The sequence below is a fragment of the Planctobacterium sp. R6 genome (assembly GCF_055755215.1).
Genome location: NZ_JBVTQY010000015.1, coordinates 1 through 57671, shown reverse-complemented (window position 1 = coordinate 57671; position 57671 = coordinate 1). Strand labels below are relative to the sequence as shown.

At 46.9% G+C, this 57671-nt stretch carries 49 protein-coding genes (1 of these 49 running past the window's edge); 24 read left to right on the top strand and 25 right to left on the bottom strand.

Annotated features, from left to right (window positions below):
- Window positions 1-2127: the 5' portion of an alanine--tRNA ligase gene (gene alaS, locus AC0J20_RS11555; RefSeq protein ID WP_473021763.1), read on the bottom strand. Its footprint begins 471 nt before the window's first position; the window shows 2127 of its 2598 coding nt (coding positions 1-2127); the start codon lies at window positions 2125-2127; its stop codon lies beyond the left edge, outside the window.
- Between the two features lie 250 nt (window positions 2128-2377).
- Between alaS and AC0J20_RS11550 the strand changes: the two genes are divergently transcribed.
- The gene (locus AC0J20_RS11550) at window positions 2378-3742 is read left to right on the top strand and encodes a serine hydrolase domain-containing protein (RefSeq protein WP_473021762.1); all 1365 of its coding nucleotides are present in this window, start codon (window positions 2378-2380) and stop codon (window positions 3740-3742) included.
- 18 nt (window positions 3743-3760) lie between these two features.
- Here AC0J20_RS11550 and AC0J20_RS11545 read toward each other — a convergent pair whose 3' ends face one another.
- Window positions 3761-4207, bottom strand: coding sequence for a regulatory protein RecX (locus tag AC0J20_RS11545; RefSeq protein WP_473021761.1), 447 nt, complete (start codon window positions 4205-4207; stop codon window positions 3761-3763).
- Between the two features lie 43 nt (window positions 4208-4250).
- On the opposite strand from AC0J20_RS11545, the gene AC0J20_RS11540 reads away from it, so the two are divergent.
- A complete protein-coding gene (locus AC0J20_RS11540; RefSeq protein ID WP_473021760.1) occupies window positions 4251-5387 on the top strand; it encodes a GNAT family N-acetyltransferase in 1137 nt (378 codons plus the stop codon).
- Between the two features lie 3 nt (window positions 5388-5390).
- Here AC0J20_RS11540 and AC0J20_RS11535 read toward each other — a convergent pair whose 3' ends face one another.
- A complete protein-coding gene (locus AC0J20_RS11535; RefSeq protein ID WP_473021759.1) occupies window positions 5391-6134 on the bottom strand; it encodes a substrate-binding periplasmic protein in 744 nt (247 codons plus the stop codon).
- A 522-nt stretch (window positions 6135-6656) separates the two neighbouring features.
- On the opposite strand from AC0J20_RS11535, the gene AC0J20_RS11530 reads away from it, so the two are divergent.
- The 3 genes from AC0J20_RS11530 (at window position 6657) to AC0J20_RS11520 (ending at window position 8099) form a co-directional block, all read left to right on the top strand.
- A complete protein-coding gene (locus tag AC0J20_RS11530; protein ID WP_473021758.1) occupies window positions 6657-6929 on the top strand; it encodes a helix-turn-helix transcriptional regulator in 273 nt (90 codons plus the stop codon).
- Complete coding sequence (locus AC0J20_RS11525) at window positions 6929-7642, top strand: hypothetical protein (RefSeq protein WP_473021757.1); 714 nt, start codon at window positions 6929-6931, stop codon at window positions 7640-7642. Before AC0J20_RS11530 ends, AC0J20_RS11525 begins: the two co-directional genes overlap by 1 nt.
- 97 nt (window positions 7643-7739) lie before the next feature.
- Entirely contained in the window at window positions 7740-8099 is a 360-nt protein-coding gene (locus tag AC0J20_RS11520) for a hypothetical protein (protein ID WP_473021755.1), read from the top strand.
- A 228-nt stretch (window positions 8100-8327) separates the two neighbouring features.
- Here the strand turns inward: AC0J20_RS11520 and AC0J20_RS11515 are convergent, their stop codons facing one another.
- Window positions 8328-9116 carry a DUF4097 family beta strand repeat-containing protein gene (locus tag AC0J20_RS11515; RefSeq protein WP_473021754.1) on the bottom strand — a complete coding sequence of 263 codons (789 nt, stop codon included), beginning with the start codon at window positions 9114-9116 and terminating at the stop codon, window positions 8328-8330.
- Window positions 9117-9322: 206 nt separating this feature from the next.
- Here AC0J20_RS11515 and AC0J20_RS11510 point away from each other — a divergent pair, with 206 nt between their 5' ends.
- The 4 genes from AC0J20_RS11510 to AC0J20_RS11495 all read left to right on the top strand — a co-directional run bounded on the left by AC0J20_RS11510 (window position 9323) and on the right by AC0J20_RS11495 (window position 12954).
- Entirely contained in the window at window positions 9323-10477 is a 1155-nt protein-coding gene (locus tag AC0J20_RS11510) for a PLP-dependent cysteine synthase family protein (RefSeq protein ID WP_473021753.1), read from the top strand.
- A complete protein-coding gene (locus AC0J20_RS11505; protein WP_473021752.1) occupies window positions 10471-11295 on the top strand; it encodes a 23S rRNA (adenine(2030)-N(6))-methyltransferase RlmJ in 825 nt (274 codons plus the stop codon). Before AC0J20_RS11510 ends, AC0J20_RS11505 begins: the two co-directional genes overlap by 7 nt.
- A 132-nt stretch (window positions 11296-11427) precedes the next feature.
- Entirely contained in the window at window positions 11428-12525 is a 1098-nt protein-coding gene (locus tag AC0J20_RS11500; protein WP_229529080.1) for an HDOD domain-containing protein, read from the top strand.
- A 54-nt stretch (window positions 12526-12579) separates the two neighbouring features.
- On the top strand, window positions 12580-12954 hold the full coding sequence (locus AC0J20_RS11495; protein ID WP_229529081.1) for a hypothetical protein: 375 nt from the start codon (window positions 12580-12582) through the stop codon (window positions 12952-12954).
- A gap of 45 nt (window positions 12955-12999) precedes the next feature.
- Here the strand turns inward: AC0J20_RS11495 and AC0J20_RS11490 are convergent, their stop codons facing one another.
- The gene (locus AC0J20_RS11490; protein WP_473021750.1) at window positions 13000-14607 is read right to left on the bottom strand and encodes a methyl-accepting chemotaxis protein; all 1608 of its coding nucleotides are present in this window, start codon (window positions 14605-14607) and stop codon (window positions 13000-13002) included.
- Between the two features lie 122 nt (window positions 14608-14729).
- A complete protein-coding gene (locus AC0J20_RS11485) occupies window positions 14730-16898 on the bottom strand; it encodes a response regulator (protein WP_473021749.1) in 2169 nt (722 codons plus the stop codon).
- A 336-nt stretch (window positions 16899-17234) separates the two neighbouring features.
- Between AC0J20_RS11485 and AC0J20_RS11480 the strand changes: the two genes are divergently transcribed.
- Window positions 17235-17894: a DUF4097 family beta strand repeat-containing protein gene (locus AC0J20_RS11480; protein WP_473021748.1), complete on the top strand. Its 660-nt coding sequence runs from the start codon at window positions 17235-17237 to the stop codon at window positions 17892-17894.
- Between the two features lie 171 nt (window positions 17895-18065).
- Window positions 18066-19307 carry a lytic murein transglycosylase gene (locus AC0J20_RS11475; protein WP_473021747.1) on the top strand — a complete coding sequence of 414 codons (1242 nt, stop codon included), beginning with the start codon at window positions 18066-18068 and terminating at the stop codon, window positions 19305-19307.
- On the opposite strand, the gene AC0J20_RS11470 is transcribed toward AC0J20_RS11475, so the two are convergent.
- The 6 genes from AC0J20_RS11470 to AC0J20_RS11445 form a co-directional block, all read right to left on the bottom strand.
- On the bottom strand, window positions 19304-22321 hold the full coding sequence (locus AC0J20_RS11470; protein WP_473021746.1) for an FG-GAP-like repeat-containing protein: 3018 nt from the start codon (window positions 22319-22321) through the stop codon (window positions 19304-19306). The two genes, AC0J20_RS11475 and AC0J20_RS11470, sit on opposite strands and share 4 nt — an antisense overlap.
- Window positions 22322-22530: 209 nt before the next feature.
- Window positions 22531-23283: an SDR family oxidoreductase gene (locus tag AC0J20_RS11465; protein ID WP_473021745.1), complete on the bottom strand. Its 753-nt coding sequence runs from the start codon at window positions 23281-23283 to the stop codon at window positions 22531-22533.
- 16 nt (window positions 23284-23299) lie between these two features.
- Window positions 23300-23992, bottom strand: a complete 693-nt coding sequence (locus tag AC0J20_RS11460) for a histidine phosphatase family protein (RefSeq protein ID WP_473021744.1) — start codon at window positions 23990-23992, stop codon at window positions 23300-23302.
- Complete coding sequence (locus tag AC0J20_RS11455) at window positions 23992-25065, bottom strand: phosphotransferase family protein (RefSeq protein ID WP_473021789.1); 1074 nt, start codon at window positions 25063-25065, stop codon at window positions 23992-23994. Before AC0J20_RS11455 ends, AC0J20_RS11460 begins: the two co-directional genes overlap by 1 nt.
- 14 nt (window positions 25066-25079) lie before the next feature.
- Entirely contained in the window at window positions 25080-25892 is an 813-nt protein-coding gene (locus tag AC0J20_RS11450; protein WP_229529089.1) for an SDR family oxidoreductase, read from the bottom strand.
- 9 nt (window positions 25893-25901) lie between these two features.
- Window positions 25902-27122, bottom strand: a complete 1221-nt coding sequence (locus AC0J20_RS11445) for an acyl-CoA dehydrogenase family protein (protein ID WP_229529090.1) — start codon at window positions 27120-27122, stop codon at window positions 25902-25904.
- Window positions 27123-27273: 151 nt separating this feature from the next.
- Between AC0J20_RS11445 and AC0J20_RS11440 the strand changes: the two genes are divergently transcribed.
- Window positions 27274-28185 (top strand): LysR family transcriptional regulator, encoded by a 912-nt coding sequence (locus AC0J20_RS11440; RefSeq protein WP_473021743.1) that lies wholly within the window; start codon window positions 27274-27276, stop codon window positions 28183-28185.
- A gap of 29 nt (window positions 28186-28214) precedes the next feature.
- On the opposite strand, the gene AC0J20_RS11435 is transcribed toward AC0J20_RS11440, so the two are convergent.
- Together AC0J20_RS11435 and AC0J20_RS11430 are read right to left on the bottom strand one after the other, a co-directional pair.
- Window positions 28215-28922 (bottom strand): hypothetical protein, encoded by a 708-nt coding sequence (locus tag AC0J20_RS11435; RefSeq protein ID WP_473021742.1) that lies wholly within the window; start codon window positions 28920-28922, stop codon window positions 28215-28217.
- Window positions 28923-29088: 166 nt separating this feature from the next.
- Window positions 29089-29817 (bottom strand): glutathione peroxidase, encoded by a 729-nt coding sequence (locus AC0J20_RS11430; protein WP_229529093.1) that lies wholly within the window; start codon window positions 29815-29817, stop codon window positions 29089-29091.
- A gap of 135 nt (window positions 29818-29952) precedes the next feature.
- Here AC0J20_RS11430 and AC0J20_RS11425 point away from each other — a divergent pair, with 135 nt between their 5' ends.
- Complete coding sequence (locus AC0J20_RS11425; protein ID WP_473021741.1) at window positions 29953-30915, top strand: NAD-dependent epimerase/dehydratase family protein; 963 nt, start codon at window positions 29953-29955, stop codon at window positions 30913-30915.
- On the opposite strand, the gene hldE is transcribed toward AC0J20_RS11425, so the two are convergent.
- The 3 genes from hldE to AC0J20_RS11410 form a co-directional block, all read right to left on the bottom strand.
- Window positions 30902-32320, bottom strand: coding sequence for a bifunctional D-glycero-beta-D-manno-heptose-7-phosphate kinase/D-glycero-beta-D-manno-heptose 1-phosphate adenylyltransferase HldE (gene hldE / locus AC0J20_RS11420; RefSeq protein WP_473021740.1), 1419 nt, complete (start codon window positions 32318-32320; stop codon window positions 30902-30904). The two genes, AC0J20_RS11425 and hldE, sit on opposite strands and share 14 nt — an antisense overlap.
- 73 nt (window positions 32321-32393) lie before the next feature.
- Window positions 32394-32744, bottom strand: coding sequence for a helix-turn-helix domain-containing protein (locus AC0J20_RS11415; protein WP_229529097.1), 351 nt, complete (start codon window positions 32742-32744; stop codon window positions 32394-32396).
- Between the two features lie 384 nt (window positions 32745-33128).
- A complete protein-coding gene (locus AC0J20_RS11410; RefSeq protein ID WP_229529098.1) occupies window positions 33129-34034 on the bottom strand; it encodes a DUF350 domain-containing protein in 906 nt (301 codons plus the stop codon).
- Between the two features lie 82 nt (window positions 34035-34116).
- On the opposite strand from AC0J20_RS11410, the gene glnE reads away from it, so the two are divergent.
- A complete protein-coding gene (gene glnE, locus AC0J20_RS11405) occupies window positions 34117-37017 on the top strand; it encodes a bifunctional [glutamate--ammonia ligase]-adenylyl-L-tyrosine phosphorylase/[glutamate--ammonia-ligase] adenylyltransferase (RefSeq protein ID WP_473021739.1) in 2901 nt (966 codons plus the stop codon).
- A 93-nt stretch (window positions 37018-37110) separates the two neighbouring features.
- On the opposite strand, the gene AC0J20_RS11400 is transcribed toward glnE, so the two are convergent.
- Window positions 37111-37728, bottom strand: coding sequence for a toxin co-regulated pilus biosynthesis Q family protein (locus AC0J20_RS11400; RefSeq protein ID WP_229529100.1), 618 nt, complete (start codon window positions 37726-37728; stop codon window positions 37111-37113).
- Window positions 37729-37865: 137 nt separating this feature from the next.
- Window positions 37866-38792 (bottom strand): LpxL/LpxP family Kdo(2)-lipid IV(A) lauroyl/palmitoleoyl acyltransferase, encoded by a 927-nt coding sequence (gene lpxL / locus AC0J20_RS11395; protein ID WP_229529101.1) that lies wholly within the window; start codon window positions 38790-38792, stop codon window positions 37866-37868.
- 142 nt (window positions 38793-38934) lie between these two features.
- On the opposite strand from lpxL, the gene AC0J20_RS11390 reads away from it, so the two are divergent.
- A complete protein-coding gene (locus tag AC0J20_RS11390; protein ID WP_473021738.1) occupies window positions 38935-42465 on the top strand; it encodes a PAS domain S-box protein in 3531 nt (1176 codons plus the stop codon).
- Between the two features lie 14 nt (window positions 42466-42479).
- Here the strand turns inward: AC0J20_RS11390 and AC0J20_RS11385 are convergent, their stop codons facing one another.
- Both AC0J20_RS11385 and AC0J20_RS11380 read right to left on the bottom strand, forming a co-directional pair.
- On the bottom strand, window positions 42480-42737 hold the full coding sequence (locus AC0J20_RS11385; RefSeq protein ID WP_229529103.1) for a DUF3081 domain-containing protein: 258 nt from the start codon (window positions 42735-42737) through the stop codon (window positions 42480-42482).
- A 20-nt stretch (window positions 42738-42757) separates the two neighbouring features.
- Window positions 42758-43387 (bottom strand): hypothetical protein, encoded by a 630-nt coding sequence (locus AC0J20_RS11380; RefSeq protein ID WP_473021737.1) that lies wholly within the window; start codon window positions 43385-43387, stop codon window positions 42758-42760.
- A gap of 156 nt (window positions 43388-43543) precedes the next feature.
- On the opposite strand from AC0J20_RS11380, the gene AC0J20_RS11375 reads away from it, so the two are divergent.
- Entirely contained in the window at window positions 43544-44137 is a 594-nt protein-coding gene (locus AC0J20_RS11375) for a thymidine kinase (RefSeq protein WP_229529105.1), read from the top strand.
- Here the strand turns inward: AC0J20_RS11375 and AC0J20_RS11370 are convergent.
- Window positions 44100-44684, bottom strand: coding sequence for an acyl carrier protein phosphodiesterase (locus AC0J20_RS11370; RefSeq protein ID WP_473021736.1), 585 nt, complete (start codon window positions 44682-44684; stop codon window positions 44100-44102). The two genes, AC0J20_RS11375 and AC0J20_RS11370, sit on opposite strands and share 38 nt — an antisense overlap.
- A gap of 129 nt (window positions 44685-44813) precedes the next feature.
- On the opposite strand from AC0J20_RS11370, the gene AC0J20_RS11365 reads away from it, so the two are divergent.
- The 4 genes from AC0J20_RS11365 to AC0J20_RS11350 all read left to right on the top strand — a co-directional run bounded on the left by AC0J20_RS11365 (window position 44814) and on the right by AC0J20_RS11350 (window position 50381).
- Complete coding sequence (locus tag AC0J20_RS11365) at window positions 44814-45866, top strand: energy transducer TonB (RefSeq protein WP_473021735.1); 1053 nt, start codon at window positions 44814-44816, stop codon at window positions 45864-45866.
- 494 nt (window positions 45867-46360) lie between these two features.
- Entirely contained in the window at window positions 46361-46711 is a 351-nt protein-coding gene (locus AC0J20_RS11360) for a hypothetical protein (protein ID WP_473021734.1), read from the top strand.
- Window positions 46712-46714: 3 nt separating this feature from the next.
- The gene (locus AC0J20_RS11355; RefSeq protein WP_473021733.1) at window positions 46715-48277 is read left to right on the top strand and encodes a PepSY-associated TM helix domain-containing protein; all 1563 of its coding nucleotides are present in this window, start codon (window positions 46715-46717) and stop codon (window positions 48275-48277) included.
- A gap of 55 nt (window positions 48278-48332) precedes the next feature.
- Window positions 48333-50381, top strand: coding sequence for a TonB-dependent receptor (locus AC0J20_RS11350; RefSeq protein WP_473021732.1), 2049 nt, complete (start codon window positions 48333-48335; stop codon window positions 50379-50381).
- Window positions 50382-50463: 82 nt separating this feature from the next.
- On the opposite strand, the gene AC0J20_RS11345 is transcribed toward AC0J20_RS11350, so the two are convergent.
- The 3 genes from AC0J20_RS11345 to AC0J20_RS11335 form a co-directional block, all read right to left on the bottom strand.
- Window positions 50464-52218 (bottom strand): monovalent cation:proton antiporter-2 (CPA2) family protein, encoded by a 1755-nt coding sequence (locus AC0J20_RS11345; RefSeq protein ID WP_229529112.1) that lies wholly within the window; start codon window positions 52216-52218, stop codon window positions 50464-50466.
- Window positions 52219-52317: 99 nt separating this feature from the next.
- Complete coding sequence (locus AC0J20_RS11340) at window positions 52318-53211, bottom strand: WYL domain-containing protein (protein WP_473021730.1); 894 nt, start codon at window positions 53209-53211, stop codon at window positions 52318-52320.
- An 85-nt stretch (window positions 53212-53296) separates the two neighbouring features.
- A complete protein-coding gene (locus AC0J20_RS11335; protein ID WP_473021729.1) occupies window positions 53297-54196 on the bottom strand; it encodes a histone deacetylase family protein in 900 nt (299 codons plus the stop codon).
- Window positions 54197-54321: 125 nt separating this feature from the next.
- Here AC0J20_RS11335 and AC0J20_RS11330 point away from each other — a divergent pair, with 125 nt between their 5' ends.
- The 4 genes from AC0J20_RS11330 to AC0J20_RS11315 all read left to right on the top strand — a co-directional run bounded on the left by AC0J20_RS11330 (window position 54322) and on the right by AC0J20_RS11315 (window position 57642).
- Window positions 54322-54591, top strand: a complete 270-nt coding sequence (locus AC0J20_RS11330) for a hypothetical protein (RefSeq protein ID WP_229529115.1) — start codon at window positions 54322-54324, stop codon at window positions 54589-54591.
- Window positions 54592-54708: 117 nt separating this feature from the next.
- Window positions 54709-55314, top strand: coding sequence for a TetR/AcrR family transcriptional regulator (locus tag AC0J20_RS11325; RefSeq protein ID WP_473021728.1), 606 nt, complete (start codon window positions 54709-54711; stop codon window positions 55312-55314).
- 321 nt (window positions 55315-55635) lie between these two features.
- Window positions 55636-55848, top strand: coding sequence for a hypothetical protein (locus AC0J20_RS11320; RefSeq protein ID WP_229529117.1), 213 nt, complete (start codon window positions 55636-55638; stop codon window positions 55846-55848).
- A gap of 225 nt (window positions 55849-56073) precedes the next feature.
- Window positions 56074-57642 carry a response regulator gene (locus tag AC0J20_RS11315; protein WP_473021727.1) on the top strand — a complete coding sequence of 523 codons (1569 nt, stop codon included), beginning with the start codon at window positions 56074-56076 and terminating at the stop codon, window positions 57640-57642.
- The last annotated feature ends 29 nt before the right edge of the window (window positions 57643-57671 follow it).

Genomic DNA, 57671 nt, shown 5'->3' with positions numbered 1-57671 from the left:
ATCAGCAATGGTGCTTACTGCTTCAATGGCAGACTGCGTATAGGCCAGCGCGGCTGCACCTGTAATGGCTTCTATACGTCTGACACCCGCAGCGATGCCACCTTCAGAGGTAATTTTAAACAGGCCTATGTCGCCGGTACGCTCTACGTGAGTACCGCCACACAACTCAACGGAGAAGTCGCCCATGGAAACTACACGCACTTTTTCATCGTATTTTTCACCAAATAACGCCATAGCACCGGACGCTTTCGCCTCTTCCAGTTCCATCAATTTGGTCTGAAGACTGTTATTAGCCCGAACCTGTTGATTAACCATGGTTTCAATCTCACGCAACTGAGCCTTGCTGACCGCTTCCAGGTGAGAAAAGTCAAAACGCAGTTTGTCAGCCTCAACCAGGGAGCCTTTTTGATTAACATGGCTACCCAGAATTGTGCGCAGTGCAGCATGTAACAGGTGAGTGGCACTGTGATTTAATTTAATCTGTTGACGGCGTTCTGCGTCAATTTCAGTGGTTACTGTGTCGTTGACACTCAGCGCCGATTCCGCTTTGCCTTTATGAGCAACTGCTTTACCTAACTTAATAGTATCTGCGACAACAAATTGGCCATTTGCCACTTTCAGATAACCGGTATCCCCAACCTGACCACCAGATTCAGCGTAAAACGGTGTTTGATCCAAAATCACAACACCTTCATCTCCGGCGTTAAGTGATTGTACTGCCTGACCATCCTTAAACAACTCGACAACTTTAGCTGAGCCCTGTTCCTGCTCATAGCCGGTAAAATCAGAAACCTGTTCTGATTTCAGCATGTTATTGTAATCTGCACCGAAGTTGCTGGCCTGCTGTGAGCGTTTCTGTTGCTCTGCCATTGCAGCTTCAAAACCCGCTTCGTCTACTTTTAATGATTTTTCCCGCAGCACATCGTTGGTCAGATCCAATGGAAAACCGTAAGTGTCGTATAACTTAAACGCCACATCACCCGCCAGCGTGTCTCCTTGCAACTGTGCGATAGCGTCATTCAGGATATTCATGCCACGATCCAAAGTACGGGAAAACTGCTCTTCTTCCAGCTTCAGTACTTTCTCTACCACCGCTTGCTGCTCTTTCAGCTCTGGATAAGCTTCGCCCATCTGCGCAACCAGAGACGCCACCAGCTTATAGAAAAATACATCTTTGGCCCCCAGCTTATTACCGTGACGAACCGCGCGGCGAATAATTCGGCGCAACACATAACCACGGCCCTCATTAGACGGCATAACACCATCACAGATTAAAAAGCCACAGGAGCGAATATGATCGGCAATAACCCGTAAGGATTTATCTTCCAGATCGCTAACCCCGACAATCCTGGCGGCATCAGCAATTAGATTCTGGAAAATATCTATTTCATAGTTGCTGTGTACGTTTTGTAAAATGGCTGAGATTCGCTCAAGTCCCATGCCGGTATCGATAGACGGTTTAGGTAGGGGTTCCATGGTGCCGTCAGCCTGACGGTTAAACTGCATGAAAACCAGGTTCCATATTTCAATAAAGCGATCACCGTCTTCTTCAGGCGATCCCGGTGGGCCACCCCAGATATGCGCACCGTGATCATAAAAAATTTCGGAGCAAGGACCGCAGGGGCCGGTATCGCCCATTGACCAGAAGTTGTCTGAGGTAGAAATGCGAATTATCTTTTCTGCCGGTACACCAATTTCTTTATTCCAGATGTCGAACGCTTCATCATCCTCGGAATACACAGTAACCAGCAGTTTCTCTTCCGGCAGGCCCAGATTCTGAGTCAGAAAATCCCACGCGAAACGAATCGCTTCACTTTTAAAGTAATCACCAAAGCTGAAATTACCCAACATCTCAAAAAAGGTATGATGACGGGCTGTATAACCTACGTTTTCTAAGTCGTTGTGTTTACCACCGGCACGCACACAGCGCTGCGAACTTACCGCCCGGGTGTAACTGCGCTTATCCGAACCAAGAAAAACATCTTTAAATTGATTCATACCCGCGTTTGTAAATAGCAGCGTGGGATCGTCATGAGGCACCAGTGAGGAACTGGAAACTAATTGGTGGTTGTGACTCTGAAAATATTCAAAAAACGAGTTTCTGATCTCAGCCGTACTTTTGGTCATCGGGCATCCTAATTAAAATTCGCGAATTGTTTTGAAATAGGGCGCAAGATAGCATGAATCAAGGGCTAATTAAAATTGATTAGTTTTACCTGAGTATAAATAAACAGCTTTAATCCGAATTTTGATGGTTGCCGGGTAAAAGCGCTGCCAAAATCCCACACATGGCCGTTTTTTGGGCAATGACAGTTTGGTAAAAATCCTGTTAGCATGTGGTTATTGCATCGCAACCCCATGGACGAGAGAAAGACCAATGAATTTCTACACAGCCGTGATTCTGGGCGTAGTGTTAACCATCACCACCATGACACAAACAAAAGCGACGGAACACAACAATATGAACTTAAACCGCAGCCAACTTAGTCAATACCTCGATGCCCTGAATCAAAACCACAAAGCCATGTCTGCGGTTTATATCTCGGTTCAGGGACAACCCGTTTTTGAACACTATGCCGGCAGTGCTTCGGTGGTCAACCGGGTGCCGCTTTCCGCGACTACGCGATTTCGTATCGGGTCAGTAACTAAAACCTATACGGCGGTGTTGGTAATGCAGGCCATTGAGCAGCAGAAATTAAGCCTGGACAGCCCCCTGAGTCACTATTTTCCTGATATTCCCAATGCAGATGGCATCACAATCCAGCACTTGTTGAATCATCGCTCCGGTATACACAGTTTTACCGATGAACCCGATTACCCAACCTACATGAGCAAAGCCAAAACGCAGGCTGAAATGTTGGATATCATGGTGCAATACCCCGCTGATTTTGAGCCGGATGAACGCCACGCCTACTCCAATTCAAACTACGTTTTACTGGGTTACATACTGGAATCTGTGTATCAAAAACCCCTTGCTAACATCATCGCGGAACACCTCAGTGAACCTCAGAAATTCACGGCTACACTTTATGGCGACGCCATAGATAGCCAGGCAGAGGCCAGTTCTTATTATTACGCCGATGGCTGGCAATTATCGCCGGAAACCCATTTAAGTATTCCTCATGGCGCCGGGGCAATGGTGTCAACGGCCAAAGAAGCTAATCAATTTATCAGTCGATTATTTCAGGGCAAACTGGTATCAGATGACAGCTTACAGGCCATGATCCGCCTGCAAGATGGCTATGGATTTGGTTTATATGCCCTGCCCTTTCACGAACATACCTTTTTGGGTCACAACGGCTCAATCGACGGCTTTTTATCAGCCAACGCCTATAACCCGGAAGATGACGTAGCCATCACTGTGCTAACCAACGCCATGAATTACAGTTTCAACGACATTCTCATTGCGGTATTGAGTAGCTTGTATGGCAAAGAATTACTGATTCCTGACTTTTCCGCTAAAGCCCAGGCCCTGAACGAAACAACGATGACGAAATTGACCGGCGATTTCAACAGTGAGGACCTGCCGTTGGATATCCGTGTTTTTATTGAAAATCAAAAACTGATGGCTCAGGCCAGCGGACAAGGCGCATTTCCGCTTACTGCCTATTCTGAACTGGAATTTCGTTTTGATCCTGCCGGTATTGTCATTAAATATGACGCAGACAGCCTGAAATCCAATAAATTTCAACGCTTTACGCTGATTCAGGGTGGCGGCAAATTTCTCTACAACATGAAATGAGTGAGCTTCAGAGCAAACTTAATCATCGTCGTTGCTCGTTAATGCGTATTGGATCTGCTCTTCGGAAAAGCCCCGCTGCCACAGGTAACGTTTTTGTTTTTGACGAGCCTGCCAGTCCTGTGGCTCGGCGTCGCGAAACTTGCGTTGCCGCGCCTGACGGCAAAGTTCAAACCAATCTACCTGTGCATCTGCGACAGCTGTCTGAATTACTGCTGCCGACACCCGGTGTAGTTGCAGTTCGTCTCTGATCCTGGCAAACCCATAATACTTAGCAGCTCTGGACCGGATAAACATCTGGGCAAACCGGGAATCCGACTGATAATCTTGTTCTTTCAGGCGCAATACTTCAAGATGACAGGCGTTTTCATCAAAGCCCTTTTGCGTCAGCTTGCGTATAAGCTCAACCTGACTATGCTCGCGCCTGCTCAGTAAGCGAATAGCCGCTTCCCGAATCGGTGCAGTCAATTTGTTCTGGGATTCTTCAAACACGAAATCAGTTGGCCGTTTAATGTCGTTAAAATTGCAATTTTGTCCTGAAATAACTCAAATTAATAGTGAGCAGTGGGATCAACTGACACGCCATCACTATCCATTTTTACGTTATGCGTTTTTGCAGGCGCTGGAAACATCAGGTTCAGTTACCGCAAAAACCGGATGGCAACCTTATCATTTATGGGTCACAGACAATAGCACACCGGTAGCCTGCATGCCGCTTTACATCAAAACCCATAGTTACGGTGAATACGTATTTGACTGGTCCTGGGCTGATGCCTATCAACGCTATCAGCTAAACTACTACCCCAAACTGGTAAACGCTATTCCTTTTACACCGGTAACGGGGCCGCGAGTAATAACATCAGCAACAACCGATAAGGCGACTATCGAAGCACAGATATTAAGCGCATTACATCAGGAGTCGCAAAAGTTAGGTTTGTCTTCCATCCATGTGTTATTTCCGGAATCGTTACCGGCACGCGACAATGCAACCTGGAGCACAAGACACAGTGTTCAGTTTCAGTGGTATAACCGGGGTTACAGTGATTTTAATGATTTTCTGAGTCACTTTGCCTCACGCAAGCGGAAAAATGTGAACAAAGAAAGACGCAAAATCCACGACAACAACATTGTTATTCGCCGTTTCTGTCAGGACAGTTTGCAACCGGAACATCTGGAATTTTTCTACACCTGCTATCAACAAACTTATCTGAAACGCAGTGGTCACGAGGGATACCTCAACCTGGACTTTTTTAAAACACTATTTGCCACTATGGCGGATAATTTGCTGATAGTGCAGGCGGAAAAGCACGGAGATCCTGTTGCGGCAGCACTTTATTTTTACGACAAGAATGGCCTGTACGGGCGCTATTGGGGGTCACTGCAAGACATTGACGGACTGCATTTTGAATGTTGCTACTATCAGGGCATAGAGTTCGCGATTGCCAACCAAATATCGTTGTTTAATCCGGGTACCCAGGGCGAGCACAAGATTCAACGCGGTTTTGAACCCACCTTGTGCTACTCACAACACTGGTTGGCAAATCCGCAGTTCAATCGGGCGGTTCAGGATTTTGTGCACAATGAGCAACAGCACATCGCACAGTATCAGGCGCAGGCATGCAGCCTGTTGCCGTTTAAGCAAACCTGATATTTATTGCACGCCCCAGCGGCTCTGAATTTGCGCCAGCTCGCCGTTGTCTTTTAATTGCTGTAAGGCATCTTTGAATTGTTGTACCAGTGCTTCGTCTGTCAACACATTAAAGGCAAAATACAGCTCACTGTTAAGTGACGGAAAGGCTGTAACTGGCTGCAGCGCGTTAAAGTCCAGGCCATTTCGCCGGGTTCTTTCCATCAAGCCATTGCGCGATTCGATAATCAGGTGGGTACGTTCCATAAAGAGCATTTTAAGACTGTTATTTGCATCTACGGAGCGAGTGATATTGCTAAATTCGAGTCCGTCCAGATATTCCGCAGCATTAGTACCAATGGTGACGGCGACATGGTAGTCACGTAACTCATCAATTTGCGCAACAGGTTGCCGGAAACGAGATTTTAAGCCCCAAAACCAGGCTTTTTCTTCTCCTACTTTACCAACCCACTTAAACATGTTTTCCCGTTTCGCCGTGCGTGCAATGGAAAAAATCAATGCATTCTTTTGATTCAAGCTGTTTTTAAATGCCCGCGCCCAGGGCAATACGCGAATTTCATACTGCTGTTCCGTCAACTGAAAAAGACGACGCAATACCTCAACCGAATAACCGGTTAATTGCTGATTATCGTCACGGTACTGAAATGGATACAGTATTTCGGTGTAAGCAATAATAGGCTGTGCGGTTACTTTAGTGCACCACAACACACATACCATTATTGCGACTGAAAAAGCTTTAAAACTCAATGAATCTCCTTAGTGCCGGAAGAGGATTGAAAGCGCCAACCCGCTTCGAAACAAACTTGTTTTTCCTGCCTTTCCACTAAACTAACACGCTCGTGAAAAGAACAACGCTCGTGAAAAGAACGGATTAAAATAAGTTGAAACGATGCAAAGGTCACGATTATTCCATGAATTTTCTGCCAGACAAATTCAAATACCCTCTAATTTATACAGAGCACCCCATAATCCGAGCCACCCCTGCCTGTTTTGTATTTCTCTTTTGTTTCTGTTGATTGCAAAACCCGACCCAATATATGTAATACAATAAACTTTCGTGGCGCAAAATTAACAATTTTGTTGAACATAATCATCTTTCGATTATATTTTAAGCATTCAGGTCAAATTTTTAGACCAAAGTATGATTGCTCCGACTGGTGACAAAATGCACTATTTTGTGGGAGGAGATTCACTAACCGACAAGCATGTGTTACAGTTTATCAATCGGTAAATTAATAACTCATCAATGTCTCAACGATAGTAAACATCATGCGAGTAAAAAGTAACAATCCAAAACATCTGGCTAAATCTAAATTGCTGCGCCAAATGCGCAAGGACGCTGGACTTACCCAACAGGAGATGGCGGAGCGACTTTTTATATCCAGAGAAACCGTGGTCGCTATAGAGAACTGTCACTTAAACACTATAGAAACGATCGAATCTGATTTGCAGGAAAAGTGGTGGGAGATCTGCCGTCCGCGTGCAACTCCAAACACTTATCAAGCTTTCAAAGACTTTGTACTAAAATCCTTTAGGCTTTAATGCTGGCATTAGCCTTTGCGGAAAAAACCCTCTCAGGGCTGGTTTTCTCAGCCCTGGTAATTGGCATCGCCACTTACTTTGGCCAACCCTTTATTTTCGATCCAATTGTTTTAATAGCAATACTTGCTATTGCTATTTTTTTCCGCAGGAATCTAGATTTACTCACCATTTGTTCCGTAATAGTTGCAGAAAGAACTTTTGAGGAACTCATGTGGCGTTTCTTGGAAAATGAACTTTGGTTTAAGATTCCATGCTATTTTGCTCTCGTAATTCTTGGATATACCCTATCAAGAGGCAAACTACGGGTTTACTTAATGGTATTTTATCTGATGGCAATTGCCTCAGAACTCTACTGGTATTACACAGATTACTCCGCACCATACATATTGTGGCCGTGTTTTACATTATTGGAAGCCGTGTTATTAGCGAGATTCTTTAAAATGCGGGTATTTTGGATTATTGAGTTCAATCCGAAACTTGAAGTTAAACCTATAGCACTGGACAGCCAATTAATAATGATATTTTACGCGTTCATCTGTCTATATTCCTTATATACACTAGAATACTACGTCCGTCACTTACTTGGATTTACAGAAATAACATACATCTATTATGCCTATCCATATATTGCTTCATGTTTATCCCTTTATACGCTTTGGCAAATCATAGTGCAAAGTGTTGAACACTTGAGAACAGTCGAACTAGACGCTTAATCTGATTCAAAATTGCTCAATCCCCAATAAGTCTTCATAATCCATTTTGTGGATCTTCCCCCACAATGTAACAAATTAGATAATTTTGAGGCTTATTATGAATAACAAACTAACTTTTGTATCCTTTTTCATCGCTCTTTCTGTTTCAACTACCGCTCAGGCTACTGGTGGGAAAGGAGGTGACCCCGAGCCAAATGGAAGAGCTATTAACACAATTAGTATTTTCAACTCTACTGGTGGTAAAGGTGGTGACCCATTTATTACTTTTGACAGTACTGGTGGAAAAGGTGGTGATCCAGTTGTTACTTTGAACAGCACTGGCGGAAAAGGTGGCGATCCATCAAATGGACAGGGTAGAACAGGAGGTAAAGGCGGAGATCCAAAAGGTCGTGTACTAGCAACTGATTCAGGCTACCCAACACTAATGGCGTTATTGAGTAAATATTTCTCAATCTAAGTAATTAGTTCAGCCAGCCGAATAAGGCCAGCTGGTGTCTGGCGCTTATTCCCCTTTTAATCATTGACTCAACAGGGGTCTGAATGAGAGATACGCTCGGGAATGGAACTCCCCCATCTTGCGTATATAAAGAAGAATAATAACATTCTCTTACCCAATTTTAGTACCTGACAGACATAAAAAAGCCCACCTGAAAGTGGGCTTGCGAGGTCATCTAAAAACCGGGAATTAGTACTCCCTGATGTTGATGCTGCCTCCTGAGGTATGCAGTTTCAGGCGTGGTCCACCGCCGTTAATTTCACCGCGAATTGACTTCTTCGAAATGCGGCCATTAACGTTGAAGTCAGTTCTGACTCTGCCACCACTGGTTTTGGCGTCGATGTCCACTTTCATGTCTTCAATCATGCGCACAGTAATCGAGCCGCCACTGGTATCTAACTTAGCATCATCGGTCAATTGTTTGGCAAAGATAGCATTGATGCTACCGCCAGAAGTGTGCGCGTTTAAGTCTCCGTTCACTGAACCTGTAGAAATGGAGCCGCCACTGGTATGTAGCTCGACGTCACCGGTAACATCCGCTATTTCGATACTGCCACCGGATGTATGGGCATCAACGTTGCCGTTTAAATCCTCAATATCAATTGACCCGCCAGAGGTTCTCAGGTTTAAGTGGTAGTCTTTAGGCACCGTAATAGTGAATTTAACCCGCATATTACGACCCCAAAACCGATCACCGCGATCAAAGGTGCCCACTATCGACACATCACCACCGCTGGCTGAGTGGGACACTTTAAAATCCTCTGCGTCATCTCCCTGAATATCCACTTCAATCTCTACTTCTTCTTTATTGTGAGTTTGAATTTGCAATGAACCGACATCCGTTTTTAGCTCCAGGGTGCCGCCGTTACTCACCTCGTAGGTATGTTCAATGTCAGCGGCATGGGCTAATCCGGTGAAGATCACCGCGCCTGCTAAAGTCACAATACTGCGTTTTATGGTTTGAATTTGTTGCATCATGTTGTATTTCCCCTTGTTTAACCTGAGTTTTGTTGCCCGCTCCTGTGGATTCAGGCATATATGACTGATTGCTATTACCAGAGTTTGTCGTTGTCCCTGTCAAAAAGGTTTAAAACACGCTTAAATTTTTTTCAAGACAATACGCTGTCTTTAGCAGCCACCAGCAAGACAACACAGGTTTACAAAATCCGAGGGGAAATTATGGCTTGTCAGATATGCCGCCGGTCAGGCTGTGCTACACTCCGGCATCACTCTACAATAATGATAAAATCACATCGGAGACACCAGTGACGGATTGGGTAAAACAAGCCATCAATAAAATTGAATCGGATTATCAACGCTCTGCCGACACCCATTTGATAAAATACCCACTGCCAGCCGTTGAGGGTATTCAGCTCTATTTAAAGGATGAAAGTACCCACCCCACCGGGAGTTTAAAACACCGTTTGGCGCGGTCTTTGTTTTTGTATGGGTTGTGCAATGGCAATATTCAGGAAGGCACTACGATTGTCGAATCCTCGTCCGGCAGTACCGCCGTCTCCGAAGCCTACTTTGCGCAAATACTGGGGTTGCCTTTTATCGCAGTAGTGCCGCAAGGAACCTCTGAAGAGAAGGTCGCGCAAATTGAATTTTATGGTGGTCGCTGCCATTTTGTGCCCCCTGCTGAAATCTACTCGGCAGCAGCTTCGCTGGCCCAGCAAACTAACGGTTATTATATGGACCAGTTTACCTATGCCGAGCGGGCTACCGACTGGCGAGGCAACAACAATATTGCGGAAAGTATTTTTAGTCAGATGCAACGGGAACCCAATCCAATACCCAGTTGGGTAGTGGTCAGTGCCGGTACCGGCGGAACGTCTGCCACTATTGGTCGCTACATCCGGTTTCAGGGATTTGACACCAAAATGCTGGTTGCTGACCCCAGCAACTCGGTATTTTACGACTATTTCCACAATGGCGATGCCGGTATCACTTCCTGTCTTGCCACTAATATTGAAGGCATTGGCCGTGCCAGAGTAGAGCCGTCTTTTATTCGCACCGTGGTAGACGAAATGACAAAAGTCCCTGACACCGCCTCAATTGCCACCATGCAACAGGTCAATAAAACCCTCAACAGAGAGGTGGGCGCATCGACCGGAACCAACCTTTACGCAGCATTCGCATTGATCGCCAAAATGTACGAGCGAGGAGAAACCGGCAGTGTTGTTAGTATGATTTGTGACTCGGGCAACCGATACAAAAATACCTATTACAATCCGCAGTGGTTGGCTCATAAGGGGTTGTCCGGCGATCAGGAAAAGTACCAGCAACAATTGCAACACTTTCATCAAACCGGTCAGTGGAGTCTGCAGGAATGCTAAGTTATCAACATCATTATCACGTTGGCAACCATGCCGATATCCTTAAGCACTGGGTGCTTTTTGAGTGCCTGAGTTATCTGCAAAAAAAGGATAAACCCTTTGACTATATTGATACCCACGGCGGTGCAGGCATTTACCGGCTCAACGACAGTAAAACCCAAAAGCTGAAAGAATTCGAGACAGGTGTCACCCGGCTACTGGCTGAGCCCATAGCGGAAATGCAGGATTTTGTAGCATTACTGCAAAGCTTTGTCGCTCAGGGGCAATATCCCGGCTCACCAGGCCTGGTCAATGAGCTGTTACGCCGCGGCGACAAGAGCTGGTTGTTTGAGTTACACCCGCAAACCTTTGCGGAGTTAGCGCAGCACTGTACCCGAAAAAGGCAAACATTTGTTCGCCAGGAAGATGGTTTTGTGGGTTTGAATAGCTTGTTACCGGTTGCCAGTAAACGTGCGTTGGTGCTGATTGATCCTTCCTACGAACTGAAAGAAGATTACGAAAAAGTTATCGAAACTGCGGAAAAAGCCCGTCAAAAAATGCCACAAACCAGCCTGTTGATTTGGTATCCGGTGGTAGACAGGCTGTACGTAAACCTGATGCTGCGCAAAATCCAAAAATCCACTTTGCGCAATGTGTTGCAGTTAGAACTATGCATCGCGCCAGACAGTGACGAAAAAGGCATGACAGGTTCGGGCATGATTCTGATTAATCCTCCCTGGACAATGGCGGAACAGGCCAGGCGCCTGCTACCGGAATTAACCCGGGTACTGGCTGGCGATGCCGGTGAGTTTGCGGTAAACAGTCTGATACCTGAATAGTGACAATTACAGGCGCAATACGCACTATTGCGCCACCTCCCGGCTTTTTCGCGTTTTTTTGTTGCACCCGGGCGCATTCAACGCCACAATTTTATCAGCCATCGTTACGCAGCAGCCCGCCAGGTCAGGATTATGTTAGGCAAATTATTCGCATTTTTATCTCCGGCTCCCAAAAAGGCCCCTTTGCAATTTCTGGACAGTACACCTGCTCCTGCCGAAGCCAAGACAAAAAAAGCGAACAAGCCAGAATATAGCGCAATTGAAACATTAGAAAAAAAGTACGGTGATATCACGCAACAGGAAATAGACGCTGCCCAGGATTTTATGAATAAGAAATCCTTTCGCTTTTACACCTTTTTATTGGGAGAAGAATCAGAACAAAAAACGGTGAATGCGTTGGAAAAAAAGATCCTGATTGATACCAATAAAATGCTTAACCGACCAGAGGTGATGATTCAGCATTTGCCACAACTGCCCCAGTCTGTCACTCAGTTAAAATCCATGTTGGAGACTCAGGATTTTAATCTGGATGAGTTTTCTCAAATTGTGCAACGGGAGCCGGCGCTGGCCAGTCATATGGTAAAAGTGGCGAATAGTCCGATGTACAACCACTCCGGAAAAGAAATCTCCAATCTCGGTCATGCTTTTATGTTAATCGGTGCAGAAGGCGTTAAAGAGCACATTCTGATGCGCTTTTTTAAACAACTTCTCAATATTCGTCCCATCTATTTTAAAATGTTTGGCGCAAAAATCTGGGACCACAGCCTCAGTACCGCGATGGTCGCTAAACATATCGCTGCTAAAAACAAACTAAACCATGAGGCCGCGTATCTGAACGGACTCATTCACGACATTGGTAAAATCATGATTTTTCAGTTGATGGTTAATGCGTTTCGCAATGCCAGTCCTGATGAAAGCCCAAATTCCCTGATATTCAAAAAACTACTCAATGAAAAATCGATGCAGATCAGTGTGATGGTGGCTAAGGAATGGCAGATGCCTGAGGCCGTGGTACAGGCCATTCAGGATTTAGCTTTAACCATAAAACGCCCGGCAAAAACTAAGATGGGTCGGGTATTATACGAAGCTAACCTGGTGAGTGAGCTGGTGATGTTGCACCAGAACTCACCATTGTCGCCGGAACAATACCTGGAAATCGCGAAGTCTGAAAAACTGAGTCGCGCTGCCACCGAATCACTCTTTAACAGTGTGGTGGCCGAAGGGAATTGATGGCTATCAGCCTGTTACAGTATATTGCGGTAATCTGGATACAAAGGAGCGGGAATGGAATTTTTATATTATGGTGCAGCAATATTACTGGTGGCTATTGCGGCAGCGCACTCATATCTCGGTGAGCGCTTTATTTTATCGCGGCTGTTTACCCGCACAAACCTCCCTAAGCTGCTTGGCAGCGATGATTTTACCAAACGAACGTTGCGCTTTGCGTGGCATATCACGTCTGTTGCCTGGCTGGGGTTTGCCGCCATTATTGTTTGTATGAGTCATCCCGGTGCAGAAAACCTGTCAGTGATCCACATTATCGCCGCAACTTTTGCCGTCCATTTTTTAATTTCACTACTTGGCTCCGGAGGCAAACACTTGTCCTGGATTGTGTTTGGCCTGATCAGTGTTTTATTATGGTTCGCCGTTTTGCTTTAATCCGGGCCACAAAGCGTTCAGCGAGCTTAGATTTGCTACTGATTCTCACACCTTAAATTGCCGGGCCACTTCATCTAAGGACGCTGAGATATCAGCCAACGAGGTGGCAGCCTGTTTGGTTTCCTTACTGCTTTCCGTAACCCGCTCGCTGGCTTCCTGAATCACGTCAATACTATTGCGCATTTCTCCGGCATCACCTTTGATATCCTGGCCTAAAGACGCCAGAGCGCCATTTTCATCACTTAGTCGCATTACTGTTTTTTGTATGTCATCCAGCGAATTCACTGTTGCCTCTGCCAGGGCAACTGCTTCGGTGGCTTTTTCCTTATTGGAATCCATCGATGTAACGGTGGAGGTAATTGAAGACACAATTTTATCCAGGATTGTATTGATCTCATGGGTGGAATCATGAGTTCTGGATGCCAGTGTACGCACTTCGTCGGCCACCACCGCAAAGCCTCGACCAGATTCACCGGCGCGGGCAGCCTCAATGGCGGCATTTAATGCCAGCAAATTAGTTTGCTCGGCGATTTCTGCGATAGTTTTAACCACTGAACTTACCTGATCACCGGCATTTTTTAAACTTAACAACATTTCTGCGGATTTCTCAATATCGCGGGCAAGCGCGCCAATACTGTCGGATGTATTACTGACACTGTTGGCCCCTTCGTGAACCTGCCCGGCCCCTTTCAGCGCGGTTTCTGAGGCGGCAGACGAGCGGTTTGCAGAATCCTCAATAGAGGCTTCCAGCGCACTGATCTTGTCCAGCAGTTCCCGAATGTGACGGGAAAACAACTGAACCTGCTCTTCTGATACTTCCGCAGAATGATTTAACTGTCCTACTGAATCCACCAGCACGGTAGCCGAACTTTGAATTTCTTTGTTGCCTAGACGAAATGCCGTCAACAGTTCATTGACGCTGTTTGCCGCATCTGCCACTTCATCATCACAGGTCATGGAAACATCAGTAGACAAGTCATGCTCTGCGACAATGCGGTCCAGTTGCGTTGACAATGACTTGATGGGCCTGGCTATTTTTTGTTGCGCCATCAAAAATGATCCCAGCGTAATCGCCAGTGTTAACAACACTGACAAAACGATCAAAGTACGCATGATGGAAATCTCAGCGCTGATGTTATCTGAGGCATCGGTGGCATTATTGGAAGCCTGCGTTTTGACCTCAGTCAGCAATTTTTGCAACCCTTGCATGTTTTTCTGAATATCGGCCAGTGCCGTTCTGGCACCATCCCAGTCAATATTAGACGCCGTCATAATGGTTTGCAGACGGGTTACATCCCGCCATACTTTTTGCTTTTCGCTCTCTAATTTTTGACTGCTGGCCAGACCCGCCCGGCTGATATCCTGAAGGTGATTATCCAGTTGCTTTTTGAGTTGATTAATTTCCCGTTGAAATCCCTCCAGTTCAATGGTGAGTCCATACAAACCAAAAGACGCCACCTGAACACTACTCAAACTAGCGGAGGCTTGTTCCACAGCGCGTAACGTGGGTAACGTTTCCTGAACAAAGGTTTCTTTTTGGGCAAAGATAATAGACGATTCGCGATACATAAAAAACGACGTAACAACAAGCACCATCACTATGCCTGCGTACCCCAACATCACTTTTTTACTGATGGAATTGAAAAGATTCATACTGTTTTCCCGTTCGTTTTTTTGGCCTGGTTAGTCGCCATTCAATACCTGCTCAGCATCCCTTATGGTCGCTGCAAAAACCCTGAATATTTATAGACCAGATAACCCGATTAATCATTGCGTTAAGTCTGATTGATTGCAGCTTCCGCCTCGTGAATTTTATCCAGAACAGATAAGATCATGTCTCGATTAAAGGGTTTGGTGATATGGTGCGTCATACCCGCTTCCAGTGAGGCGGTTTTATCCGATTCATAGGCATTGGCTGTTAACGCAACAATCGGTATCGCCATGCCCATTTCGAACCGTATGATTTTGCTGGCTGTGAGCCCGTCCATTTCAGGCATATTGATATCCATTAAAATAAGGTCGTAATGATGGCGTTCTACCTGCATTATTGCCTTTTTACCATTGTCTACGTGTGTTACCGAATGTCCTTCTGACTCCAGAATGTGCATCGCAATTTGGGCATTTATCTCGTTGTCTTCCGCCAGTAATATCTTGAAGGACAACTGTTTTACTTCGTCTTTGTCACACAAGCGGCGCATGGTAGAAAGAAACATTTGTTCATTGATGGGTTTGTTAAACACCGCTGAGAACTGATCAGGTAACTGACCTTTAAAATGAGCAATATCTGAGGCGGCAGAAACCAAAATAAAGGGGGGACAGGGTGTGGTGGCATTATCAGACAATTTTCCAACCAGTGCGAAACCATCCAGGTCTGGCATGTGCAAATCCACTACAACGGCACAGTATTCCTGCAACTTGTGGACATCTTGCAAAAACGCGGTACCACTTTCGTAACAATCGCAGGGGATATCAATTTGCTGTAGCAATAATTCGATATAGCAACGGCTGCTTTCCAAATCATCAATCACCGCCACTTTTTTCTGTTTGAAATCAGGCTGAAAGCGCACTTCTTTCACGGTTTGTTGAGACTTTTGCAGCGGCAGGAAAACCTTGAAGGTGGTACCTTTGCCAAATTCACTTTGCACTTCAACGTTGCCGCCCATCATTTTCAGCAACTCTTTGGTTATTGCTAATCCCAGCCCTGTTCCTCCGTACATACGTGTTGTGGAATCGTCGGCCTGAACAAATTTTTTAAATACTTTCTGCAGCTGTTGTTCTGTCATACCAATACCGGTATCTACCACCAGCAGTGACAGGCGATAGCCCGAATCCAGTTCTTCGACATTGACTGAGACACTGATTCTGCCCTGTTCAGTAAACTTAATCGCATTACTAAGCAGATTATTAACAATTTGCATAAGCCGAATGCCATCCCCACGGACCCACTGAGGTATGGCAGAAAGGGACACATATTCAAATTCTAAACCGCGGTTTTCGCAGGTTACCGCGGCCGGGGCCAAACAGCTATCCAGTATTTTAGGCAATTCAAAGTCATTGCATTCCAACTGCATTTTACTGGCTTCAATTTTGGAAATGTCCAAAATATCATTGATCAGTTGCAGTAATTGCTCGCCTGAGTATCGCGCTTTTGACAAAAACTCTCTGCGCTTTTCCTGGGACGCCTCGTTGTTAGCCAGTTCAATCATGCCAAAAATGCCATTCATGGGGGTCCTTAGTTCATGACTCATAGTGGCCAAAAACACAGATTTTGCAGTATTCGCTTGCTCTGCTTCCTGGCGCAATGCGTCAGCCCGATTTTTTTCTGCCAGCAAATCAGCGAGAGTTTGTTCCACTGCCTGTTCCATGGGCTTGAATATATAGAAAAGCTCAATGACCAGCACGAGCAACGTCAGCAACCAGAGTAATAACTCGACACGGGTGAGCAATTGTACCTTTTGCTCAGCCTCGCGGGTAAATTGGGTAACCACCTCATTCAATTGGCGCAACAATGATTCGGTATTGTCGGATTGAAATACAGTGCGTTGATAGTCATTTCTGTTGGCCGCTTTTTTCGCTTCGGCGATGTAATGCAGTACCCTGTCGTGCAGACTGCCATTTTCTGCTGACTCAAAATACAATGCGTTGAGTGTTGGACTTAAAACCTCGTTGTCGTTGGGTTGTTCAGAACCAATTAAAAACCAATGATTTTGTTGAAACTGGTCGATGGCGGCTCTTAAACTCGCCTTTTGTTTTGGTGCGTATGCTTCATCTGTGTCCGAAACCAATTGCAGTTGATTGATATGCAACGCAATTTTTTGCGACAACATGCGCTGCATGCCCGCTATATTGACGATTTGCGCATCGTCCTTTTGATTGGCCAATAAGAATTGAATTCCCAACGCTGACGCGGTTACCAAAATGGCAATCGCGGATAGCGCCAGCAAATAACGGCTCCGGATTCTGTGGTGTATGGGTTTTAGCGCACTCAAACTGGTTTCCGACAAAAAATTCGACTTAGCAATAACCTGTCAGGTTATTGTCAGGTTGTATCTTTGAGCGCCGCCAGCGCAATTCACAGGTGGCGACACAATGCATACAACTATAAATTTATGTCATGACAGCAAGATTGCCAGTTTTTAACACTATTACAACCACAAGGTGACACACATTCATTTACAATCAGTATCCGGTTGGCGATGGTATTGGCGCCAAAACCTGTCCATAATGTGTCGCCTGAATTGTTGCTAACGCAGCTCGTTAAATTTGATATTGGATACACTATGGTAAGAATCATCCCATTGGCACTATTGCTCAGTATGCTGAGCGCCTGTGTTATTCACGTTGGCCCCGGCAGTTACCGTTCTCCCAACAGCGGAGAGGACAGCGTATTTGGCGATATTGAAGTGGCCAGTGGTCAAACAGTAGGCGACGTTGATACTGTCAATGGTGATATTCAGATAGGTCACGGCGCGACCGTCGCCAATGTCAGCTCAGTGAATGGCGATATTGAACTAAGTGATAATGTCAGCAGCCAGCGTATCTCTACGGTAAATGGCGACATAGATGGTGGCAAACAATTGCGGGTTTTAGCCAGTATCAATACCGTCAATGGCGATTTGACACTGGATGGCAAGAGCAAGGTTAATGGTGACATTACGTCAGTTAATGGCGATATCACTCTGCGTACAGTCACCGTTGCCGGCAACATTTCCAATGTAAACGGAGATGTATCAATCTATGCCAACAGTGTTATCACCGGTGACATTGTCTTTAAGAGCAACGAAGACAACAGCGCACTGCGAAATGAGCGCCCCACCCTGGTTATCGACGCCGATGTTGTGGTGCAAGGACAGATTATTCTGCAGCGCCCGGTTGAGCTGCACCTGAGCAACTCAGATCACCTGTTGAAAGTTGAGCACCAATACCAATCTTTGCAATAGTCGGTCTATCGCTCCTTAGCGCCAATTTCAGACCGTGTAAAATAGCGGCTAGCAGGGTCAATGTGTTTACTGACTGAAACATTTTAGTTATGGTGTTAGCCGCTTCTAACGGGTAGCATGACTGCTACCGAGATCCCCGTTTAATGCGTAGTAAGGCAAACTATTAATTCTATGAAATACAAGCTTTCTGTACTGGCTACTCTGTTGTTGGCAACCCCGACTTCTCTGCTGGCGGCAACTACACCAACGCCCCAATACCCCGAAGTCACAGAGCAATTATTTGCGCAATGTAAGGCGGATTTCGCGCTTCAGGCAAAGCAACAAGGCGTCACCGATGACACCATTACCCGCGCATTGCTACCGGCAAGCTTGCAGGCGAAGGTGATTGAATATGATCGCAATCAACCGGAGTTTGTGCGTACCTTTCCGGATTATGTCAGCAAACGCGTCAATGACTGGCGTATCAACAAAGGTCGGGAAATGCTGAAGGAGCACAGCGCCTTATTGCAATCCCTGAACCAGCAGTACGGTATTCCGGCACATTACCTGGTAGCCTTTTGGGGGCTGGAAACTAATTTTGGCCAATACAAAGGCAAAATGCCGATTGTGGCCTCTTTAGCCACGTTGGCCTGTGATGAGAGACGCTCGGAGTTCTTCACCAAAGAACTGTTAAAAGCGTTGCAGCTCATTGAAAAAGAGCGCATTGACCCGGAGCAAATGGTGGGCTCATGGGCTGGCGCCATGGGACACACTCAGTTTATGCCCAGTGCATACCTGAACTATGCGATTGATGGCGATAATGATGGTAAAGCGGACCTCTGGAACAGCGTACCCGATGCGCTCACGTCAGCGGCAAACTTTTTACAAGGTCTGGGTTGGAAACCCGGCTTTCGTTGGGGCCGTGAGGTAAAGTTACCGGACAATTTTAATTACCAACTCATTGGCCGCAGCACCAAAAAATCGTTAACCGAATGGCAGGGGCTGGGATTAACCAAAGCCGATGGCAGCCCGCTGGGTGCCGCCGAAATCAAAGCTTCGGTTTTGCTACCGGCAGGCCATGAAGGACCTGCATTTGTCATTTATGATAACTTTTCTGTCATTATGCGCTGGAACTTTTCGGAATTTTACGCCATTGCGGTGGGCTATCTGGCAGATCGTCTGATAGGTAGCGGAGAACTGGTACAGCCGCTCCCGGAGCTACCCACTTATACCATTGCAGACATGCGTACTTTACAAGTTAACCTGAACCAGCTTGGATTTGATGTGGGTGAGCCAGATGGGATCCTTGGACCTGCTACCCGCAACGGCATTCAGGGATTTCAGGTTGCGCATAAGCTGGTTGCAGATGGTTTTCCATCCCTCAGGGTCTTTGAAAAGCTGCAACAACTCACTGGTGAAACCAGCACCAATTAAGGTTTTATCAGACCCGCACTCTGTGCTTCAACGATAGACAGAGTGCGAACTTCCGCGACTTCTTGCTCTTCGACATAGTTGTCAAATTGCAGTTGATTGGCAAAACGTACCATCACCGGCGCCGCAATCGGCATATCGTAGTTGTCCAGGCCAAACAGAACCCGCTCGATTTCCATATCAGAAGAGCGCAGAATGTACTGCATATTGCTGGCGGGGCGTCTAACCGCAATATCATCCTTACCATCACCATCATAATCCGCAATAACAGGGATGTCGTATTGGTCACGGCCAAATTCGATTCGTATGATTTGCTCATCGCTGGAACGCTGGATATACCAGGCGTGCTCTGAGGGGCGACGAATCGCCAAATCTGTCTGGCCATCACCGTCATAATCTCCAGGCACGGCAATATCCTCGTCCTGCATTCCAAACTGATAGCGCAATATGCTCTCGTCTCGGCTGCTGAGTATGTACCAGAATTTGGTAGATGGGCGTCTGACTGCAATGTCAGCTTTGCCATCACCATCATAATCACCGGGAGTCGGAATATCCTCCGCCTGCTGACCAAAACTGTACCGTAAAATTCGTTGATCTGAGGCCAGTCTGATAAACCACTGCTGAGTAGACGGCCTGCGAACGGCGATGTCTGTGATGCCGTCGCCGTCATAGTCAGCCGGCACCGGAATATCTTCACTTTGTAAGCCAAACTCAATGCGCATCAGCTCGCCGCCGGACGAAGGGGCAATATACCAGAGCTTGTTAGATGGACGTCTGACCGCCACATCCGCGATGCCATCACCGTCAAAATCACCACTGACTGCGATATCACCTGGATCTTTGCCCAATTCAATACGTTGAATCTCGCCATCAGTGGAATTGAGAATGTATTGCATGGCATTAGATGCGCGTCTGACCGCCACATCCGCCTTGCCATCACCATCGTAGTCAAAGGCAACGTGCTGAGTAACAGGCGCGCAATCATCACCGCGGGTTTTGTCTAATGGCGCACAATCAGCCTCGTTCAAAATACCGTCATTATCCCGATCCGGGTCCTGATTATCACCAATGGTGTCACCGTCAGCGTCCGACCACTCGTTGCTATCATAGGGAAACGCGTCTTCATTGTCCGGTACACCATCAGCATCGCTGTCATCGGCGTTAGCGGCATCGAAGGGCAAGGCATCGCTTAAATCATCAATACCGTCGTTATCGTCATCGGTATCCAGTAAATTACTCAGCCCGTCACCATCAAAATCCTGCAAGTCAGTTTCCAGCGGCAGACATTCACCATGGCTCAGCAAACGATCGATATTCCAGCTCTCTACCACGGCTTCATCCTGGCAGGTCATATTGGTGGTAAAGAACTGCAAGAACTGCAACTGGTCTTTGAGGTGTACGATGGGGCGTAAATCTTCAATCGCAGTGTAACGAAAATCCAGCGCAATAATTTCATTGAGATATTTAAAACCCTCAAGGGAAACCACCTCGGTATTGTTAACCGATAAAAACTGCAAGCGGGGAAAACGCTCAATTCCCGACAAACTGGCGACATTCGCCTGAGGGCAATTAATGACATCGATTTCTTCATTACTCAGCCAACTGTCTTCGCTTTCTTCAAGACAGCTGATTAACGCACTATCCAACCCGGCAATGGCCTGGTCTGCCGGCAAAGTAACAGATTCATTATGAGTTTGAGCTACCCGTAAAGCCACCGCATTCATTGCGCGCACAGCATCGGCACCATCAGCGCCGTCACCTGGTAGACCACAGGGCAATTCGGCCAGACAGGGTAATTCGGGGGACGAAAAATACGGCACAGCAACTGCGTCACCAAACGCCTGAGGATAAGCCATAACGGTACTAAACTGGTCCGCGACGCCGTAACCGCGTCCCCAGCTAAACACCGTCCCTTCACCACCTTGCGCTTCGGCGTGATCCAGGCCCAGGTTGTGACCAATTTCATGGCCCAGAGTATCACTGCTACACAACTGAACATTACCACTGGTAAATCGGGTATTTAACGCCACCAGGTTTACCGCGAAGCGGTAGTCGAACGCCTGCAGCGCATTGCCATTTAACCAGCTTTTACCACATAAGCCATCTGGCAATGTATGGCGCATAACGGTGACAATATCCGCACCGGCTGCCAGGCGGGCTTGCCATATTGGCATCATCAGTGCGTCGTCAATATCACCGTAGGTGCTGTCATCTGCACCGCTTTTGGCTAAATTATCCAGAATTTGATCAGCATTGTAATCATCCAGGTCGGCACTGACACGGGCGCCAATTTGCAACTCTATATTGACGCCACTGGCGGCATAAATCGCATTGTTTATCGTGACCAATTGCGTCAGATAGTCATCAGGAGCAAGTTGATAAGCCTCAAATTCGGGGGTGGTCACAAACAGGACTTTTATAATCGCGGGGGCTTCGCTGAGTGTGCTGGCTGCTGAATCAACAGACGCCGGAGAATTGTTTACCGAAGTGCTATCTGCCGAAGTATTATCTACCGAAGTATTATCTACCGGACGACGTTTAACATCAGACTCACTGCTGGCCCAGCGCATTTCTTTGGACAGTACACCATCTTCTAATCGCCAGACACCGTTTTGCGTGGGTATCCAGGCACTGACCCCATTCTGGCCGATAAATAGTTTTGCCTGCAACAAACTCTGTTGCTCACTATGGCGCAGTGTCCATATGTCAGTATTGGCTGTGCGGCTTTGCGACTCTGCATATAAGATCAGTTCACCTTCGGGAGTGGCAAAAGCATATTTTTGCCCTTTGGTCAGGCTCGCTAACACTGACTGATGAATCACTACGTTGGCGTTTTTTGGTTGGTTTGTCGCTGAGCTGCGACTTTGCACTCGGTTCTGCTCCTCCACCTTTAATATCTGCCACACAGATGCCGGGTCCGCAGCATGGCCGAACGCACCATTCACGTACACTAAGAGCAGTAAAATTGTGGAACAAAATTTGGTTTTCAACATCAACAAAGCATTGGCGAGTTTCATAAGGTGACGATCTGAATACAAGTTTTATTCCAGTAAACCGTCAATTTTTGAGTGTTTTATTAACAAACAGCTTATTTTTTATTCTAAATGAATAATACGCTTAGCTAAAGTTGTAATTAAGCAGGTTGTGCAGAATATGCAGCAGACAGAAATGGTTTATACAGGTGCCCGGTAACGCAGGACACGGACACCCGGGGGGAGCTGACCAATCAGCTCATTTTGCGAATCATGCTATCCGGTGCGATGCGCATTAAACGTTGCAGAATAGCCCAGGGCCAGGAAGGGACATAACTATTGGCCTTTTCCTGATTAATGGCTTTTACCATCGCCCGGCATCCGGTTTCTGTGTCCACGATAAACGGCACTTTTTCCACCTTCTCATTGATTTCACTGCGAATAAAACCTGGGTGAACACAGCTCACCTTAATAGGTGTATTCATCAAATCCAGCCGTATCCCCTCTGACAGTGACGTAATAGCCGCTTTGGTGGCAGCATATACCGTCATCGCCCGGCGAAATCCCCTTACTGCACTAATGGAGGAAATGGTCACCAGATGACCGCTGTTTTGAGCTCTGAAAATCTCTACCGCCGCTTCGCATTGCGCGATAGCGGCGACAAAATTGGTTTCGGCGGTTTGCTTATTGGCATAAAAGTAACCCGTACCAATTGAAGCCCCTTTCCCCATCCCGGCATTGACTATCACCCGGTCAAGGCTGCCCATGTCATCGCGAAACGCCTTAAAGGTGTCGAATACCGCTTCATGGTCGTTCACATCCAGTGGCCGCAGGAACACCTTAATATCGGGATTAATTTGCTCAAGTTCGGCTTTTAACGCTTCCATGCGCTCGACTCTGCGTGCGCACAACGCCAGATTACAGCCCTGTTTGGCAAACTCAATTGCCATGCCTTTGCCAAGACCCGAGCTGGCGCCGGTGATCAGTATGTTTTTTCTCGTACTCATAAAAACGTCACTCTTATTATTTATAGGTAATCATATGGCGCAGATCGGACTTTTCAAAATGACTGTGCTCATTCAGTGTCGCCAGAATAACCCGGTTAGGCGTTTTCACAATTTTGCTCAGGCCGCAATTGGTCAACGTCCAGTTTAAAGACAATATCTTATCATCAGATAGCCCCAACAACTGCTGCGCGATGATAGAAATGGGACCGCCGGAGGTAAAAACGACAGCCACCTGGTGTTGTTTCAGCGTCGCCAGCAGCGAAGTTGATGCAGTTTTAACCCTGGACTTAAAGGCCTGCCACGACTCGGGATAATCTTGATATTGCCCACTTTGCCAACGCGCCATCGCCTGCGCGAATAAACCGGCAAACTGGGTTTTCGGATTGTCAGATTGGGCTAATAATTCGCGGGTTCCCGCTGCTGTTTTCAGTCGTGGCTCAAATGCCGCCAGTACCGCCTGATGGTCATATTCATTCCATAGAGATTGCGTCTCAGAGGCGGACTGAATGTGGCCCGAAGCCAGCGCCAAATCTCGCGTTTGCTGGTGCCGCAGCATGGTTCCACTCAGCACAATATCCGGTGTACCAATGCGTTCAAACAACACTTTCCCCAGTTGTCGGGCTTGTGCCATTCCCAATTCTGACAAGGCATCATAATCTTCTGCGCCGAAACTGGCTTGCCCATGCCGAACAAGATAAATACTGGCCATCAGCGTTTCTGCCGTTTGATGGCTTTTTTGCAGCGCCACAGCAAATAATGCACAAATACCCAAAATTGCTTGTAGGCCGGGTTCCGGGTTTGCTTGTGGTGATAGCGATAGTAAATTTGCTGCACAATACCTGCCAGACGGAACAAGCCATAGACTTCGTAAAAGGTAAAGTCATCTATGTCGATATCCATTTGCTGACAATAATAAGCCACCACCTCATCACGACTTAACATGCCGCGTAAATGCGTAGGTTGTCTGCGGGTTTGTTGTGCCAGAAAGTCATCATCTTCCTGCACCCAGTAAGCCAGGGTGTTGCCCAGGTCCATCAGCGGGTCGCCCAGCGTGGCCAATTCCCAATCCAGCACGCCCAGAATGCGGGTGGGATCGTGTTCGTCCAGCACCACATTATCAAACCGAAAATCATTGTGGGTAATACATATCTGTTCGCTGGCCGGCATATTGTTTTGCAGCCAGTTCATCACGAATTTACCCGATGGCACATTCCAGGTTTTGGCTTTTTGGTAGCGGTGGCACCAGCCTTCTATTTGGCGCTGTATATACCCTGCCCCTTTGCCCAAATGTGCCAGATCCGCAGCCTTGTAATCGACTTTGTGTAACTGGATCATGCAATCCAGTACGTTTTTGCACAGGGTATGGGTGGTGGTGCTATCAAGAGACAAAGCACGTGGCAAATTTTTACGAGGAATAATGCCGGTGAGTTTTTCCATGACATAAAAGTCGGTGCCAATGACCGACTCATCTTCACAATAGCCCAGCATTTCTGGTACGAAGTCATAAACCGGCTTAAGGGCTTTTTGCAGCCGATATTCCCGGCCCATATCATGGGCTCCTTTTGCTTTTGTGCCGGCCGGCGCTCTGCGCAGGATGATTTCCCGGTTTGCATAAGCAAGGCAATAGGTCCAGTTGGAAGCGCCTCCTGAGTATTGAGTTACTGCAGGGGTGCCCTGCAATCCATCCACATGGACTTGCAACCAGGCATCGACCCTGGCGATATCTAATTCTTCTCCGGGACGCACCTGATTGGCTTTATCTAACAACGTACCTGAGGCCATTTTTTGCTCCTGAGTCACGAGGTTTTCCTCACACTGCGACGAAACTTTTGGGTACCTTTGGTCATCATTTTCAGGTAGTAGCCCGGAAACAGGCGTTTCAGTAAACTGGCTTTTCGTCCTTCCGGATGGGTAAGTATCATAAATTGCTGCTTTTGCACGGCCCTGAAAGCAGCGTCGGCGACATCGTCAGCGGTGATGTCAGAGCGCTCCAGCAACTTGGTCACCACCGCTTTCATGGCTGGATTGCCACTGCGCACAGATTCATCCAGATTGGTTTTGAAAAAGCCAGGACACAAGACACTGACCCCTATATGCTCGTCTGCCAGCTCTAAACGCATGGTTTCAGAAAAACTCACCATGGCGGCTTTACTGGCAGCGTAAGATCCCAGTAATGGCACAGTGGTAACGCCTGCCTGAGACGCCACATTCAGAATATAACCTCGACTTTCCTGCAACAGCGGCACAACGCTTTGTAACATGCGAACCGCACCAAAAACATTGATATCCATAACCCACTGCCATTGTTCAATGCTTTCTTCAGCTAACGCCCCGGCCGTGGCGACACCGGCATTATTAACCACCAAATCCAGACCACCAAACTGGTCTGTTATGGCATCTTTGGTGGCCTCGATATCCGCTTGTGAGGTGATATCACAACGCTGAAAAAACGCCTTTGCACCGAGCTTTTCCAGCTCAGCAACAACCGCTTCACCTCGCTCCTGATGAATATCGGCAACGCAAATGTCTGCTCCTGACGCTGCCCAGCGCAGTGCTATCGCTCTGCCTAATCCCGAGGCAGCCCCGGTTACTAATACGCGCTTTTGCATCTGAAACTCCTATTTGTATTTTGCCAGTTCCAATCTGGAAACCATGCCCATATGAACTTCATCCGGTCCATCGGCCAGGCGTAAACTACGTGCCATAACGGAGAAACCATACAATGGCGTATCCCCGGACACGCCCATGCCACCATGCATCTGAATCGCCATGTCTACCACGGTTTGCAACATATTTGGAACCACTACTTTTATGGCCGAAATTTCTGTCATGGCATTTTTTACGCCCAGATTATCAATTTTCCAGGCTGCATTAAGCGTTAACAACCGCGCCTGGTCTATCAACATTCTGGCCTGTGCCACACGCTCCAGATTACCACCTAACCGGAGCAATGGTTTACCAAAGGCTTCGCGGCTGGCTCCCCGTTGAATCATAAGCTGAAGTGCCCGCTCTGCCGCGCCAATGGCTCGCATACAATGGTGAATTCGGCCCGGCCCCAGGCGCCCCTGCGCAATGGCAAAGCCTTTCCCCAGCCCCATAATAATATGGGATTTGGGTACCCTGACATTGGTTAAAGACATCTCTCCATGTCCATAGGGAGCATCATAATCACCACACGCCGTCAGCATGCGTTCGATTTTCACTCCAGGTGTATCCAGTGGTACCAGTACCATACTGTGTTGACTGTGCTTTTCTGCCGTGGCATCGGTCAATCCCATGACTATGGCAATTTTGGCATCCGGATGACCCAGCCCTGTCGTCCACCATTTGCGCCCATTGATAACCACCTCGTCACCTTCCAGCGTAATGCGGGCCTGCATATTGGTGGCATCAGAAGAAGCCACATCTGGCTCAGTCATACCAAATACGGAACGAATCTCACCGGCCAGTAACGGCGTCAGCCATTGCGCTTTTTGCTCGTCACTGCCAAAGTGATACAGCACTTCCATGTTGCCGGTATCCGGCGCATTACAGTTAAAAATTTCTGCGCCAAACAAACATTTGCCCATTTCTTCTGCCAACGGGGCATAGTCAACACAGCTTAACCCCTGTCCTAATTCGGCATCGGGTAAAAACAAATTCCACAGTCCAGCGGCTTTAGCTTCGGCTTTGAGCGCCTTAATTTGCGCCGGCACCTGCCAGCGAGTCCAGTCACCATGGCCATTTTTTTCATGGTTTTCACGCATTATTTGCGCTTCAACCGGAAATACATGTTGCTGCATAAAGTCCCGGACTTTTGCGCGATACTGCTGACAAATAGCGCTGTGTTCAAAGTTCATAGTGACGTTCCCGATAAAACAGTTAAGGAAAGATTAGGCACAGTGTATGCGTGACTTAAAATTGAATGAAGTGAATATTTTTACATTGCAACTATGAATCAAATTCACAACAACTATACTACATACAGGACTCTGACTTTACCGCTTACTGATGACAGACAAAAAGCTACAAAAACTGGATTTGAACCTGCTCAGGGTATTTGAGTCGCTGTATTACGAACGCAACATGTCGCGCACTGCGGAATCACTGTATCTGACACCATCAGCGGTAAGCCACGCGGTAAAACGATTGCGGGATGCGTTGCAGGACCCCTTGTTTGAACGGCAAAGCAATAAAATGGCGCCCACCTCCGCGTGTCTCAGAATTGCACCGCAGATCCTTGAAAACCTGAACAGCTTGCGTAAATCATTGCAACAATTTAGTGATTTTGATCCTCTGAATGCCGAACAACAATTTACAATCGCGGTACATGATGCGCTGGAACCGTTGTACATCCCGCCCCTGTTTCAGGCTTTGACGGATACCTCGTCGAATTTGGGATTGGCCTGCATTAAATTAGAGAGACAACAAATGCAACGTCAACTGGGCAGTGGCCAGGCGGATCTGGCCATAGACGTTGCGATGCCCATGCAAAGCCCGGTAAACCACTGTCGCCTTGCTGCTGATCGCTTTGTGGTTCTGAAGAAAAAGACCACAAAAACAAAAGAAACGCTCACCAGACAAAACTATGTTTGCGCTAGGCATTTAACCGTCTCTAATCGTCCCACCGGACGGGTAATCGAAGATATTACCTTGCAACAGCAAAGCATTAATCGCAAAGTAGCAATACGCTGTCAAAGTTACCACACCGCCAAGGCCATTCTCAAAGATCAGGACTTTTTACTGACAGTCCCTGAATTGATTGGTCGATCATTACTGGATGATGACCTGCAAATTTTGCCATTGCCTTTTGACGTCCCCCCCATAGAGATTCATCTTTACTGGCATGAGAATTCAGCGAATGATAGTGCCATTAACTGGCTAAAGGCCAAAATCATGCAATTGAGCGAATCCTATGGCTAATGACTTCAGGATAAGCGGCACAAAGCCGCCTAAAAGGGCCAATTTTGGCCGCTTTGCCCTTGCTCACCGGCCATGTTTCGTCCTGCAATCAACATATCGCCCGCGGAACTAAATGACAAAACGATTTGCGTTTTAGCGCGGTTATCATCAAATAAATAGCTGTATTTATCGGTAATTCTGGCTTCTTCGGCTTTGTTCTTTGCTGCCAGCATCTCGGTCTGATAAGCCATTGCCTCCATCAGACCGGCGTAGTGGCTGGCCAATGCTGCCGTTGTTCTGAGTGCCTCCTGGACCTGGGGCTTTTCCGCAAAGGCCTGTTTTAGCTGTCCGGCATAGGGGTAGTCGGAAGGCAGCAACAACTGGCCCTGCGCATCAAACTCCACCGTCGCCGGAGGAGAAGGAATATTGTATTCCTCAAGCAGTTGTTTAAACGCTTGTTCTGAATACTGAGCCAGGGTATCGACGTTGTGCTGCGTCGGCAGTAGCAACGGAACATCATGCAAACTGCTACCCGTGTGGGTTTGCTCAGAGGAAAAATAACCTGCAAGATCGATATCTTGCTGGCCTTTGTTAGTATCCATGAGCACACTGCCTGAGGGCTCGTGCGCGGCTTCTTTGTGGGCTGATTGGGTTATCAAGTTCGCGTTAAATAGTTCCGCAAACGCACTGCCCTGGCTGGCACTTTTTGTCGTTGCATCAGGCTGTTGATAGCGATTGCTCAATAAATTTATTTCCATGGTAATTCCTGTTATCGCAAATTAATGGCAGGGGTTGTACATAGCAATAAGGCAAGAATTGAACCAAAACACCGTTGAAGACAGTTGCAGGGTAATTTACTAACAGTGAAATAAAGTGCAGCAGGCACAAAGTGAGTGCCTGCTGCAAAACGCAGTACAGTGTGAATTAGCTGAAGTATGCCGCTAAATCATCACTGCCACCAATGTGCTTACCATCAATAAACACCTGAGGTACCGTTTCTCTGCCAGAAATTGCCTTTAACGAGGTTAATGACGCGTTTTGGCCCAGTACAATTTCCTCATAGTTAAAGCCTTTTTCTGTTAACAAGGCCTTAGCTTTGGCGCAATAAGGGCAACCTGGTTTAGTGATAACAGACACAGGTAACGACACAGCCGCTTCCGGGTTAATATAGTTAAGCATGGTATCGGCATCTGACACTTCAAACGGGTCGCCCGGAACATTTGGCTCGATAAACATTTTTTCTACCGTGCCATCCTTCACCAACATAGAGTAACGCCAGCTGCGTTTGCCAAAGCCCAGGTCAGCTTTATCCACCAGCATTCCCATGCCATCAGTGAATTCACCATTGCCGTCCGGAATCAGGGTAACATTGCCAGATTCCTGATCTTTCGCCCAGGCGTTCATTACAAAGGTATCGTTTACCGAAACACAGACGATTTCATCCACACCGTTTGCCTTGAACGTATCTGCTAACTCATTGAAGCGCGGCAGGTGAGTAGACGAACAGGTGGGTGTAAACGCACCTGGCAGGGAGAAAAGTACAACTGTTTTCCCTTTGAAAATATCATTGCTACAGCGCTCAACCCACTCTTCGTTCTGGCGCAATTTAAAAGTAACTTGTGGGACTTTCTGACCTTCTTTATTCTCTAACATAAAATACTCCTTAGATTTACAAATAAACGTTGCGCGTTTGCGCCTCAACTGAGAACAATAATAGTCACTGTAGTTATTTATTCCAGTGATTAGAATTAATCATAACAATCGCAATTTGCGATTAAAGGAAGTGATATGGCCACATTGATCATTGGATGTGATGAATTTTTAGGTGCAGAATTAACACGTCAGTTGTTGGCATCAGGGGATTCTGTTACCGGACTCTCGCTGTTTCCCTGGGAACAAAGTGAGACCCGCACCAGTCGTCTGACCCAGTTGGAAAGCAATGTGAATGCCCGCCATTTTACTTATGTCGGCAATCTGGGCAATTTATCTGAGGAAGTAGAAAACAAGCTAGTACACATCAACAAAGTGTATTTTCTTCCGGAATTTAATGCCGAACTGGCACACCAGGAATTTATCCTGCACCTGACACTGAAAGTACTGAGTCTGGTGGATACTATTCGCCCTGCGCATCTGGTGTTTGGCTCACACTATTGTATTTATAAAGCCTCGGCGTTGCCTATCGAAGCTCACAATACCGCTACCGGCCATCCACACAGTGTTTCTTCGGCGATTGTCAAAGCAATAGAATCATTGTTGCATGGCTATTGCGCACAAAAGCAGCTCCCCATTACGGTATTAAGAATGTTTGAACTCTATGGAAAAGGCGCCAGCGAACTCAATCTGATTAGCCGGCTGAGTATCGCGCTGACAAAAGCTGCAGCGATTAATGTCAGCGAGTTTGAAAATCATATTCTGGATTACACTCACGTTGCAGATGCGGCGAAAATTCTCGTCAGAGCGATGGAACACAATGCCAGGCCACAGGCAAACTGGCAGGAGCAAACTGATAACCTGAGCAGTAGCTACGCCCCCTGGCAAATATTTAATTTAGGTACCGGTAAAGGCACCTCCGTTTCAGGGGTATTGAAGTTGCTCAGTGACATCAAAAAGCAGCCAATATCCATCATTAACCAGCGAAGCAGCGAACCACAATGTTGGGTGGCTGACGCGACGCCGATATTAACCCACATGGGATTACAGGCCCGCACGCAATTGCAGGCCGGGTTAACAAAGCTGTTTAGTGATCCTTGATGCGATTAATAATGTTCGTTGTGGATACGCCATCTTCAAAGTTGAGTACTTTGACTTCTCCGCCATTGGCGATAACCTGCCTGCCACCGGCAATATCTTCCGGTTTATAATCACCGCCTTTTACCAGAATATCCGGCAAAATTTCACTGATCAGTCTTTCCGGGGTGTCTTCGTGAAAATCCACTATCCAGTCGGTTGATGCAAGTCCGGCAAGTACTGCCATGCGGCGCTCCAGGTTATTTACCGGACGCCCCTGGCCTTTCAGTTGCCTGACTGACGCATCGCTGTTTACTGCCACAATAAGACGATCGCCGAGTCTGGCAGCAGCTTCCAGATAGGACACGTGACCGGCATGCAATATATCAAAACACCCATTGGTCATCACCAGACGCTCGCCACGGCTTTTGGCTTCCTGAACAGCAATTTGCAGCTGAGCCTGAGACATCACGCCGGTACCAACCTGCTCATCTTTACTGACCGCCTGTTTTAGCTCTTCAATATTGACGGTAGAGGTACCTAATTTAGCCACTACCACACCCGCTGCGGCATTGGCTAAGATGCAGGCATCACGCAAACTGGCCCCGGTGCCAATCGCTGCTGCCATAGTGGCAACCACAGTATCTCCGGCCCCCGTTACGTCATACACTTCTCGTGCTTTGGCAGGTAAATGAAATTCCTTACGCCCTTTTTCTATCAGGGTCATACCGTGTTCAGAGCGCGTGACCAGTAAGGCTTGCAGATCCAGGTCATCAAGCAATTGCAGGCCCTTGTCAATCAATTGCTGTTCAGATTCACAAGCGCCTACCACAGCCTGAAACTCAGCCATATTTGGGGTCAGTACCGTTGCACCGCGGTACTTGTTAAAGTCACTGCCTTTGGGGTCCACTATAATGGGTTTATTGGCAGCGCGGGCGGCGGTTATCAGGGTCTGAGGATCACTTAAACAACCTTTTGCATAATCGGATAACACTACAGCACTACAGGCAGACAGTCGCGCCACCACCTGCTCGTGCATGGGCGCTTTATCAACACTGTGAAAACTTTTTTCAAAATCCAGTCTGATCAGTTGCTGGTTGCGGCTTAACACCCGTAATTTAGTGATAGTATCTTTGTCGGGAACGCTATGAAACTGGCATTCCACCTGCACTGATTGCAAGGCATTTTTCAGGATTTGCTGGGCTTCGTCATTGCCGCACAATCCGCAGAGCGCTGTCTTTGCGCCTAAAGCCGCAATGTTTAATGCTACGTTCGCAGCACCACCGGGGCGATCTTCGATGGCATCAATTTTAACAACAGGCACAGGCGCTTCAGGCGAAATCCGGCTGGTTGGCCCAACCCAGTACCTGTCCAGCATCAAATCGCCCACAATTAAAACAGAAGAAAGAGTAAAATCAGGTACTTGCATCAGACAAATTCAATGTAATCGAAAAATAAAGATGCTAAGTGTATCAGGATTATGGCCGTCAGCAAAAATCCAGTTAGTCTTGCTGTACTTCATCCAACAACGCTTTATTGCCCTTGTATGTATGTTTTAACACCTTTTGTTTCCACACCGGGATATCCATATTCAGGTTGTAGCACAGGGATAAGCCACGTTGCTGAAAAGTGACCAGTTGGTTTTTACTGAGCAACGCCATATGACGTCGCACAATACTATCCGTTGAATCCAGCTCAGCAGCGATGGCTTCTGTGCTTTTTTCTCCTTCGTGAATGAGCAACAACAGAATGCGGACCCGTAAATTATCCGCCAGACAGCGAAAAAATTGTTCCGTTTTGATATTTTCCCTGGGGCGGGATGAGCCCCGGGCCACTAAATTTTCCACAGACATTCCAGATTACCGTTGGAATTTTACTCCTGAAAAAAGTGTGGCAAGCGAATATGAAATTATCGTGACAATTTAAAGACAATGCCGACAAGGTTATAATATTTACCCGGCGTTAATGAATTTCAATTCCCTTCGGCGCCATGCCCCGGCGGGATGGCGAACGTTTTTTAAGCAACATCCGAACATAGCCAGCTCTACCCGGAGCCAAAAGCTATTTAATTTGGTTTGCCCTGAATTGATGACGAGTTATCACAACCAGCCTTAAGACGCCTTAGATGAGTTTGCTGATTGACAGGCTTTTTTCAACACCTGGTTTAATTCAACCACTATTATCTGCTTGGAATCATTGTCGGGGCGCCGACTGCGCATAAAGGGCACCAGCTGCGCCTAACTGATTAAACCGGAAAGAATCAGGGCGATGCCAACACTCAGAGCCAGTTCAATACTGGCAACACCGACATTGTGTTGCTGGTCAATTTCCTGCACCAGATTCACATTAGACAAAATAAACCACCTGGCTATCGTCACCAGCGCGGTCAGTACAAACGTCAGAGCCAGACCAATAATCAGCCAACCAGTCAGGTTACTGACGTATCCAAGTGGTTTGTATTCCAGCAAATTGCTGGCGGCTGTTACGGCCAGGGCCGTACCCAGCAGGTGTCCGCTGTGCTGGATTGCCAGCGCCATTTGCCCTTTGGTTAAGGAAGATTGCAGCGAGCCACTGCGATTGTTCTCCCGAAATCGACGTTCGTAAATTCGGGTCATCGTCAGCAAAATCGTCTGCGATACCAAAAAGCCCGAAAAGATGGCGATAAAGGCCTGAATATCAAAGCCACTCACCCACACCAGCACACTTTTAATAATGATCGCCGTTGCGATAGAGCTGGACGCATCCACCAAGGCAATAGAGGTATTGCGATCCTGAATATGAAACTCTTTATCCAGTCGGTGTAACACGATTTTATCGTGTGCATAACGGCCAATTTTGATCAGTAAAATACCAATAGCACCATACACCAACATAGTGACGATGGAGTTTTCAATATCACCTTTGCTGGACGTTTCTACCGCGCCGGCAAGTACCACTGCCAGGGCCATCATTCTGCCCGCCACACTGATGCCGTAGGCATAATTGTCGTGATTCGCACGCCCGCGATTGTCCTTGCCATCTTCCAGTAAACGGCCAGAAATCCAACGCAACATCGTTAACAGGGAGATGGCAATAACCATATCCGTCACCAAATAAATCCACAAATCAGGGGAAACAGGGATCAGATTTACCAATGCAGACATAAATGTTCAGTGAAAATGGGGGTTTAAAGTAAAGTTATAGTACATTAAGCTGCATTAAATCAAAGATTTATCTGAATCCCTTATGACACTTCAAACAAGCAATTCACTTCCCGCTGAGCTGACCAAGGTCGCGCAGTTGCACTGGCAAGGATTTATCGAGCGCAATGGTGATTCCTGGTTGCAGACACTGACACCAGAAAACAGTGACAGATTGCAGCGGGCGTTTGCCTTAAGTGATTATGTTGCAGAGCAATTGCAATCTCACCCTGACTGGATCGAGGCTTGCTTATCGCCACAATCACCAGGTTCAGTAAAACAGCGATTGCGAGAGCAACTGGATAATGCAAGCGATGAAGCGAGGTTTCATAAAATACTCAGAGATTTTCGCAATCAGCAAATGGTCAGCATTGCGATTAACGATCTACTCAATGAGCAAATCATAGAGGATTCCTTAGCTCAGGTATCGGCACTGGCAGATGCGCTGATAGTTGGCGCATACGACTGGCTATACCAGCACTTTTGCAGTAAATACGCCACGCCACAGGAAGCCGGTCAGGCATTGCCAATGTTAATCATTGGAATGGGTAAACTGGGCGGTGAAGAACTTAATTTTTCCTCGGATATTGATTTGATTTTCGCCTATCCCTGCAATGGCGAGTTGCAATACCGCAACAAATCCATGGAATACCAACAGTTTTTTATCCGGCTGGCCCAGAAACTGATTGCGGCATTAAATCAAACAACCGTCGACGGTCAGGTGTTTAGGGTGGACATGAGACTCAGACCCTTTGGTGAAAGTGGCCCCTTGGTGGCCAGTTTTGCCGCGCTGGAAGATTACTATCAACAGCAAGGGCGGGAATGGGAACGCTATGCCATGGTTAAAGGCCGAATTCTCAATCCGGCCAGCGACTTTAGCGACGAATTACAAAGCATACTGCGGCCATTCGTTTATCGACGATATATCGATTACAGCGTTCTGGAATCATTGCGCAAAATGAAACAACTGATCCGTCAGGAAGTCCGGCGGCGCAATCTAACCAACAATATTAAACTGGGTAGTGGCGGCATTCGTGAAATAGAGTTTATTGTGCAATGCATCCAGCTGACTCGCGGTGGCCGGGATCCACTGTTGCAGCAAAAGCGCTTACTGACGCTGCTAAACACCTTCGAAACCCAACAAATTTTAAGCGCCGAGGATGTCAATGAGCTACGCCAGGCTTACCTGTTTTTACGCAAAGCAGAACATTGCCTGCAGCAGTTTAATGACGAACAAACCCAGGAGCTTCCGGAATGCGAAACAGACTTTTTACGGCTGATTCAGGTGATGGGCCACAAAGATAAGCAGGGTTTTATGACCGAGCTGGAACACACCTTTGCAATGGTCAGCGCCCAGTTTGATGAGTTAATCGGCGATAGTCCGGAAGAAGAAAGTGAGATTGATACGCCATTAAATGATTTCTGGCACCTGGATTTAAGTGAAGACGAGGCCCTGCAACTCCTGGAAGAAGTCACCGATATTAGTGATGCTCACAAAATGTATCAGCAATTGCAGTCTTACAAAAAGGAGTTTGCGAAAAAACCGATTGGTGCCCGGGGCCGTGAGTCACTGGACAAACTGGTGCCGCGGATACTCAATGCCTGTCTGAGTTTCTATACCAAGTCAGATGCCGACAATGCCGTGCTAATTGAACGGGTTTTTCAGGTTATCAGTGCCATTCTCAAGCGCACCGCCTATCTGGAATTATTACTGGAAAACGAAGGCGCTATGATGCAGCTGATACGGCTGTGTTCAAAAAGTGAATGGGTGTCGGAACAACTGGCCCGATTCCCATTGTTGCTGGATGAGTTACTTAACCCTCAGGCGTTGTATAACCCCACGCCTCTGGCCCACTATCCGGACCTGCTCCGACAATCGCTGCTGCGCATTCCGGAAGAAGATCTGGAACAGCAAATGGAAGCATTGCGCCAGTTTAAACTCAGCCATCAGTTGCGCATTGCGGCCGCCGATATTCAGGACACATTGCCCGTCATGAAAGTCAGTGATCACCTGACCTGCCTGGCAGAAACCATTATTGCCGAAGTGATTAATTCTGCCTGGCATCAAATGACAGAAAAATATGGCTATCCGGTGGGTGCAGATGATGAAGACAAACAGTTTTTAGTGGTGGGCTACGGCAAACTGGGGGGCATAGAGCTGGGCTATAGTTCAGATCTGGATTTAGTGTTCTTACATGGCTGCACCAGTGCAGCAGATACCAGTGGCCCGAAAGCCATTGATTCCCGACAATTCTACGCCAAACTGGCGCAACGTATTATGCACTTATTCAACACCAAAACCGGTTCCGGCGAGTTGTATGAAGTGGATTTACGATTGCGGCCTTCCGGTAATTCCGGATTACTGGTCGCTCAAATCGAGAGCTTTTTAAGCTACCAACAAGAAGAAGCCTGGACCTGGGAACATCAGGCATTGGTGCGCAGTCGCGCGATTGCCGGCAGTGACGCACTCAGACACAGGTTTAACGAAATACGGCAACAGGTGCTGTGCAGTCACAGAGACAGCAATACACTGCAGTCCGATGTCGTGGCTATGCGCCAGAAAATGCGTAACCACCTGGATAAAAGTACCGACAACAAAATCGACCTCAAACAAGCTGCAGGCACAATCGCTGATATCGAATTTTTGACTCAGTACTGGTCCCTGTTGCATGGCCAACGGGTACCGGAAGTTGTCACCTGGTCAGATAATGTCCGCATCATTGAGGCGTTAAAACAATATCAGTTGATAAATGAGCAGTGGTGTCAGCAACTGATTGATGCCTACCTGGCATTTCGTAACCTGTCCCATCAAAAGGCCCTGGATGGCGATGAAAACCTGATGATAAAAGGTGAACTGGAATCTCACCGGACGGCGGTGATACAAATTTGGCGGCAAGTGTTTGCTGATGCGTTAGCGGCTGAAGCCAAATCAGAACAGGGCCAGTAACACTGCTACGATGCCAGGCGTTTTAGACATCAGGACATTCATAGTGCCCGGGACCAGCCGCCCCTGCGGGGCCGATGTTTACCGGGACTGAGGTTAACTGGGCCTGGCGACTGTGCAGTTTTCCCGGAGAAAGTCGGTATTTTCGTCGGTGATCACCAAAGAGCGCTGTTTCGGACAAACGTAGGCGGTTACCTGGCCATTAAAATTGCTGTCAACTGCCTGCGCGATTTTATACAAAGAACCCACCAGGGTATCTTCCATTTGGAACTGACTTTTTACGATAAAATCCTGATCCAGCTCCCAGATCACCTGCATACCTTCGCTCTGGGCATAATTAGTAATTGACTCGCGCAGAGTTGAACCGGCAGAAAAAGTACGGTATTTGTGCTCACCAACCCAGCGGCCTTCAATAGGCGCACTTTGTTGTGCTGCCATCTTGTTTAACCGGGTTTGCAACGATTCAGAACCTTTGTTCAGATCCACGACAAAATCGCCCTTGTCTTCTTCATAAGGCTTACTCTGAGACATGCGGTGTTGAGCATAAAAATCACTCAAACTGGAGTTGATGTTTTTCTGCTCAGCGTTTTTCTTTTGCTCGGCCTTTTCGTTTTGATTACTAATCAGCAAAGCCGCACCGATGATCAAAATAATTGCAAAGCCAAACTGTTTGGCCCAAAACATTGCCGGTGAAAAGTTCTTTTTCTTTGCCATACATTAAAACCCGAAGGAAAGCACCCCCTAACCATTTTGACAGAATATATCAGAATTCTATCCATTTATCGTTATCCTAATTGATAACTTTACTGCAAATCCGTGGCTTTTATAGTAATAAATTGTCGTTGCAGCTGTTACAGGTACAACGACGGCGCATCCGGATCGGGGCGTGTTTTAAAACGCTTGTGCATCCACAAATACTGTTCTGGCGCCAGCAGCACCATTTCCTCAACCCGTTTATTGATTCTGGCAACATCATGGGCATCGTCACCACTGGGGAAATTATCCAGCCCTGGCCAAATTTTTATTTTATAACCGGCCGGTGAAGAAATTGACTGCACAAACACCGAGCCACAATCACTGTTGTTCATGAACAGCATTGAGCCCAATGTGGTAGCGGTTTCAGGAACGGCAAAAAACGGTACGAACACACTTTTATTGCGCCCATAATCCTGATCCGGCAAATACAAGCTCAATTCACCACTGCTCAGGGCTTCAAACATCCCTTTAACATCGCGTTTGTGAATCATGTATTTGTTCGATCTGGCCCGGCCGTGGTATTGCAAATATTCCATCAAATCGTTGTTGTGCTTGCGATAAAAAGCGATGCTTGGCTGGTAAAAGCCCAGTCCCCGGCAGGCAAACTCCAGACTAAGACAGTGAATCGCCATAGCAAACACGCCCTTCCCCTGTTGCTGTATGGCTTCAACATGTTCAAAGCCTTCGATACTGAGCAACTGCTTTACTCGCCAGTCTGGCCACCACCAGCCCATTACGGTTTCCAGCACAGCCATGCCTGAAGCAGACAAGTTGTCTTTTAACAACTGCGCCTTGCGGGATGCATCCCAGTCAGGAAAACACAAGTCAATATTGCGCCTGGCTATCGCCACTCGCTTTTTACCGAACAGGGCCAGCAGTCTGCCAAGACCAGCCCCGATCTTCCGCACCAGGGGATAAGGTAAGCAGGTCAGTAAAAACAATAAAGAAAAACCAAACCAGATTGGCCAATATTTGGGCAATAAAAAGCGCCATTCAAACTTGGGGGCGTCGATAACCTTCAAGATAACTCTCTCTACAACGTCAATGTCGGGGGATCTTACTTGAGTTCTGTTACAAATGCGATTTTATAGCAGAGTTTGCGCCTTGCGCGATAAGATAATAAAGTAGCTGGTACTTCGAAGGATCATTCAAGAGATAATCAGATTGAGCAACTCAACATCCAGAGGCGACAGTGCTTTTAAAGCCATGGTCGAACTGGCTGCAGCCGGTATTATGGAACTCACCTCTGAGGGCGACATTGTTTACGCAAATCAGGCCTGTGAGCGGCTGTTTGGTTATGATAATGAAACACTGCTATCACTCAATTTCAGCGATCTGGTTCCTGGCAGTTTTTTACAACCCGGCGACCCTTTCTACCAGGACTTTATTCAGAATTATTCAGCTGAACGTATATACGAAAGCACCAGCCTGACCGCATTTCGTGAAGATGGTGAAGTGTTTTTTGCCAACATCGGGGTCAGTGAAGTCAGCCACACCGGACATTTTGTCGTTACCCTGAATGAATCTGCCAAACTCAAATCTGCAGAACAAAACCTGCTGGAGCTCAATAAAAAGTTTATGGTGGCAACAGAGGCCGCCGGTATCGGTATTTGGGAGCTGGACTTTGAGACAGGTACCTTGCAGTGGGATGAGCAAATGCATCAGCTGTACGGGGTATCTGAGCGTGACTTTAAAGGCAGCTATGATGACTGGATTTCCAGGCTACACCCGGATGATGTTGCCCCCACCGAAGCCATGTTTAACTACTGTATCGAACAACAAACAAAGTTCGATACCAGCTTTCGCATTGCCACCCCGAATGGCGACGAACGCTACCTAAAAGCTTATGGCCTTGTCACCTACGATGAAAAGAATACCCCCCTGCACGTCATCGGGGTGAACTACGACCTGACGGACAGATACACCGCGCAAAAGCGCCTGATTGAGAGTACCGAAGAAAATGCCATGTTGGCAAAGTTGGCCCAGGAAACCGATAACGCAGTCATACTCACCGATGCTCACCAAAATATCACCTGGGTTAACCGCAGTTTTGAAAAGATTTCAGGTTACAGTTTTGAAGAGGTGATAGGCAAACACCCCGGTGTGTTCCTGCAAGGCGATAAAACCGATCCGGAAGTGATCAGGCGCATGAGTGAAGCGGTTAAAAACGGCCATGGCTTCAACGAAGAATTGATAAATTATCACAAAGAGGGCAACCCTTATTGGTTGCGTATCAATTGCCAGCCGCTATACCGGGAAGGCAAGCTCACCGGATTTATGGCGCTGGAAACCGACATTACAGAGCAAAAAGAAGCTGAAATCAAAATTACCAATCTGAACCGGTTGCAAAAAGCGGTGCTGGATAGCGCCAACCTGATGCTGATTGCCACGGATAAAGAATTTAAGATAAAAACCTTTAACCGCTATGCAGAAGAACTGCTGGAATACACAGAAGAAGAAGCAATTGGTCAGATGAACCTGACCGATTTTTTCGATCCTCATGAGTTGATGTTTAGCGCACAGAAGCTGGGGCGCTCCATCGATTCATTGTTGCAGCCGGATCTGGAGAACTTCCTGGCAAATGCCAAACAAGGCAATAACGAAGAGCTGGAATGGCAACTACTGACAAAGTCAGAAAGGGCCTTCCCGGCGCTATTGTCCATTACCCCAATCCATGACGACAGTGAAAATATCGAAGGCTATTTAGCGGTGGCCCGTGACATTTCTCAGCTGAAAAAAATGGAAGCAGAAAAACAGCGCAATCAGGACCTGATGGAAACCACAGGTACCATGGCAAAACTGGGTGGCTGGGAACTAAACCTTCAGACCAATGATATTTATTGGTCCAAAGAAGTTTATCGCATCCATGAAATTCCGGTTGGCGAAAAGATCGATCTGGGTGAAGCCATTTATTTTTATGCACCGGAAGCGCGCCCCATTATCCAAAGAGCCATAGAAGATGCCATTGCCGACGGCAAATCCTGGGATCTGCAACTGCCCTTTATCACTGCCAGAAACCGCCGCATTTGGGTCAGAGCCGTTGGCTTTGTTGAATACGTTAATGGTGAACCCTTGCTGCTTAGAGGGGCGTTTCAGGACATCACTCAGCTAAAACGGGCCGAAGAAAAGGCCAAAGAAGCCAGCCGTACCAAAAGTGACTTCCTGGCCAATATGAGTCATGAAATTCGCACCCCTATCAACGGCATTTTGGGCATGAACGATCTGCTGCTAAAAACCCGGTTGGATGAAAAACAACGCCACTATGTGTCACTGGCCCAGTCTTCCGGACAATCGCTACTGCACCTCATCAATGACATTTTAGATTTCTCCAAGATTGAAGCCGGTAAGCTGGAACTGGAGGAAATTCCTTTTGATCTGTTCAAACTCATCAGTGAGCTGGCCGACACCTTTGCCTTAAGAGCAGAGGAAAAAGGACTGGAATTCATTTGTGTGGTTAACAGCAGTGTACCGCAATACATTCGCTCAGACCCCAGCCGCATCAGGCAGATCATCAACAACTTGTGCAGCAATGCCCTGAAATTCACAGAAAAGGGGGAAATTACCTTAAAAGTGACAGAAACCGGGTTAAACAAGTTGCATTTCGAAGTTATTGATTCCGGCATCGGCATCCCCGATAGTAAGGTCAATAATCTGTTCAATAAATTTGTTCAGGTAGACGCTTCAACCACCCGAAAATTTGGGGGTACAGGCTTAGGGCTGGCAATATCAAAGCAACTGGCAGAACTGATGGGCGGCACCATTGGTGTGACCAGTGAGATTGGCGATGGCTCAACTTTTTGGTTTAACATCCGCTATGGCGAAGCATTAGAAGAAGTGCCGGAAGCCTTGCTGACACCAGATTTACAAGGTAAGCGCGTGCTGCTGGTCGATGACAATCAATCCGCCCAGGACTGGTTTGAAACCATCGCGACGGGTACTGAGTTACAGTTGTTAAAGGCAGCCAATGCCCCTATGGCGATGAAAGTATTGCGGGAACAGGCCGGTAAAGACCAGCCCGTCGACGCGCTGTATATAGATAATAAACTGCCCGGCATGCAGGGCAACCAATTGGCGAGAGCCATCCGAAGTGATAAGCAATTGCCGCAACCTAAGATGGTCATTATTACCCCTGTCGGAGAGGGTCTGGGCGCCGAGGAATTACAGGAACTGAATATCGTTCATCAATTCCACAAACCGGTAAAACGTCAGACGCTGCGGCAATCACTGTCAATTTTGTTTGATCAGATGCCGGAAGACGACAACCGGGTAGACAATATCAACACCGAAGCCGAGCAGACAAACTCCGGCGAATTGCGTATTTTGTTGGTAGAAGATAATTATATTAATCAGCAGGTTGCCGTTGAAATGCTAAAAACCATGGGCTTTATGGTGGATGTCGCCGAAAATGGCGAAGAAGCGCTGCAAACCCTGAATACGGCCATTGAGCCCTACGACGTCATCTTGATGGATTGCCAGATGCCGGTCATGGACGGTTACGAAACCAGCCGCGCCATTCGCATCTCCAGTTCACCGAATTACGATGCCAATATTCCAATTATTGCCCTGACTGCCCATGCCATGAAAGGCGATGCTGAAAAATGTTACGACGCCGGCATGAACAGTTATCTCACTAAACCCATATCGAATGAAGCACTTAAGGAAGAGCTGGCGAAATGGATCAGGCCTTCCGCTTGATTAGCGCCTGAAAGTTAATATTGTTGATTAATATTGCTCAGCTTTTTATAAAATTGCTCAAAATGCTCCGGGCTTTCATAATCAAAGTGATACTGGTTATGAAAGCCAAAACTCAGGGAAACCAGAGCGTCACTTAAATACAAGGTGTAACCATCAAAATCCGTGTTGGCCCTGACACCATCAAGCAGATACCCTTCTTCGCTTTGCTCACCATGCAGACGAATTTTTTCGAATACGGCCAAAATCAGTTTACTGTCTATCTCGTTTTTCATATCACCTCATTTCGCAGGGGCTAAAAATTATAACGATAGCCCAATTGTGCGCTATTGATCTGCAGATCATTTTCACCCCGGACATGCTCAACATACAAACGCACCTGAGAACGGTAGCCCACATAAAAGTCAAAACCGATACCAATTAAACCGGCAATCGCGGTTTCATCCAGATGGCACTGGGTTATGGACTCTGCGTTGTCAAAATTGAAGACACTGGCATTGCCCGCGTCACATTGCGGCTCGCCGGAAAATCGTTCAGTGGTTTCATACCCCAACGCCATCACGCCTAATTTGTAAAAGAGTTCACCGCTTTGGCCTGCCGCTTTGCCCAGCACCGAAAAATACATTCCGGAAGCGTCCACCCCCGGGTCGATTACACTATCTTCGCTGTTTTGCGGCGCTTCGGGCATAGTGAAATCAGCGGCCGCTAAGCTAAACCCCAATTCGGCATACCACTGAGGATGAATTTCAGTACCAAAGGCCAGTACACCACCGGCTGAGGTACTGCCGGCCTGACCAACATCCACATCATTGACGGTAGGCGCAAGTAACACATAGCTTTTTTCAAATAGCTGCGCCGCGACCAATTGCGTTGAACCCAGCACCATCAGGCACGTAGCCTGAGCTAATTTTTTCAAGATATTCATTGTCTTAAAACTCCATCATCTCCACTAGGTTAGTGCCAAGACCCCACCAGTGTCCAGAGAACGGGGCATTATATTTAGCAGATAGTTTCAATGGGAATTTGCTGAAAACCTGGGCACAATAACCAGCTTTAGTTTTTACACAGTTAACAGCACGACATGGCGCAACTATATTTCTACTATTCTGCAATGAATGCGGGAAAATCCACCACACTTTTGCAATCGGCATACAACTACAAAGAACGTGGTATGCATGTTGAAATATTCACCGCAGCCCTGGATGACAGATACGGCATTGGCAAAATCACTTCCCGTATCGGACTGCAATCCAACGCCCACCTTTTTAACTACGACTCAGATCTGTGGCAGATCATCGCCCCGATGCATCACGAGAAAAAAATCGACTGCCTGTTATTTGATGAAGCGCAATTTTTGAATAAAGCCCAGGTTATGGCATTAACCCGCATTGTCGACGAACTGAGGATCCCGGTATTAGCCTATGGTTTGCGCACAGACTTTTTAGGGGAGACGTTCGAAGGCTCGCATTATTTGCTGGCCTGGGCTGACAAGCTGGAAGAATTAAAAACCGTCTGTTTCTGTGGCAGGAAAGCTAATTTTGTGATTCGTCGTGATGAAAATGGTAAACCTGTTACCCAAGGTGAACAGGTACAGGTTGGTGGTAATGACAGTTACGAGTCGCTATGTCGTCGACATTTTAGCGAGCTTGTATGGCATCCTGAGAAAACTGCATAAGGTCGGGATAGAATTGGTGAAATCCCTGTTCCAGTTCAGCCTGATTTTGTCTTAAAAAGTGATAGCTTTGCTGTGCGAAAATCAGCCGGTCGCGCAACCGCTTTTGCACTGTAAGCATTGCCCTCAGACAAGTTTCTGCTTGCTGATAATGTTGTAACCATCGGGTCTCCAAGAGGCTGGATTTAACCCGCCGAAAACGCTCATCCGGCATGTCCACGGAGCGTAACTCGTTGTAAAACTGATCGAACACATGGGGTAGTAAGTCCGGCGGATACTGCGGGTTGTGTGTCAGCAACAGGTGGTCAAACCAAATATCCAGACAAATCCCGGAAGTTCGTCTTAACGCTCTGGGAAACAGCCCTTTCAACGCCAAAATCTGTGGATGACTGTCGGTAAAACTGTCTATCTTACGATGTAATCTGACGCCATCACGCAAGGGTTTCGTCAGGTAATCCAGCTGACTACCACGCACAAAATCACCAATAAAATTTCCGACTAAAGACGTGTTGGTGAAGGCAGCCAGGTGGATATGTGCAATATAGTTCATAAGTTACAAAAAATTACAAAAGCCATAGGCCAGGCTATAGTTTAACGGGTCAAAAATTGTCAAACTAACCCCTGTTGTACCTGGCTAATTACAACCACAACAATCTGGTGACACAAGAAGGATATAAATATGTTACGTGGAAATACAAGCAATTCAAAATATTGGTTAACTTTATTAGCAACCGCACCAATATTCTTTTCAGGGATGTCACAGGCATCGGTGGTTGACGCTAAATTACTGTCAGAGAGTTCTCCTGTATACCCTTTTGAATACCGCAAAGACAGCATCGAAGGATGGGTCCAGGTAAGTTTCGTGGTTAACGCCGAAGGTATAGTCACCGAACCACTCGTTCATGAATCCACCGGGCATGAATTGTTTGAACAGGCTGCACTGGATGCAGTATCAAAATGGCAATACCAACCCGCGTCAAAAGATGGCGTCCCCGTGGCACAGAGCTTTAACGCTGTGCAGGTAGAATTCCACCTGGACACCAGTAATAATTACTATGAAGACAGCGGACGCAATGAAGTCGAAAAACGTTTCCTTTCGCGCTTTCAAAAGGGCATGACAGCGATCGAGCGCGGTAACCTGAAAGAAGCAGCCAAAAAAATCAAGGAGCTTCAGGAACGGGAAAAGCGCAAATGGATCGAAGCCAGTTATTTATGGGTGTTAGAAGGTTATTATTTTGATAAAGCCGGTGATTCAGTTAAGGCAGCTAAAAAATTCTCTCATGTCATGAACAATGGTAGCCAGGTGCTTCCCCGGGCTGTTTATGTGGAAGTACTTAAAAAGGCATTTCGCGCCAATATCATGAACAATAATCTGTTGGGCGCAGTACAGGTTTATGAACATTTTGAAGCAATCGATGCCGACCACGATGGTTTGAAAAGTCTGGCACCCTACTACCAGCAGGCTCAGAGTTTTCTGGCAGGTGAACAACCGTTGGAGCTAATCGGTATGCTGCCAGAAAGCGGACTATGGCATCACACGACGTCGCGCCAAGACTTACAATTGGTTACCGACGGCAAAAAACTCGAATCTGTGCATTTGCGTTGTGATCACCAACAGCAGTCCTTCTCGAATGTTCAAAAACAAAGCATAAAGCTCGAACCCGATTGGGGAACTTGTGTTGTCTACATTGATGGTCCCGCAAAAACACAATTCCTGCTGACGGAATCATAAACAGGTAATTACCTGGCAATAGGATTTCTCAGCCCCCACTAAGAGCGACGCATAAGTCGCTCTTTTTTTGCCTCACTTCCGGTATCCGACACTGTCAGCTCTCCCTCTATTGGCATATCTTATTTACTTTTGCTAATACGAACCATTTGCATTTTTATCTCCAGTTAATATATATTCGCTGCCCTAAGTTTTCGCAATGAGTTTGGCGCGCAACCGGGCGGCGCCAGGCATGATCATTTTGAGTTTCAATTATGATTATTTATTCACATGGACTTGTAATCCTTTGCACACTGCTGTCGGCTGTAGTTTTCTACGCCGGTTGTCCGAACCAACAGTGGTTCTCAAAACGCTATATCACTTTTTTACCGGCACTTTTCCTCAGCCTTTTACTTTTAATACCTGCCTGGCTACTTTTGCGCCTGGACATGTCAGTGCTTTCATCAAGCTTCACACTGCTAACTGCTGAGATGTTGTTTCTTGGAACAATACCGTTTTTGACCCGCTTTAAAACGCCACTGAAAATTAAGTCTGGTAATAAATCCTCGCTGATTCGGGGTGACAGTTACAACACACACAAAGCGCGGTGGACGTTAAAAATTGTCGGTATGTCATTGCTGGGATTCCCTTTTGCGGTATTTACCAGCAGCCTGCTGGGCTGGTGGGCACCGGCCTCCATTCCCAACGATGTGCGTTCTCAATTTATCATGTGGATGATTGTTCCTTTATGGATAACACCGATCAGTCTGGTGTTTATTAGCAATAAACCATGGCGGTTATTTTTAGGTTTTAGTCTGTTTACGCTTTTGGCCTTTGGCCTGTTGTCGCAGGTAAACATTGGAGGTTGATACATGCGTCTGGAAATATTTAAGAACTATCAACAGGTACATATCTGGACGGGCATTCTCTCCGGGCTTTTATTGTTTATTTGCTTTGTTGCGGGTGCGTTAACCATGTTTAAAACGCCTCTCAATCAGTGGGCGTTGCAGGCTGACAACCGCTTACCCACGATTGAATATGCCGCCTATGATGAACTCATTCAGCAAGTACTTGAAAAGCACCCTGAGGCAGCAGCGGAAATGACGGTTTACTTGCCTGGTGCAATGCCGCAACAGGCCCCGGTAACCTGGCTCATCGAAGATCCCCAGACCCATGCCGTTGAATATTGGCAAGCGACTTTAGACGCTGACGACAAGTTGGTCAGTGAAAAAGTGGCTATTTCCGCGATTGGCGACTTTTTAGATCACTTACACCGCACCGCCGGGATCCCTGGCGGTGATGATCATGACGCGGTAGGTATTTTTGTCATGGGCGTTGTCTCCATGTTGTATTTTGTTGCCATAGTTTCCGGTTTGATCATCTTTTTGCCCGGCTGGTTTAAAGACCTGTTTGCTGTCAGAAAGGGGAAGAACAGTAAGCGATTCTGGGTAGATTTCCACAATATTTTGGGCATTACCGCCTTACCGTTTCACATCGTTATTGCAGTTACCACCATCGTATTTGCCTATCACGATGTCCTGTATGGCGCAATGCAGCAATGGGTTTATAAAGATGCCCCTATGTTTAGTCGTCCGGCACCGAAAGAGCTGGATTTAGCATTTAACAACCTGGTCCCGGTAGACGAACTTCGACAAACCATTCAGACGATGGAAGCGGATTTCGAACCTGAAGTATTACGATACGCCGGTTTGGGAACCCCAAGGGCCAGAGTGCTGGTAGGTGGAAACCTTGACGGACAATGGATCAGAGGGCCAGAACACGCCTTCTGGGTGAGCAATCCCTACACCGCCGAATCAGGTTATACCGCTATGTTACCCAGTGTTTCAGGGGTTATGGGCAAAATTGTCAATGGCTTTTTTACCTTACACTTCGGAGGATTTGGCGGCGGATTGGTACATTGGCTGTATTTCGCTATGGGCCTGTCAGGGTCATTATTATTCCTTACCGGAAACATTATCTGGATTGAGGCCCGGCGTAAAAAGCAAAACAACAGTGAGACACCCCCAAAACAAAGGCGTTCAGTGGTGATTTTAGCCAGACTAACGGTCGGAGTGACATTGGGTACGCTGGCCGGTATTGGCCTTGCCCTGCTTACTGCCAAGCTTTTACCACACGCAGACTGGGATATTGCTTTCTGGCAAATGACCGCTTACTACGTTGGCTTTCTTGGTTCAACAGTGTTTGCCCTTGTCTGTAAACCGATAAAGAGCGCAAAAATTCTGTTACTCACCCTTTGCAGCCTGCTACTGGCACTGATTGCTGCGACACTTTTACATTGGGATACGAATGCGAATAACGGGGTCAATGCAGGCGTTTGCCTTGTCTGTGCCGCGTTACTGGCAAGTTTGTGGGCAACCCAGGCCCACCTTAAAAAGCGACAACAACAGATCCCGAGGGACAGCGTGTGGTCCTGACCACTCACGTCCATTAATTTCCCGCAACACACTTAATTATTGGAGACACCAACTCATGCTTACGCCAGATCATTTCCGCCGCCTTCCCCTGCTTGCGGCCATTACTGCAAGCCTTACCGGTCCTGTGGCAATTGCCGAAGATATGCCTGAAAACGACGATACCCAGGTGGAAAATATTGTGGTTATTGGTGAAAAAATCGAACGCACACTGAAAGACACCACGTCATCCATTTCAGTCATTGCCGAAGAGGCCCTGAACAGCACGCAGTTTAAATCGGTAAGTCAGGCTATTTCGGAAATCCCGAATGTCGTGGCACTGTCCGGTTCAGTACCCGATATTCGCGGTGTGTCCGGCAATGGTGCAGCCGGGGGATTTAACTCCATATCAGGTGGCGCCAAGGGCCGGGTTACCACACTGATTGACGGCGTTGCAGAGCCTTTTGTGGCAGATCTCACCGGTGATACCGGTTTATGGGATGTGGAGCAGATAGAAGTGTACCGCGGTCCGCAGTCCACCAGCAATGGACGTAACAGCATTGCAGGGTCAGTCTTTATTAAAACCAAAGACCCCTCACAAAATTGGGAAGGCGCAGCGCGTCTGGGATATCGCAATGAAGACAGCTACGTCGATACTTCCGTTGCGTTGTCCGGTCCCTTGATCGAAGATAAACTGGCGTTTCGCGTCAGTGCGCAGCGGCTGGTTGCCGACACCATCACTGACGACCAGGGTTATGCCAGCAACCCACCAGATTATGATCTGGATGAAATTAAAACCAATCGAATCCGGGCGAAACTGCAATGGACCCCCAGCAGTGAACTTAAAATGCTGCTATCCCACTCGGTCAGCAACGAACAAGGTGATACCGGACGCATCTATTATGAAGCCGAAAACCTGGATGAAAAAAACCGGATTTTCTTCAGAGATATTGAAACCGATGTACATACCACCAGCCTGAATACCGGATACCAAATTAACCAGGATTTTCGACTGGATATCCTACTGGCCGTCATGGATTACCAATGGGGATTTGATAGCTATGAAGCGACGCCAGAAGCTGAGCAGCAACTGATTTTTGATGAAAACAACACAACGCTGGACGCCAGACTCAGTTTTGGACAAAGCCAGGACAGCGTTAAAGGCTTTGTCGGCTTAGCCTATTTTGAACGAGAGCATGACGTTATCAGCACCGGTGCCTACCCCTATTATGGCGATGATAACAGTGAGTCAGTGGCCCTCTACACAGAAGTGAGTGTGGATGTTACTGAGAAGCTGAGCCTGATTGCAGGTGCCCGACTGGAACGCGAATCGCAGCTTAGGAATTTTGTCTATGGCCCGATTGATTCAGTACTCGACAAAGATACCAATATCTTCCTGCCCAAATTGGTACTACAATATGACTGGACCCAGCACACGACACTCGCATTGAGTGCGCGAAAAGGCTACAACGCGGCCGGTGGTGCATTGAATTTTACGGAACAAGAATACTACTATTTCGACGAGGAAAAAGTGGACACCTTTGAACTCAGTAGCCGTAGCAGCTTTCTGGACGGTGACGTATTCTTAAGTGCCAATCTGTTTTACAACGATTATCAGGGCTATCAGGCGCTGAGCTCCAGTCGCTTTATCACCAATCTGAACAGTGTGGTCACCTACGGAATGGAACTGGAAGTTAGCGCCAAAATTAACGACAACCTGGATCTGAATGCTGGCCTGGGTCTGCTCAAAACAGACATCAAAGATGCCGGCGAAAACTATCCGGAAGTCGAAGGCAATGAACTTAATTCAGCACCGGACATCACCGCTAAACTCGGTGCCAAATACTGGCTCAGTAATACCCTGAATGTCGGAGTTTCTGTAAATTATGTGGACGAATACTACGGTGATTTCAACAATACCCCGGAGCGGGTTGCCGGTGATTACACCCTGGTCAGACTACAAAGTAATTATGAAATGGGGCAATGGTTATTCTCTGCCTTCATCAATAATGCCCTGGATGAAGAAGCCCTGTTATCCCAGGAGCCAGTAAGTGGCAGATATCCGGCAGGTTACGTGTCCATTGTCGACCCACGCAATCTCGGGGTTTCGGTAACCTATACGTTCTGATCCCTGCGCTTCGTTCCCGGCCACGGTGTTGCCCATGCACAGTACCGTGGCCGTTGCTATGTTTGCAAATCACAAGTTCAGCTTAGAGAATATCGGCTTTATCCTGATTGAACAGCGATTCGAGGTTCTTGCGATTTTGCAGAGTCCGTTGTACCGCCTCCTGGGCATCTAACGGATTCTGTATACTGCGTTTCAGAATTTCTTCGTCATGGTGTTTGAACACCTGCGCATAATAGTTCGCCTGAGCAGTACTAAACCCATATTCCTGCAGTACCCGGGTGGCCGCATCAATACTTCCTTCAAACACTTCGCGTACTAAATGAGTGATCCCCAGGGCATCAAATTTGGCGGCGTTCATACGGTTTCGGAGTCGCGCCACCACTTTTATATCTGGGTACTCTTCCCTGACCAGTTGCGCTATCTGCAAGGCTTTTTCTTCATTGTCTACGGCGATCAACAAAACTTTAACTTGTTCTATCCCCGCTCTTTTCAGGATATCCAAACGCGACGCATCACCAAAATACACCTTGTTGCCATATTTTTTGACAAATTCGATGTGCTCCGCGTCAGTATCCAGGGCAGTAAAAGGAATATTGTGAGCAGCCAACATACGGGCCGTGATTTGACCAAAACGTCCGAAACCGGCGATTAACACCTGGGGGTGATCATCCTGTACATCCGATTCATAGACATTGGGGCAATTTTTACTGTTAAACCAAAGACTGTGCAAGATCACCAGAGGTGCCGTCATGGCCATTGATATGCCCACCACTAACGTTACCTGATCAGCCACGATACCAGGCAACAAATTGTTTGCCGACGCCTGAGCCATGACCACAAAGGCAAATTCACCGCCCTGTGACAACATTAATGCAATGCGCATCGCATCAGTAGACGACTCGCTGGACGCCTTGAGGATAGCAAAGATAACGGCGGCTTTAATCACCACTAATGCCACTGCGCCGCCCAGTATCACCAACGGCTGAGAAACTAATAAACTCAGGTCCAGATTCATGCCGATTGCGATAAAAAACAAGCCCAGCAATAGCCCCTTAAAAGGCTCAATTTCAGTTTCCAGTTGATGTTTAAAGCTTGAGTTAGCCAGCAGCATTCCAGCCACAAAAGCCCCCATGCCCATTGATAACCCGGATGCCTGCATGCCCATTGCTGTGGCCATAACAATCAGTAATGCCGCTGCGGTCATCACCTCTTCACTGCCATAGCGAGACAACAACCTTAAAAAGGGATTAATAAAATAGCGGCCAGCCACCAGAACAACAAGAATCGCCAGGACACTGACCCACCAGGCTGGTGCGGCAGTACCTGAGGTTTCAGATAAAGCCCCTACTAATAACAATATGGGGATCACCGCCAGGTCCTGCATAAGCAGAATCGAAAAGCCCTTCTGCCCGGGTGGCGTCTTTAAAATACGGTGTTCGCTCATCAACTGAATTGCAAATGCCGTAGAAGACAAGGCCACTGCCAAACCAACCACGATAGCGATGTTGAGCGAGAAGCCAAACAACAGCATTAACCCTAAGATCACCGCCGAAGTAATGAGCAACTGCCCGCCACCGGTCAGCAAAATTTGATTGCGCATGCGCCAAAGCTTTTGCGGCTCTAATTCCAAACCGATGACAAATAACAACAACACCACACCCAGTTCGGCAAAGTGCAATATGGTATCGGGATCAGACACCAGATTGAGAACCGACGGACCAATCACCAGTCCCGCCACCAGGTAACCTAAAATCGCGCCCAGTTTGAGTCGTTTAAACACCGGGACAGCCACCACGGCGGCGGCGAGAAATACAAGTCCAGTTGTCATAGTTGCCATAGTTAATAGTTTTCCGTTAAGAGATGATTAAATAGAATAACAAAGCCTGTTTATAACGAACCAATCTTATTTATCAATTGACTGGTTCACTTTGCTTGTTTACTCAGCACCGATACCAAAGCCGGGGGCCAGGTGCATGTTTTCGACACCTTGTAGCTGCGTATGATTGGCCAGAGCCAACTGACACCCCTGCCCTTTTATGCGGTGATCGGCGGAACAATCGACCTGCCACTGACGCAACACATAACTGGCAAGCGCTGCTCTGACCGTCAGCATCAACGCGCTATTTTCCATGCCATAATCCATTTCCACCGCCCTTGTCTGAGCCATTTCGGGATGCGGGATAAGATGCAACTCGACCAACTGATTCCACTGCTTATCTTCGTTTTTTTGCTCGTAGGGCGCACTGACTTCTTCCAGGTCCGAGACGAAAGTAAACCGCGTACAGACAAAATCTCTAAATTGCTGATGGGTGCGGTCAAATGCCCTGACGTGCCAGCGATGCCCGTTGTTAACTATCGCATGCGGTACCAGTTCCCGTTCAGTCTCACCGGAAGTTATAGATACGTAACCACAGCGAATGGCTTGCTGATTGGTGATCGCCCGCATGAGTGCTGCAATTATATTAGCGTCGGGGTGTATCAGGCGCACCGCATCCAGACACACCTCACTGGATTCCACTAAGGTTGAAATGCCATTGCCAAAGCCCTGGCACAATTGGTGGAGAACGGCTTCGGGATCATGATGAAAAACCGCATTAAACTGATCACAGCGATAATAGCGTTTATCCTTGTGATTTAGCGCCAGATTATCAGGAGCCAGTTCTTTGTATGCTGCAAAGTCGCGGGTACTGGCAGCCAGTCCCGTTTTGAAACGCTCGGTTAATTCCGCCCGCGAAATATGCCCAAAATACTGCAAACTAAAATCGATAAAAGCCAGCCGTTCTTTAGCACCATGATTCAGTTCTTCCAGCCAGATTTGTTCTGTTGTCATAATCATTCCCGTTTTCCACCGTCAAAACACAATAACATCCAATCATTTTGATGTCATCATATTTATCGCTCCTTTTTTTGTCTGGCTATGACACAACGTTAAAGGCCCGAAACAACTGCTTGTGTACCTCCACCAGTTTGCTGATATCACGCTGATACCCCCCACCGATTACAGCTGCGATGGGAATACCGGCTTTTTCACTGTAGGCGCGCACCAGACAATCCCGGGCATAAATCCCTTCGGTGGTAACGCACAGATGCCCCAGGTCGTCATCGATATGAATGTCCACTCCGGCATCATAGATAATTGCATCCGGGTTAAATTGCGCAAGCGCAATATGCAGTGCCTCATCCACTACTTCCAGGTAAGCTGAATCATCCATTTTGGCCGGCAATGGAAAGTCCAAATCTGATCGTTGTTTGCGATAAGGAAAGTTTTTCTCAGCATGTAAGGAGACGGTTTTTATATAGGGATGATTTGCTGCCAGCTTGGCCGTTCCATCTCCCTGATGGACATCGCAATCAAATATCAGTACCCGATCAATATCCGCGCTTTGACGCATCTGCAATGCCGCGAGATACAGGTCATTGATGATACAAAACCCCGAACCAAAATTCGCAAAAGCGTGATGATATCCCCCGGTCAGGTTGATAGCCCAGCCTTTATCCAGTGCCTGCTTCGCTGTTAACAAAGTGCCACCAACCGCCGTCAACGTCCTTTTAACCAGTTGCTCTGACCAGGGGAATCCAATCCTGCGCATGGCTTTGTTGTCCATAGTCCCGTGCAAAAAATGCTTCAGATAGGCGGGTGAAAAGACCCGCATCAGGTCTTCCGGAGGCACAGCCACAGGGGCTAAAAAGTCAGTTTCGACGACACCTTCAGTGCGTAACACATCGTAAATCCCCTGGTATTTTTGTATCGGAAATCGATGCTTGACGGGTAAACTTAACTGGCTGTAAATTGGATGAAAAATCAGTTGAGGCATGCTCTATCAGGTGCGCCATAATTATCAATGCGGACAGCAACATCTTACCAGAAGTTGTTTATCTTTAAACTGTACAACTATTCTTAGCAGGCAGAGATACTGACTCATTTTATGGAGGAATTGAAATGTCCAGACTTGAATCTGTAATAAAAGAATTACTGCATATCAAGCAGGAATTAAGCTTGAGAATCAATATGCTGGAAATGGAGGCCCAGCAACAATGGCAAACTTTACTGCGCAAACTCAGTGTCCTGGAAGACGAACTGGAACACGATTTGGTAACCCTGGCTGAAAAGTTAGGCCACTATGAAGAAGAAAGATTTGTGGGTAATGAACAGGAAATTGAAAACTTACTCAATGAGTTTCGGGCATTGCACAGCAAATCCAGACACTGAGTTATTGTGAATTGATGTATCAGAAAGCCTGAAAGCCAATCACATTGCTGTTTTTTTGTCGCTAATCTGGTTAGAATTCCGGGTTTGAACGACAACGGCTGAGACGGGAGCTATATTTTGGCGAGACCACGTACTTTTTGCGAAGAAAAAGTCATTAATGCTGCGATGAATGCCTTTTGGCAGCATGGCTATGACGCCACCTCTATGTGCGATCTCGAAACAGCAACCGGACTAAAACGCATCAGCATCTACAATGCCTTTGGTGACAAAGAGGGCATGTTTCTGGCCGCGTTAGATATGTATCACGAACAGGGTAAAAACCTATTTCAGATTGAAGTCCCTGAAGCCGGCCTGGAAGGCATCAAACTGCTTTTTGAAAAAATCAGCAGTGAAAAGGACACAGAAGAACCCAATCATTGTGGTTGCCTGATGGTAAACGCGCTATTGGATTTGAACAAATCCAGCCCGGCAGTAAAAGAAAAGTTACTGCGCTTTAAACAGCAAGTTTACACCTCCTTTTACCAGGCTCTGGAAAACGCGCGAAACCAACAGTTAATCGATGCCAGTGAGGCCGAGCTAACACGCAAGACAGAATATTTATGCGGGTGTTTATGGGGCGCGATTGCCACAATTCGTATTGATCAAAATCCCTGCGCAGCCAAAGGTATGGTGGCCACCATTTTAGATACCATTCAGGGCTGGAAACGTCACCAGAACAGTTGATCCCGGTTAGGTGAATTTTGTTTTCGACAGACTGCTGACAAACAAGCCCATATCAAAAAAGCACCGTTAACGTGCAACGCGCACTAAAATCATTCACAGCAGATTACAAAAACCTGCTAAAGCCTTTACAATAAAATCATAAACAACTGAAATACAAAGATATTTTTTATTTTTCAAAGTTGGCACGATACTTCCTTTATAGTTGGCATAATTCGTTTTTCGAATTGTGGGGGGCACGAAGTCGGGGTCAGCTTCGCAAAAATAATAACAATAAGCCTCCCTGTTCTTTATTTAGAACCGGGCCTGATACCAGTAAAACCGATGAGCACACAAAAACCGCAAGTTTTTCAGGTCCAGGGAAAAAGTGAGCCCCCGACGTTTCGGGGAGCTCAGTCTTTCTTATCCGGCGTGTCCGAAATTGATACGGTACAAACAGAAGCTCAGAATAAAGAAATATGCGAATTACACGAAAAACTCATTTTGCTGATTAATGAGCTGGAAGAATTACTCATCGAAGATCAAGAAAACGCCTAATCCCCCTTCATATTGACATGCACTGGTTTACACATTTACTATTGGCCTTTAATTTTCCCCGAGCCGCGAAGTTAATTTCTCCTCACCTATGTTTGTAAGATATCTCTTACAATATTTTCAGAAATATCATACATCTAAATTTTTAGATACCGCTAGATTCAATAGTAGAGCCTTAATTTATTGAAGCAGTAACCAACACTCAAAAAGGATTTTTGGAGGCGCGGTATGAATCAAAAAGTAACGAAACAACTGAAGATTTTGATCGTCAATCAAAATATGGCCGCCCGCAGTGAGCTTAAAAATATGCTTGCCACTTTAGGCCAATCAGCCGTTACTTTAATGAAGGATGGCAGGGACTTAGTCGGTCGCGAACAGTCTTTTAAATACGACCTGATATTCATCCGGGAAGACTTAGGGTTTAGCCTCACCGGTGCGAACCTGGTCAGGCACCTGACTCGCTCCAACCTGGTGCCTAAGTGGTGCAAGTTTGTGATTATCACGGACAGCGCTGAAAAGATCGGCGCCAGCCCCATCTTCAGGCATTTACGCACAGAAATATTAGAATTCCCGCTAAATTACAAGATGGTGGAAAATTCGGTTAACGCCACCATTGAATCTCTGCAAGTTTTCCAAAACATATTAAAAAACCTCAATCAAATTTCCCCCAGTGTTTTAATTAAAAGCATCATTAATATTGACCCAAGTAAATTTGATGAAACTCATAAAGATGAATTATTGGAATTAAAGATTAAGCTGTTGCTGCAAGGGCGTCGACCTGATTTAGCATGGAATATTTCAGAAAAAATCGCCTTAAGTTCAGATAAAGTTCGCGAACAGTTATTCATCAGCTTTTCAACCGGGCAAAGGGAGCGCTTTTTATCGACCCTAGACAATGCCAATGGCTGCGAAATTCTGCGCAAAGGCTGTATTTATTATCAAACCTTGCAAAAACTTCATGAAAACGAACCAGAACTGGCCCTGCGTTGCTTTGAAAAACTGGAAGAGAGTCAGCTTCAATCCAATGAAATAGAAACTCACGCCTTATTACTACAAAAAGTACAGGGGTTGAAAAAAGCACTGGATTATCTGAATCATAAAGAGGCTATAAAAACCGATGAGTTTGACCTGAAAAACAATATCTCATTGGTACGGTTGCTTTGTTATTCCCTCGCCTCCCTCAGTGGTAACCTGGACGGCAACTCTGCCCAAAAAGTTCACAACGACATGGTTGAAATCATTCGCAACAACACCTGGTCTAAGGGATCATTCAAATACAATATGTACAAACCTTTTATTTTGCTGGGGCTTGCCGCCCTGCAGGGTAAAACCTTGCTGAGCAATTTCGAGAAACTTTATGATTTGCGACACCAGTTGGATGTCAAGCAGTTGAATATCCTGTTATATGTTGCCCACAAGTACAACCTCGAAGCTCAGGCCATCGAAGTACACAAGATGTTGGAACGCAATGCCGCCAGATTGGAAATCAGTCCTGAGTTGATTAGTTTTGAAATCACCCATACTGAAGTGATGACCCGCACACTGACCAAAACGGAACAGAAAGCCCGCTATCTGTTACTGGCAGACCTGCACAGACAATCAGGCCGGGTATATCGGGCACTGCGCAAATATTACAAATGTCTTCAGGATTTTTCTCCCGACGATAACGTTAAGCTGCAAATACTGGACTTAATGAAGGAGTTGGGTTTGAAACAGTACTGGAGTTTTAAATCACCACAGGCCCTCAGTAACCCCCTGTGTCAGGATAGTTGTCGCCTCAGTTTTTCGTATTGTTAGACAGGGGGTGGATGACAGGTTTGAGTGAA

What these genes read in the sequence shown, in the direction of transcription:
- AC0J20_RS11550 (WP_473021762.1), top strand. Translation starts at nt 2,378, where the DNA reads ATGAATTTCTACACAGCCGTGATTCTGGGCGTAGTGTTAACCATCACC.
- AC0J20_RS11540 (WP_473021760.1), top strand. Translation starts at nt 4,251, where the DNA reads ATGTCGTTAAAATTGCAATTTTGTCCTGAAATAACTCAAATTAATAGT.
- AC0J20_RS11530 (WP_473021758.1), top strand. Translation starts at nt 6,657, where the DNA reads ATGCGAGTAAAAAGTAACAATCCAAAACATCTGGCTAAATCTAAATTG.
- AC0J20_RS11525 (WP_473021757.1), top strand. Translation starts at nt 6,929, where the DNA reads ATGCTGGCATTAGCCTTTGCGGAAAAAACCCTCTCAGGGCTGGTTTTC.
- AC0J20_RS11520 (WP_473021755.1), top strand. Translation starts at nt 7,740, where the DNA reads ATGAATAACAAACTAACTTTTGTATCCTTTTTCATCGCTCTTTCTGTT.
- AC0J20_RS11515 (WP_473021754.1), bottom strand. Translation starts at nt 9,116, where the DNA reads ATGATGCAACAAATTCAAACCATAAAACGCAGTATTGTGACTTTAGCA.
- AC0J20_RS11505 (WP_473021752.1), top strand. Translation starts at nt 10,471, where the DNA reads ATGCTAAGTTATCAACATCATTATCACGTTGGCAACCATGCCGATATC.
- AC0J20_RS11500 (WP_229529080.1), top strand. Translation starts at nt 11,428, where the DNA reads ATGTTAGGCAAATTATTCGCATTTTTATCTCCGGCTCCCAAAAAGGCC.
- AC0J20_RS11495 (WP_229529081.1), top strand. Translation starts at nt 12,580, where the DNA reads ATGGAATTTTTATATTATGGTGCAGCAATATTACTGGTGGCTATTGCG.
- AC0J20_RS11490 (WP_473021750.1), bottom strand. Translation starts at nt 14,607, where the DNA reads ATGAATCTTTTCAATTCCATCAGTAAAAAAGTGATGTTGGGGTACGCA.
- AC0J20_RS11480 (WP_473021748.1), top strand. Translation starts at nt 17,235, where the DNA reads ATGGTAAGAATCATCCCATTGGCACTATTGCTCAGTATGCTGAGCGCC.
- AC0J20_RS11475 (WP_473021747.1), top strand. Translation starts at nt 18,066, where the DNA reads ATGAAATACAAGCTTTCTGTACTGGCTACTCTGTTGTTGGCAACCCCG.
- AC0J20_RS11470 (WP_473021746.1), bottom strand. Translation starts at nt 22,321, where the DNA reads ATGAAACTCGCCAATGCTTTGTTGATGTTGAAAACCAAATTTTGTTCC.
- AC0J20_RS11465 (WP_473021745.1), bottom strand. Translation starts at nt 23,283, where the DNA reads ATGAGTACGAGAAAAAACATACTGATCACCGGCGCCAGCTCGGGTCTT.
- AC0J20_RS11460 (WP_473021744.1), bottom strand. Translation starts at nt 23,992, where the DNA reads ATGGCCAGTATTTATCTTGTTCGGCATGGGCAAGCCAGTTTCGGCGCA.
- AC0J20_RS11455 (WP_473021789.1), bottom strand. Translation starts at nt 25,065, where the DNA reads ATGGCCTCAGGTACGTTGTTAGATAAAGCCAATCAGGTGCGTCCCGGA.
- AC0J20_RS11450 (WP_229529089.1), bottom strand. Translation starts at nt 25,892, where the DNA reads ATGCAAAAGCGCGTATTAGTAACCGGGGCTGCCTCGGGATTAGGCAGA.
- AC0J20_RS11445 (WP_229529090.1), bottom strand. Translation starts at nt 27,122, where the DNA reads ATGAACTTTGAACACAGCGCTATTTGTCAGCAGTATCGCGCAAAAGTC.
- AC0J20_RS11440 (WP_473021743.1), top strand. Translation starts at nt 27,274, where the DNA reads ATGACAGACAAAAAGCTACAAAAACTGGATTTGAACCTGCTCAGGGTA.
- AC0J20_RS11435 (WP_473021742.1), bottom strand. Translation starts at nt 28,922, where the DNA reads ATGGAAATAAATTTATTGAGCAATCGCTATCAACAGCCTGATGCAACG.
- AC0J20_RS11430 (WP_229529093.1), bottom strand. Translation starts at nt 29,817, where the DNA reads ATGTTAGAGAATAAAGAAGGTCAGAAAGTCCCACAAGTTACTTTTAAA.
- AC0J20_RS11425 (WP_473021741.1), top strand. Translation starts at nt 29,953, where the DNA reads ATGGCCACATTGATCATTGGATGTGATGAATTTTTAGGTGCAGAATTA.
- hldE (WP_473021740.1), bottom strand. Translation starts at nt 32,320, where the DNA reads ATGCAAGTACCTGATTTTACTCTTTCTTCTGTTTTAATTGTGGGCGAT.
- AC0J20_RS11415 (WP_229529097.1), bottom strand. Translation starts at nt 32,744, where the DNA reads ATGTCTGTGGAAAATTTAGTGGCCCGGGGCTCATCCCGCCCCAGGGAA.
- AC0J20_RS11410 (WP_229529098.1), bottom strand. Translation starts at nt 34,034, where the DNA reads ATGTCTGCATTGGTAAATCTGATCCCTGTTTCCCCTGATTTGTGGATT.
- glnE (WP_473021739.1), top strand. Translation starts at nt 34,117, where the DNA reads ATGACACTTCAAACAAGCAATTCACTTCCCGCTGAGCTGACCAAGGTC.
- AC0J20_RS11400 (WP_229529100.1), bottom strand. Translation starts at nt 37,728, where the DNA reads ATGGCAAAGAAAAAGAACTTTTCACCGGCAATGTTTTGGGCCAAACAG.
- AC0J20_RS11385 (WP_229529103.1), bottom strand. Translation starts at nt 42,737, where the DNA reads ATGAAAAACGAGATAGACAGTAAACTGATTTTGGCCGTATTCGAAAAA.
- AC0J20_RS11380 (WP_473021737.1), bottom strand. Translation starts at nt 43,387, where the DNA reads ATGAATATCTTGAAAAAATTAGCTCAGGCTACGTGCCTGATGGTGCTG.
- AC0J20_RS11375 (WP_229529105.1), top strand. Translation starts at nt 43,544, where the DNA reads ATGGCGCAACTATATTTCTACTATTCTGCAATGAATGCGGGAAAATCC.
- AC0J20_RS11370 (WP_473021736.1), bottom strand. Translation starts at nt 44,684, where the DNA reads ATGAACTATATTGCACATATCCACCTGGCTGCCTTCACCAACACGTCT.
- AC0J20_RS11365 (WP_473021735.1), top strand. Translation starts at nt 44,814, where the DNA reads ATGTTACGTGGAAATACAAGCAATTCAAAATATTGGTTAACTTTATTA.
- AC0J20_RS11355 (WP_473021733.1), top strand. Translation starts at nt 46,715, where the DNA reads ATGCGTCTGGAAATATTTAAGAACTATCAACAGGTACATATCTGGACG.
- AC0J20_RS11350 (WP_473021732.1), top strand. Translation starts at nt 48,333, where the DNA reads ATGCTTACGCCAGATCATTTCCGCCGCCTTCCCCTGCTTGCGGCCATT.
- AC0J20_RS11345 (WP_229529112.1), bottom strand. Translation starts at nt 52,218, where the DNA reads ATGGCAACTATGACAACTGGACTTGTATTTCTCGCCGCCGCCGTGGTG.
- AC0J20_RS11340 (WP_473021730.1), bottom strand. Translation starts at nt 53,211, where the DNA reads ATGACAACAGAACAAATCTGGCTGGAAGAACTGAATCATGGTGCTAAA.
- AC0J20_RS11335 (WP_473021729.1), bottom strand. Translation starts at nt 54,196, where the DNA reads ATGCCTCAACTGATTTTTCATCCAATTTACAGCCAGTTAAGTTTACCC.
- AC0J20_RS11330 (WP_229529115.1), top strand. Translation starts at nt 54,322, where the DNA reads ATGTCCAGACTTGAATCTGTAATAAAAGAATTACTGCATATCAAGCAG.
- AC0J20_RS11320 (WP_229529117.1), top strand. Translation starts at nt 55,636, where the DNA reads ATGAGCACACAAAAACCGCAAGTTTTTCAGGTCCAGGGAAAAAGTGAG.
- AC0J20_RS11315 (WP_473021727.1), top strand. Translation starts at nt 56,074, where the DNA reads ATGAATCAAAAAGTAACGAAACAACTGAAGATTTTGATCGTCAATCAA.